At 57.2% G+C, this 42,103-nt stretch carries 46 protein-coding genes and 6 pseudogenes; 23 read left to right on the top strand and 29 right to left on the bottom strand.

From position 1 onward, the window contains the following. Window positions 1–280: 280 nt before the first annotated feature. The 5 genes from ASC90_RS14105 to ASC90_RS14080 form a co-directional block, all read right to left on the bottom strand. A complete protein-coding gene (locus ASC90_RS14105) occupies window positions 281–661 on the bottom strand; it encodes a type II toxin-antitoxin system PemK/MazF family toxin (protein WP_280138326.1) in 381 nt (126 codons plus the stop codon). Next, complete coding sequence (locus ASC90_RS14100) at window positions 655–1,005, bottom strand: AbrB/MazE/SpoVT family DNA-binding domain-containing protein (RefSeq protein WP_056541396.1); 351 nt, start codon at window positions 1,003–1,005, stop codon at window positions 655–657. Before ASC90_RS14100 ends, ASC90_RS14105 begins: the two co-directional genes overlap by 7 nt. Window positions 1,006–1,101: 96 nt before the next feature. Continuing rightward, on the bottom strand, window positions 1,102–1,329 hold the full coding sequence (locus tag ASC90_RS14095; RefSeq protein ID WP_056541393.1) for a hypothetical protein: 228 nt from the start codon (window positions 1,327–1,329) through the stop codon (window positions 1,102–1,104). Further along, window positions 1,329–1,940, bottom strand: coding sequence for a hypothetical protein (locus ASC90_RS14090; RefSeq protein WP_056541390.1), 612 nt, complete (start codon window positions 1,938–1,940; stop codon window positions 1,329–1,331). The genes ASC90_RS14095 and ASC90_RS14090 overlap by 1 nt, the downstream gene beginning before the upstream one ends. Before the next feature lie 777 nt (window positions 1,941–2,717). Next, window positions 2,718–3,761, bottom strand: a complete 1,044-nt coding sequence (locus ASC90_RS14080) for a hypothetical protein (RefSeq protein WP_056541383.1) — start codon at window positions 3,759–3,761, stop codon at window positions 2,718–2,720. 767 nt (window positions 3,762–4,528) lie between these two features. Between ASC90_RS14080 and ASC90_RS14075 the strand changes: the two genes are divergently transcribed. From ASC90_RS14075 to ASC90_RS14060, 4 genes are read left to right on the top strand one after another with little or no spacing between them, the layout of a single operon-like run. Beyond that, window positions 4,529–4,711, top strand: coding sequence for a hypothetical protein (locus ASC90_RS14075; RefSeq protein WP_056541380.1), 183 nt, complete (start codon window positions 4,529–4,531; stop codon window positions 4,709–4,711). A gap of 31 nt (window positions 4,712–4,742) precedes the next feature. After that, window positions 4,743–4,940 carry a hypothetical protein gene (locus ASC90_RS29120; RefSeq protein WP_056541377.1) on the top strand — a complete coding sequence of 66 codons (198 nt, stop codon included), beginning with the start codon at window positions 4,743–4,745 and terminating at the stop codon, window positions 4,938–4,940. 32 nt (window positions 4,941–4,972) lie between these two features. After that, window positions 4,973–5,188 carry a hypothetical protein gene (locus tag ASC90_RS14065; protein ID WP_156392934.1) on the top strand — a complete coding sequence of 72 codons (216 nt, stop codon included), beginning with the start codon at window positions 4,973–4,975 and terminating at the stop codon, window positions 5,186–5,188. A gap of 53 nt (window positions 5,189–5,241) precedes the next feature. Then, window positions 5,242–7,524, top strand: a complete 2,283-nt coding sequence (locus tag ASC90_RS14060; protein WP_056541370.1) for a hemopexin repeat-containing protein — start codon at window positions 5,242–5,244, stop codon at window positions 7,522–7,524. A 363-nt stretch (window positions 7,525–7,887) separates the two neighbouring features. Here ASC90_RS14060 and ASC90_RS29115 read toward each other — a convergent pair whose 3' ends face one another. Then, entirely contained in the window at window positions 7,888–8,154 is a 267-nt protein-coding gene (locus tag ASC90_RS29115) for a hypothetical protein (RefSeq protein ID WP_162246974.1), read from the bottom strand. Between the two features lie 66 nt (window positions 8,155–8,220). On the opposite strand from ASC90_RS29115, the gene ASC90_RS14050 reads away from it, so the two are divergent. The 5 genes from ASC90_RS14050 (at window position 8,221) to ASC90_RS14025 (ending at window position 10,694) form a co-directional block, all read left to right on the top strand. Further along, the gene (locus ASC90_RS14050; protein WP_056541364.1) at window positions 8,221–8,529 is read left to right on the top strand and encodes a hypothetical protein; all 309 of its coding nucleotides are present in this window, start codon (window positions 8,221–8,223) and stop codon (window positions 8,527–8,529) included. Window positions 8,530–8,798: 269 nt separating this feature from the next. Beyond that, window positions 8,799–9,251, top strand: a complete 453-nt coding sequence (locus ASC90_RS14045) for a hypothetical protein (RefSeq protein ID WP_056541362.1) — start codon at window positions 8,799–8,801, stop codon at window positions 9,249–9,251. 234 nt (window positions 9,252–9,485) lie between these two features. After that, window positions 9,486–9,731, top strand: coding sequence for a hypothetical protein (locus ASC90_RS14040; RefSeq protein ID WP_056541359.1), 246 nt, complete (start codon window positions 9,486–9,488; stop codon window positions 9,729–9,731). 99 nt (window positions 9,732–9,830) lie between these two features. Next, window positions 9,831–10,076: a DUF982 domain-containing protein gene (locus ASC90_RS14035; protein WP_056541356.1), complete on the top strand. Its 246-nt coding sequence runs from the start codon at window positions 9,831–9,833 to the stop codon at window positions 10,074–10,076. Between the two features lie 324 nt (window positions 10,077–10,400). Continuing rightward, on the top strand, window positions 10,401–10,694 hold the full coding sequence (locus ASC90_RS14025) for a hypothetical protein (protein WP_056541351.1): 294 nt from the start codon (window positions 10,401–10,403) through the stop codon (window positions 10,692–10,694). Between the two features lie 173 nt (window positions 10,695–10,867). Here ASC90_RS14025 and ASC90_RS14020 read toward each other — a convergent pair whose 3' ends face one another. Then, window positions 10,868–11,806, bottom strand: a complete 939-nt coding sequence (locus ASC90_RS14020) for a hypothetical protein (RefSeq protein WP_056541348.1) — start codon at window positions 11,804–11,806, stop codon at window positions 10,868–10,870. 502 nt (window positions 11,807–12,308) lie between these two features. On the opposite strand from ASC90_RS14020, the gene ASC90_RS14015 reads away from it, so the two are divergent. Continuing rightward, window positions 12,309–12,623 carry a hypothetical protein gene (locus ASC90_RS14015; protein ID WP_056541345.1) on the top strand — a complete coding sequence of 105 codons (315 nt, stop codon included), beginning with the start codon at window positions 12,309–12,311 and terminating at the stop codon, window positions 12,621–12,623. A gap of 48 nt (window positions 12,624–12,671) precedes the next feature. On the opposite strand, the gene ASC90_RS14010 is transcribed toward ASC90_RS14015, so the two are convergent. Next, a complete protein-coding gene (locus tag ASC90_RS14010; protein WP_056541341.1) occupies window positions 12,672–12,857 on the bottom strand; it encodes a hypothetical protein in 186 nt (61 codons plus the stop codon). A 461-nt stretch (window positions 12,858–13,318) separates the two neighbouring features. Here ASC90_RS14010 and ASC90_RS14000 point away from each other — a divergent pair, with 461 nt between their 5' ends. Beyond that, window positions 13,319–13,663 carry a helix-turn-helix transcriptional regulator gene (locus tag ASC90_RS14000; protein ID WP_056541336.1) on the top strand — a complete coding sequence of 115 codons (345 nt, stop codon included), beginning with the start codon at window positions 13,319–13,321 and terminating at the stop codon, window positions 13,661–13,663. Between the two features lie 162 nt (window positions 13,664–13,825). Here ASC90_RS14000 and ASC90_RS13995 read toward each other — a convergent pair whose 3' ends face one another. The 15 genes and pseudogenes from ASC90_RS13995 to trbB all read right to left on the bottom strand — a co-directional run bounded on the left by ASC90_RS13995 (window position 13,826) and on the right by trbB (window position 25,356). Then, on the bottom strand, window positions 13,826–14,020 hold the full coding sequence (locus ASC90_RS13995) for a hypothetical protein (RefSeq protein ID WP_056541333.1): 195 nt from the start codon (window positions 14,018–14,020) through the stop codon (window positions 13,826–13,828). A 106-nt stretch (window positions 14,021–14,126) separates the two neighbouring features. After that, window positions 14,127–14,537, bottom strand: a complete 411-nt coding sequence (locus tag ASC90_RS13990) for a hypothetical protein (RefSeq protein ID WP_200950902.1) — start codon at window positions 14,535–14,537, stop codon at window positions 14,127–14,129. A 476-nt stretch (window positions 14,538–15,013) separates the two neighbouring features. After that, complete coding sequence (locus ASC90_RS13985; protein WP_056541327.1) at window positions 15,014–15,271, bottom strand: hypothetical protein; 258 nt, start codon at window positions 15,269–15,271, stop codon at window positions 15,014–15,016. Further along, window positions 15,271–16,152, bottom strand: a complete 882-nt coding sequence (locus ASC90_RS13980; protein ID WP_056541324.1) for a glycoside hydrolase family 108 protein — start codon at window positions 16,150–16,152, stop codon at window positions 15,271–15,273. Before ASC90_RS13980 ends, ASC90_RS13985 begins: the two co-directional genes overlap by 1 nt. A gap of 1,145 nt (window positions 16,153–17,297) precedes the next feature. Then, entirely contained in the window at window positions 17,298–17,936 is a 639-nt protein-coding gene (locus ASC90_RS29385) for a hypothetical protein (protein WP_056541321.1), read from the bottom strand. A 194-nt stretch (window positions 17,937–18,130) separates the two neighbouring features. Beyond that, window positions 18,131–19,021, bottom strand: coding sequence for a LysR family transcriptional regulator (locus ASC90_RS13970; RefSeq protein ID WP_200950901.1), 891 nt, complete (start codon window positions 19,019–19,021; stop codon window positions 18,131–18,133). A gap of 84 nt (window positions 19,022–19,105) precedes the next feature. Next, window positions 19,106–19,849, bottom strand: coding sequence for an SDR family oxidoreductase (locus ASC90_RS13965; RefSeq protein ID WP_056541318.1), 744 nt, complete (start codon window positions 19,847–19,849; stop codon window positions 19,106–19,108). Window positions 19,850–20,050: 201 nt separating this feature from the next. After that, window positions 20,051–20,377, bottom strand: a complete 327-nt coding sequence (locus ASC90_RS13960) for a YciI family protein (RefSeq protein ID WP_056541314.1) — start codon at window positions 20,375–20,377, stop codon at window positions 20,051–20,053. Between the two features lie 510 nt (window positions 20,378–20,887). After that, window positions 20,888–21,265 (bottom strand): annotated as a pseudogene (locus tag ASC90_RS28240) (integrase core domain-containing protein); the annotation flags it as partial. Between the two features lie 34 nt (window positions 21,266–21,299). Further along, window positions 21,300–21,954 (bottom strand): annotated as a pseudogene (locus ASC90_RS29545) (DDE-type integrase/transposase/recombinase); the annotation flags it as partial. Window positions 21,955–22,161: 207 nt separating this feature from the next. Beyond that, a pseudogene (locus tag ASC90_RS29980) lies at window positions 22,162–22,272 on the bottom strand (helix-turn-helix domain-containing protein); the annotation flags it as partial. Next, a pseudogene (locus tag ASC90_RS13945) lies at window positions 22,267–23,715 on the bottom strand (conjugal transfer protein TrbE); the annotation flags it as partial. The pseudogenes ASC90_RS29980 and ASC90_RS13945, both read right to left, overlap by 6 nt. A 10-nt stretch (window positions 23,716–23,725) precedes the next feature. Further along, window positions 23,726–24,016: a conjugal transfer protein TrbD gene (locus tag ASC90_RS13940; protein ID WP_056541310.1), complete on the bottom strand. Its 291-nt coding sequence runs from the start codon at window positions 24,014–24,016 to the stop codon at window positions 23,726–23,728. After that, on the bottom strand, window positions 24,009–24,401 hold the full coding sequence (locus ASC90_RS13935; RefSeq protein WP_056541307.1) for a TrbC/VirB2 family protein: 393 nt from the start codon (window positions 24,399–24,401) through the stop codon (window positions 24,009–24,011). The genes ASC90_RS13940 and ASC90_RS13935 overlap by 8 nt, the downstream gene beginning before the upstream one ends. Then, window positions 24,391–25,356, bottom strand: coding sequence for a P-type conjugative transfer ATPase TrbB (gene trbB, locus ASC90_RS13930; RefSeq protein ID WP_056541305.1), 966 nt, complete (start codon window positions 25,354–25,356; stop codon window positions 24,391–24,393). The genes ASC90_RS13935 and trbB overlap by 11 nt, the downstream gene beginning before the upstream one ends. 379 nt (window positions 25,357–25,735) lie before the next feature. Between trbB and repA the strand changes: the two genes are divergently transcribed. The 4 genes from repA to serA all read left to right on the top strand — a co-directional run bounded on the left by repA (window position 25,736) and on the right by serA (window position 30,914). Continuing rightward, the gene (gene repA, locus ASC90_RS13925; protein ID WP_056541302.1) at window positions 25,736–26,923 is read left to right on the top strand and encodes a plasmid partitioning protein RepA; all 1,188 of its coding nucleotides are present in this window, start codon (window positions 25,736–25,738) and stop codon (window positions 26,921–26,923) included. Between the two features lie 84 nt (window positions 26,924–27,007). Beyond that, window positions 27,008–28,000 carry a plasmid partitioning protein RepB gene (repB, locus tag ASC90_RS13920; RefSeq protein ID WP_056541298.1) on the top strand — a complete coding sequence of 331 codons (993 nt, stop codon included), beginning with the start codon at window positions 27,008–27,010 and terminating at the stop codon, window positions 27,998–28,000. 157 nt (window positions 28,001–28,157) lie between these two features. Then, complete coding sequence (gene repC / locus ASC90_RS13915) at window positions 28,158–29,402, top strand: plasmid replication protein RepC (protein WP_056541295.1); 1,245 nt, start codon at window positions 28,158–28,160, stop codon at window positions 29,400–29,402. A gap of 273 nt (window positions 29,403–29,675) precedes the next feature. After that, window positions 29,676–30,914 carry a phosphoglycerate dehydrogenase gene (gene serA / locus ASC90_RS13910; protein WP_056541292.1) on the top strand — a complete coding sequence of 413 codons (1,239 nt, stop codon included), beginning with the start codon at window positions 29,676–29,678 and terminating at the stop codon, window positions 30,912–30,914. A gap of 429 nt (window positions 30,915–31,343) precedes the next feature. Here serA and ASC90_RS13900 read toward each other — a convergent pair whose 3' ends face one another. The 4 genes from ASC90_RS13900 to ASC90_RS13885 are packed head-to-tail and all read right to left on the bottom strand — an operon-like array spanning window position 31,344 to window position 33,414. Continuing rightward, a complete protein-coding gene (locus tag ASC90_RS13900) occupies window positions 31,344–32,489 on the bottom strand; it encodes a tyrosine-type recombinase/integrase (protein ID WP_056541286.1) in 1,146 nt (381 codons plus the stop codon). Then, complete coding sequence (locus tag ASC90_RS13895; RefSeq protein ID WP_056541284.1) at window positions 32,486–32,734, bottom strand: hypothetical protein; 249 nt, start codon at window positions 32,732–32,734, stop codon at window positions 32,486–32,488. Before ASC90_RS13895 ends, ASC90_RS13900 begins: the two co-directional genes overlap by 4 nt. A 12-nt stretch (window positions 32,735–32,746) precedes the next feature. Beyond that, the gene (locus ASC90_RS13890) at window positions 32,747–33,124 is read right to left on the bottom strand and encodes a type II toxin-antitoxin system VapC family toxin (RefSeq protein WP_056541281.1); all 378 of its coding nucleotides are present in this window, start codon (window positions 33,122–33,124) and stop codon (window positions 32,747–32,749) included. Beyond that, window positions 33,121–33,414, bottom strand: coding sequence for a type II toxin-antitoxin system prevent-host-death family antitoxin (locus tag ASC90_RS13885; RefSeq protein WP_056541277.1), 294 nt, complete (start codon window positions 33,412–33,414; stop codon window positions 33,121–33,123). Before ASC90_RS13885 ends, ASC90_RS13890 begins: the two co-directional genes overlap by 4 nt. Before the next feature lie 179 nt (window positions 33,415–33,593). Here ASC90_RS13885 and ASC90_RS13880 point away from each other — a divergent pair, with 179 nt between their 5' ends. Next, window positions 33,594–34,724 carry an RHE_PE00001 family protein gene (locus ASC90_RS13880; RefSeq protein ID WP_056541275.1) on the top strand — a complete coding sequence of 377 codons (1,131 nt, stop codon included), beginning with the start codon at window positions 33,594–33,596 and terminating at the stop codon, window positions 34,722–34,724. An 842-nt stretch (window positions 34,725–35,566) separates the two neighbouring features. Here ASC90_RS13880 and ASC90_RS29975 read toward each other — a convergent pair. Then, window positions 35,567–35,806, bottom strand: a pseudogene (locus ASC90_RS29975) (VOC family protein); the annotation flags it as partial. Between the two features lie 183 nt (window positions 35,807–35,989). Between ASC90_RS29975 and ASC90_RS13875 the strand changes: the two are divergent. After that, window positions 35,990–36,442 (top strand): MarR family winged helix-turn-helix transcriptional regulator, encoded by a 453-nt coding sequence (locus ASC90_RS13875; RefSeq protein WP_056541272.1) that lies wholly within the window; start codon window positions 35,990–35,992, stop codon window positions 36,440–36,442. 25 nt (window positions 36,443–36,467) lie between these two features. Here ASC90_RS13875 and ASC90_RS13870 read toward each other — a convergent pair whose 3' ends face one another. Beyond that, a complete protein-coding gene (locus ASC90_RS13870; protein ID WP_056541269.1) occupies window positions 36,468–37,409 on the bottom strand; it encodes an alpha/beta hydrolase in 942 nt (313 codons plus the stop codon). Between the two features lie 263 nt (window positions 37,410–37,672). Here ASC90_RS13870 and ASC90_RS13865 point away from each other — a divergent pair, with 263 nt between their 5' ends. The 6 genes and pseudogenes from ASC90_RS13865 to ASC90_RS13845 all read left to right on the top strand — a co-directional run bounded on the left by ASC90_RS13865 (window position 37,673) and on the right by ASC90_RS13845 (window position 42,014). Then, complete coding sequence (locus tag ASC90_RS13865; RefSeq protein WP_056541265.1) at window positions 37,673–38,065, top strand: cupin domain-containing protein; 393 nt, start codon at window positions 37,673–37,675, stop codon at window positions 38,063–38,065. Between the two features lie 22 nt (window positions 38,066–38,087). Continuing rightward, a complete protein-coding gene (locus ASC90_RS13860; RefSeq protein WP_056541262.1) occupies window positions 38,088–39,353 on the top strand; it encodes an epoxide hydrolase family protein in 1,266 nt (421 codons plus the stop codon). A 102-nt stretch (window positions 39,354–39,455) separates the two neighbouring features. Further along, window positions 39,456–39,647, top strand: a pseudogene (locus ASC90_RS28225) (Tn3 family transposase); the annotation flags it as partial. Between the two features lie 172 nt (window positions 39,648–39,819). Continuing rightward, complete coding sequence (locus ASC90_RS13855) at window positions 39,820–40,413, top strand: DUF6088 family protein (protein ID WP_056541401.1); 594 nt, start codon at window positions 39,820–39,822, stop codon at window positions 40,411–40,413. Continuing rightward, complete coding sequence (locus tag ASC90_RS13850; protein WP_056541259.1) at window positions 40,406–41,443, top strand: nucleotidyl transferase AbiEii/AbiGii toxin family protein; 1,038 nt, start codon at window positions 40,406–40,408, stop codon at window positions 41,441–41,443. The genes ASC90_RS13855 and ASC90_RS13850 overlap by 8 nt, the downstream gene beginning before the upstream one ends. A 229-nt stretch (window positions 41,444–41,672) precedes the next feature. Further along, complete coding sequence (locus ASC90_RS13845) at window positions 41,673–42,014, top strand: HNH endonuclease (RefSeq protein WP_244480388.1); 342 nt, start codon at window positions 41,673–41,675, stop codon at window positions 42,012–42,014. Window positions 42,015–42,103 lie beyond the last annotated feature (89 nt).

Here is a 42,103-nt window from a genome sequence, read left to right as displayed (position 1 = left end):
GCGATCCCCCCATAAGACACGTCGCTAACGACGTCGTTAAACACGTGTCTTAGGCCATTAAGGCATTATGCGGCAGGCGGTGCCAATCGGGCGGTTACTCTCTATTTCGCTCAGACTCAAGAAAAACTGCTTCGAGCCGTCGGCCAACATGCTCGATCCACAGCTTCTCGATTTTCTTGTCAGTGAGTCCGAGCCTTCGATTGATCGCATGCCCCTGTCGGCAGGTGTAGCCCTGTCCGCTGCCGCAGCCAAAGTGCGTCGAAGCCACAAGGCGCGGCAGCTATTCTTGGTCGGGCACCGCAAAGACTAGACCGAAGATGGGTGCAAACCGTTCCAACACTTCCGCCAAGATATCATCCGGCACCTTGTCTTGAGACTTCTCAGCATTGCGATTTCGCCAGTCCATCGATTTTACTTGGTCGATTTGGATGACACCAGTGACGCTCGTGCCTGCGCCGATCAACTGCACTGCCAAGCCGTTGGCGCGAGAGGCGCTACCCGTCGTGGTTATCGGCGCGATGAATGCAAAGCCTGTAGCCATGTTGAATTTAAAGGCCGACAGAATGAGTCCGGCGTGGCGTCCACGTTGCTCTTTGCCTGCAGAGGGCTGCATGTCGAGCCACCAGATTTCGCCAGGGGCTGGGATGTTAGGTCTTACCAAACTTCATTCCCTGCTGCAGGTGCATTGATCCACGCTTGTTCTTCTGGAGACCGAGAAGTGTTGGCATCATAACCCTCCAGCAATTCATCGAGCGTATATTTGGGTTGACGCACCTTCATTGTTTTTGGGGCATTTGATGCGGGTTCTGCGATAACCTGTCTTCCCTTTACCGAAACGATCATCTCCTGGCCCTCCGTCAGACCCAGCATGTTACGAGCAGCGGCCGGCACAGTTAGGACTAACGAGCCGCCAGCCTTCTTTAGCTTGGAGGTTGTCGAAAAGTCTTTCCTCGCCGAATGACCTCTTGTTGTCGCCATTAGCTTCGCCTCATCAATGTAGAACATTTATATAACATCGGAATGGGTAGGTCGCAAGATGCGCACGTCGGGCGCCAACGCCCCATCTTTGTCCTTGTGGCATTTGCTACAAAATAGCGGGAGTTACCCCATGAGGTTGCGTTTTCCGTTATCGGCGCTGTAAATCCCGTCTTGGATCCGGAACATCTCCAACGCAGCCTCTGGCAGCTGAAGGCCGTGTGCCCTCGCCTGCTCGACCACAGCTTCCGGCTCGCTTCCGAGGATCTTGGCAGCGTCAGTCAATATCACCAGTCCTGCGCACCAGGCTTCCACGATTACGCGCTCGTAGGGATTCTCCCAATCAACGCCCATCAATCGTCCTCCTCCTTCAGCTCAACCCATTTCCCTAAATCCCTATTGAAGCCATGCACATATGGGCGGGGCTCATCCAGAGCTTCGAGTTCGCGGTCAATGCCAAATGCCTTCGTCTGCTCCAAGGCTTGGGCACCAGTGATATTCAGACGCTTCACGACGCGGTGCAGGCTCAAGGCTCCCAATGACCATCCTTCGAGGATCGTCCGTTCGTAACCCGGGTGGCCTGATTCGAACCGCCCGCGATCTCCCCTCTGATAAAGTTCGACCGCTTTCAAAATGCAGCCGATAGCGTCTTCGTCGGTCAGATAGCCAGCGGCGAAACCGTCGACACTCGGCCAATATTCTCCATGCCACCAGCTGGGGGCTTTGGTGAAATTTTCATTCCCGCCCAGCTCGAAACGCCATTTACTCCCACGGGCGCGGAAATACCAATATTGCCCCTCGAGGTCCCCTTGACCTTGAACGGGGCAATATCCTGCTAGCTCGTGCAAGGTGAAATTCGGCATGGTTTCGAGCCTCTGGCGCGTTTCTGACTCCAGCTTCAGACGTTGAAGATTCAACGGCTCGTCGTCGACCTCTGGTCCGAAATCGAGCGTATAGCCTTTCACTCAAGCGGTCCTCAAACATTTTGCGGGCTTCGACATCGCTCCGACGGCAAGATGCCAAACGGGCATCCCTGATCCGGTTCCGGACACGAAAGGTAATGTCGCCATCCGCCGGTTCATCGCCAGGGATCGCAGCGGCTTCTTCCAGCGAAAGCGGTTCCTCAGTAGGCAGAGGAACCTCGTTATCCCGGGCAACCGCTGCCAGGCTCTCACCCCCGTCGAGCCCCAGCATCCTCCGTGCTGCCGCTGTTGTCATGTAGTACTACGACCAGCTCCACAGGATGTCATGAACCGTCGTCGGGTTCACATAGTCGAACACCGGTCCATCTCCGACGCATACGAGATAGTAATCCGGGCGCTTCCTTGGCGGGTCCAACCCCTCTAAAACACGGGCTGAAGTCGCATTCCCGGTCCCTCCACTTGCTGCAACGAGCAGCACGATATCATTCCGGAGCGTCTTCTCCTCAGGTTGGAGCGACCTGCCAGTGATGTTGAGATCCATTGAACATGGCTGCGAGTTTGTTCAAGACGTTTCGGCTCCTAGAGCTTATATGCAGAGAGACAGCACAGCGTTTCTCCGCTCTGCTCCAATTTCACCCTTTCCGGTTTCTGCCATTGCACAGGCTCCGACGCTGACATCCCAGGCGCCGGTATCCGATTGTAGTCCATTTTAAGCTTAACTATCTGAAATATAATATTAAACTGCGACATAATTTTGGTGTACTGACTGGGGGCCGGATGATAAAATAGTTCGAGTTTCGAAACATATTGGCGGATGAGTCACGGTCCGATACGATTGGTGACAGCCTGATCGATTGACTCGAGCCTTGCGATGATTGATTTGCTTTCCTCCAATTCCGCGACCTGCCTTGCGACGGTCGATAGGCGTCTCAATTCATTTCTTGCTCCAGCCCACGCTCTGCGGGATGACAGTTCAAATGTCCGGGCGTCAGCTTCTCGACTTTCGGCCTTCGCCAAAAGGGCATCTGCCTCGGAAAGGATGCGACTCGCTTCTTCGGCCGCGGACGCCAAAATGGCTTGAGCTTCTCTCGTTTTTGCCTGTAACCAGCGTTCGGTATTCGATCTGACATCGGTCGCCTGATCAATCGTCGTCTTCAGTGCTTGAGCCGACTTACCTTCTAGCTTCCAAGCTTCTCGTGATAGCCTTCGCTTGGCGGGACCAATCCGGGTCAATCCGCAAGGAGCACCTACGCGGGTATGATAATCATCTTGCCATTCGCGCATTTCTTTTCGAAAGGCACGGTCCCCTTCCCTATTCAGAGCCGCCCGCTCTTCTTTGGACCATGCGTCACGGCTCCTCATGGCTAACGCCTTTGCCCGGTACCCGGGATGAAGCTCGAGCGCACGCACATCATGCGACGCTGGAAGAACAAATGCGTGAAGGTGCCTATACGGCTCATCAGCATGACGAATGACGCTAAGGAGTTGGCTGTCAAACTTTAGAGAAAGCCATTCGATGGTTCGTTGCTCCCAATTCTCGACTTCCCGTGCGTGGGCGGCATCAGTTCGAGCTTCCTCTGATTTGATTGGGTGGGAAGCGATAACTGTTAGGAGTGTCTTCTGAGTTGTTCGAATTCGTCGCTCAATGCCGCTGCGGGTCGCTTGCCTGGCCGAGTTCACTGCCAAGTCATGCTGTTCGCGGACCGCGGACAACGGCAATCCGAATATCACCTCGGGGGGTAATGGATTTTCAATGTGCGACGAGAAACGGGGCCCGCGATCGGCTTCTCCAAGAATGAACTCTACTGAACGTCCGTCCTTTTCCTGCCGAGCGTAGGCGTGGAGGTGAATAAATTGATACATGGGCAGCTGGCGATTTTTCAGCGAGTGTCTTAGTAGGCCAAGCAAGGAACCAGATCGTTACTAAGGCGGACGACCCGGAGCTTGGTGGCACCTGAATCGGCAATGTCGAGTTACGAATCAAATATGGGAAATTTATTTTGAGTTATCTCAAATTGCTGGGGAGTTGCCCCAATCTCCCGGCAAAGCGTTCACGATGGTTTGGAACTCGTAACGACCATTGCCGTCTGAAGTTGGCCGTTATGTCAACAATGCTCTGTGTGACTGGGACTCGCCCTCAATATCTTTGTCTGCGCCTCTATCTCGCCCTGGCCTCACGGGCCGGTTTCAGGGCGGCGAGAATGTTTCGAATCTCGAAACGATCTTTCAGCGAGGGCGTCGCCAATAAATGGGCCGACCGCGCGTTTAGTAGCCCCACCCCCCGCACCGTGATAATGCACGGCAGCCGATCCAAGGTCGCTGCAGTTCGTTTAGCCCTTGCCTCACTTTACATGTCTGAACGCAGCAATGTTTCGAATCTCGAAACAATAACGCAGGCGTTTCTGGTACTTTCTCTGCCGACGTCGACCCTGATTGATCGCTTCCGCTTTTTGGGTAGCGTACGACGGCGGCCACTCGACTAACACACCGATATCATGACTGATTTAGTAACCGACTAATCTAACGGTCTAGTGGCGTTTCCCTCTATCGTTCCGAAGTTCGAATTATGGGAGGTTGCGTTAATCAGCAAAATCAATTTAGTGGGTCTGTGTTTCCTCCACATGGAATGAATGAACAAGTGTGGTCGCAGCAGATGGCGTGAAAGCGGAGCGACGAAGGCCCTCGTCACCAACAAAGCGACCGCCCGCAATGCCTCCTGTCTGACGGCCGGCTGCATCTACTGGGCGCAGGCGATCGCGGCGAAGTCGGAAACGACCCTCGATCGAAGGCCAGACGACGACCCAGCGCTATGACTATGACGGCGATGGCACCTTCGAGGTGACGATGCGGTCGGTGCGGCAAATCGACGGCTCGATTGTCTCCACCGTGACCGAGACAACGGCCGGAGGGGTAATAATCCTGGCGATGGGCACGATCTCCACCAGCGCCGACGGGGTGATCACCAAGCTTCCCCAGGAAGCTGGCAACAATGGCACGGTCGACCACACCGAGATCCCCATCACGCACGCCGACGGTCGGTGACGCTTAGCAAAGCGGACTTCAGCAGTTCGGGCATGCTGACCCAGACGATCGTTGACACCGTCAATACGCTGGAATCGCTGACCAGGCGTGTCATTTCGGAGGGTCAGGGCCGCAGGACATCCGAGGTCGATATTGCAGCCAATGGCAGCTCGGTGACGACAGCGTCCGATGCGGCAAGCGGCAAGACGCTCAGTATGAGCCGCGCCAACGATCCGCTGAACGCCCGCCGAAGGCAACTTGCAACCTGAAGGATGATGTCGCATACTGCATGCTCCGGGGAATTGCAGCGGGGGATGCGACGATGCGCGAAGACTTCCGGCAATCAATTGATATGGAACGTGCATATAGACGCGGCGATCCGATCATTCTCAAATATGAACTCACCAACGAGAGTGACCACGAATATGCTCTCCTGATCTGGGAGACTCCCCTCGAGGGCGAAGTACGCAATTTCGTGGAGGTTCGCCTTGGCGAGCGTATCATTCCTTACGATGGACGCCTGATGAAACGAGGCGAACCGACGCCTGATTCCTATCGAAGAATCGCACCGCACCAGACGATCGTCGAAGAGCTCGACCTGTCGAAATCATTCTTCTTCGATGAGCCTGGAAACTACACGGTTACTCTTCATGTCCGGTTTCTCGATGCCGTCCGCCAGCCAGACAGCCGATTTAGCGCCCGTTTTCGCTTCGAGCACGGGGGCTTTGCTCTCGACCCCATTGCCGTAGAGTTTGAGCTCATATCGGACGGCGAGCCACGGCTGACGGTTGGACAGCAAGCTAGACAGCGGCAGGCGGTGCGACCGCTTCGTGATCCGAACGACCTTAGCCGTGGAATCTCCGGATCAAGCGTAACCATCGACTCACACATTGTGCGAAAGCTCGGAGAACGGACCCTTGACCTGGAAGTTCCAGCGTCATTTTGGGAGGTCTTTGATACTGACCGGAATGCGGTCGCCTGGGTCGACTCAATGCTCGCCGAATTGGCGAGCTGGAATTCACGTTCTGACAACGCGCTCTACACTGAATGGTTTGGGGTAGAAGATGCGCGTCGTTACCAGACGATCCGCGATCATTTTTCCAGCATTAAGGCGAGGCTCGCAGCTCCACACACGTACGACCTCACGCCAGATGACTGCTCGCCCGGCTCTTTCGCATACACGTACCCGGGCTCTGATACCGTCTATCTCTGCAGCCTTTGGTTCTCCGCACCGGCAACCGGAATCGACTCGAAGTTCGGGACTTTTGTGCACGAGTGGAGCCACGCGGTTGCAGGTACCGACGATGTCGTTTACGGCCAGACTGCGGCTCGAAACCTTGCCGCGACCAATCCAAACGAAGCCATCCGCAATGCCGACAATCACGAGTATATCGTCGAGACGTTGGCCGACCGAATGCTGACGGCGCCTGTCGTCTGGCCCACTAATGGCAAGGCCTATTTCTTTGTCGGGGGGAAGTACTACCGATACGACATCGCCGCTGATCGCGTTGATGCCGGTTACCCAAAGCAGATAGCCGACAATTGGCCGGGCCTTTGGACGGACCGTATCGATTCAGGTGTCGTATGGCCAAATGGCAAGGCGTATTTTTTCAAAGACGACAACTACATGCGCTACGACATCGCCTCGGATCGGGTCGATCCAGGCTATCCCAAGCCAATCGCCGGAAACTGGCCGGGTCTTTGGGGTGACCGAATTGACGCCTCCATCGTCTGGCCGAACAACGGAAAGGCTTACTTTTTCAGAGACGGCCAATACATACGCTATGATATCGCTGCGGATCGCGTCGACCCTGGCTATCCGTTGCCAATCTCTGGAAACTGGCCCGGACTGTGGGGGGACTCAATCAACGGCGCGCTGGTCTGGCCAAATGGCAAAGCCTATTTCTTCCGTGGGTGGCAGTACATGCGGTACGACGTAACGGCAGATAGGGTCGATGGGGGCTACCCAAAGGCAATCGCCGAGAACTGGCCGTTTCTGTGGTGGGATAAAGTAGACGCCGCGGTGTTCTGGCCCAATGGAAAGGCCTATCTCTTCCAAGGCTCCAAATACATGCGCTATGACAACCCGTCGGACCGGGTTGATCCGGGTTACCCGCTTCCGATCTCAGGCAACTGGCATGGACTATGGACGGACCGCATAGACGCCGGAATAGTGTGGCCAAACGGCAAGGCCTATTTCTTTCGAGACAACGAGTACATGCGCTTTGACATCGCCACCGACAGGGTGGATCCAGGCTATCCCAAGGCCACCGCCGACAACTGGCCTGGCCTGGGCGCCGGCAAGATTGACGCCGTGGTGATTTGGCCAAACGGCAAGGCCTATTTCTTCCGCGGTTCGAAGTATTTGCGCTATGACATCACGGCAGACAGGGTCGATCCCGGCTACCCTAAGCCAATCTCCGGCGCGTGGCCGGGCCTGTGGAGCGACCGGATTGACTCAGCCATTATCTGGCCCAATGGCAAGGCTTATTTCTTCCGAGATTCGCAATACATGCGGTATGATCTTGCCAGCGATCGTGCCGACCCCGGATACCCCTGCCCTATTGGCTGGAACTGGTTCTACCTGCCGGGACGTGTTCGCTAGCAGGTCACTTCCCCTCGCCTGGACTTGCGCCTGCAGATGCTTGTAACAATCGAACAGGTAGTTGCCCTTACTCACAATCCGCCTAGCTTCTATGCGAAAAACGGTTGGGCAAATGGGGAAATGCGTGATGGTAACTGCTTAACGGTTCGCATCCGCTTCGCGCTACAATCGGACTGAGCGCCCATCGGTCGCCGCCCACTTTGCGCAAAGACCGATCCTTGCCTCAGCGTACAGTCACAGTCTTGCGCGACCCAAGCCAACGGAAAATTTCGTAGGCCGGCTGGAGTGCCCCGAGGGTGGACAGTGATCAGGCCGCTGTTTTGCCAATCTGCCGGATGTGTTGATTCTCGTATTGCTGCGGGCTCAGATAACCGCGACGTAGATGAAGCGGGTCGGCAGTGCGACGTAAGTGATGTCGGAAACCCAGAGCTGGTTGGGGCCGGTCGGCACGATGTCCTTCGCCAGGTTAGGGAAGATCGGGCCATCATGTTTCCTGTCGGTGGTGGCGACGAACCTTCGCCGTAGGTCATGCTGACGCAGCAGACGCTGTTTGTTTGACGGGTCAACCGGCTGTGCGGACGCATCTACATGCACCAAGTGCGGGAGGCGGCAGACAGAACCAGCCAACACGATCATCGCGAAATACGGCGACCAGCCGATGCCAGATCTGCGCTACCAGTTGGCGGAAGAGTTCGGTTGCCATCGCGGATCGACGCTCCGTTTAATGACAAATGCCAGCTCGGCTTCGAGAAGGGTGGCGAGGAGTATCTTGGGATATCCCGGCCGGCGCCGAAACCGGATCACGAAAGAACCTTGGGCGAGCTCGCCCAGTACGAGGCGCTGTTCGCGCTTTGCCCGGAGTGCAAGCGGAGGAAGCCGATCGACCGGTGGGAGATACAGCGGCTGCTTGGCAAGGAACTGACGCTTGGTCGGGTTGCCGCCGCAATGCGCTGCAAGTGCGGGCACAAGGGGGCGCGATTGATGGTGAGGCATTTGTCGCGGTGAGCATCGAAACCCAGGATCGGGAGAGAAGCTCAGGCGTTGCCTCCGACCGAAGAGCTAAGCTTCTCTCCCTCTGGCAGTCGAGATTTCGTCCTGTACAGGATGCTCGGTCCCCGTTGCGCCCTGTTTAAGCCGCACCGTTCGGTTTGCCATGCCCGGCACATTAGCGGTCCCGGAAATAATTGAAACAGATTTCTGGGGTGCCTTACCGTGGCCGCTCCGGAACGACATGCGCGATTGCTCGTTGTGTCAGGACAACAGGAGGAAAGACCATGTCTAACGTCGTCCGGAACGGTGAGAACGCCGCTAACAACGCCACGACAACCAACACTTTCGGCAGATCCGTGGAAAGCCAGGCGCAGATCGACGATGCTGCGACTATCGGGTCTGCAAGCGTTGGCGGCGGCGAGACCCTGAATATCTATAGACTTGAGCCAATCGCCGCCCCGGATGATCCCCGATGGGAGAATGCTCCCGGCCATGGTGTCATCGTCGTCGCTGCGCGAACGGCGGGAGACGCTCGTATTGTCGCCGCATCTCGAGAACTCGACTTCATGGAAGTCGATGCCGCGCCGGCCGAAGACGTTACCACTGTGAATGCGAGCGCCTTTAGGGACGACAAGCTTTACACGGTCATCGAAGTAGAGCACGGGCGCTCAGATTTAGAGAGAGGTGTCGTCGAAGGGACGGTATCGGTCGACACCATTCTACCCGTGCAAGTGTAGGGCTCATATCGCCCACTATTGCAGCGCTGAAACGGACCACGAGGCGGTGGAAAAAGGTCGAGGAACCAAGCACCTCGCCCCCCGTAACTCCGCGGTTCCGGGCTGTCTACTATACACTAATAAATGATTATGAGACTTACCCGTTTCAACTTATAGTGCAGACGTCGGCCCCTTTTTCCGGGCAGAGCCGATTGGGAGATCATAAGCGCTCTTGCCTAGGTAGGAGTCTGAGCGATGAACCTCAATTTTTTCACTGGCCTTGACCTCACCGACGACCAAGTCGATGCCGCTACATCCGCGGTCAGGGCTTGGTGTGAGGCACGACAGGTGGACCCCTCCAGCGCCATCGCGCGGTCAGCCGCAGGGCTTGCCATCGACTTGGTAGCGACTTGGGGAGAGATCACTTCTGCCGAGCTTTTTGAGATCCTCTTGGCGCGGGTTCCCGCAAATGCACCCAATGGAACCTTCAGTGGTAAATAAGGTTTAGCCCACAGATCGTGTGGATGGGACGTTTGCACTCATAGCCGCCCCTGGCTTAACCACGCGATCTACCGTCAGATATCGTGAATCGGGGAAATCGTGCCGGGTACCGAGTGGGATGCGATCCTCATCGACAGACACGGCGAAACCTATTTGATCGCCTTGCCCCGAGGTGCTTTGCATGTGCTGATGTCAGACTGGCCCACATCCGAGGGCGGTTCGTATATCGCTGCCATGGAGGCATGCGCCGGAACAGAGGAAGGCAGCGTGTCTTATGGAGAGGCCCGTGCCGCGTTTCTGCTCGCTGCGGTCGAGGCCGGCGTTTATTTCGAAGGCGAGAGATAGCTTCGTCTTCTTGCTCACCATAGTTGTTGACCACCCGCAGACGGGCTGGTCCGATTGCCGGGAGGGCAATGTGATAAAATACGTTTGGACGCTTGAACGGGATGGCCTCGAACCTGAGAGCGGCATATGCCGGCTCGACGAACTCGGTGCGATCCTCAAAGGAAAAGCGCTTCACGGACTCATTCCAGTCGAATGGATTGTTGAAATCATGGACGCGGACGAGCAGTCTGACGGTCGTGCGTCACACCACCACGATGTAGGGCATCCCAATAGCTGGAAGCTCTCATGGGCGAGGCTTGGAGATCGTGTAGCGGGGGCCCGAGGATGAACGACCAGATGAAGACCGAGACCATGATAGATCGCGTCGCCCGGGCCATCTACGAAACCGAGCCGTACGCAATCAGCATGCGCGATGAAATGCCATGGACAGATGTCGACGAGAGCCAGAAGGAAGGGTGCCGCGTTAAGGCCGTCGCTGCGATCGAAGCCATGAGAAACCCGACAGAAGAGATGCAGCGAGCGTTGACCAAGTGGGCCACTTGCGCGGGCTATGTTGGCGAAGGCTGGATTGCCGCGATCGACGCAGCCCTGGGCAAAGAAACCACCCACCACATGTAAAGTGACGCCGCAGCGTCGACATATTGCGGCAAAATCTCTATTGTTTGGGAATCGACGCCACTCTGGCGCGATGTCCAGCACGCACAAACGCCCTTCCAGCCCTTGGTGGGGCTTTTTTTGCGCTCGCCTTTTCCCCAAGATTTCTTTCTTGAATTGGTAAGGAAGGCGGTCTCCTATTGACCATCGTTGATTGGATCCACCCGCCGGGAAAGGGGTCCCATCTCGAATGGAGAGGATAGGGCGGCTGCAAGAGAGCGCGCAATCGCGGACTCTACGTCCAGCATGCTTCGACCACGGATGTTAACGTTGTAGTTGCTGGACAAGGCGACGACACCATCAACTTGCCGCACGAGCCGCGAAACTGATCGCAAGTCGTCGCCCTCCAGATGGACGCTGCCTTGCAGGCGATAAGTCGGCTCTCCTTCCGCAAACTTCCCCGAGCCATCCAGCACGACGATTGCTTTGGAGCTGGCGAGATTGACGACGATATCGTCTCTCAAAAATGTCAGGACGTCATCCGATAGCCTGCTCTCGCCATTGGTGGTGAATTTTTCGACAACGATTGTCGGCGTTCCGGCAGTTGTCACAGGCTCTTGAAAAGCAGGATTATCTCGTTCGGAAAATGAAGCCAGCATGACCGCAACGAGAACGATGACGCCCGCACCTATCATAATCCAACGAAGAACGCGGCTCTCGCGTTTTGGCGACTCCGGCGCTTGCATCGCGGCCTCATCGGCACCGGGTCGGGTTTCCCGGAGCGTCATTGAAGGTGCATATCCACCGCTCGGAATGGATATTACCAGCTCGTCTGACGATCCCGCCGTCAGATAGTAGCGTTCGAGCGCGCGACGGAGCTGTGCTGCCGCTATTCGGACACAGGGATCATTTGGCGAATCAAAATCCACGCCCCGCCCGAATACTTCCTGCGCAATCGTGAAGGCTTTCAGACGGCTGCCGCGTCCCGCCACCGCTTCACTGATAATAAACTCCAGGAACCTGCGCCCACGGTCGGGGAGGATAAATTCCGGGCTCGCAAGAATGCGTTTCATCTGTTCTTGAACCTCGTCTGGTGAGGGTTCTATACGCACGTTTGCCGTCTGATGATCTCTCATCGGCGTCCGCCTTCCAAAAACGTACAACTAGAAGCACAGAGACACCTCATGATAGTCGCGTCGCAGTAACGGACAAATTAGAATTGATAACTCACCCCAAAAAAATCAGCCAAACCAGCGAGCGAGAGACGGCCACAGAAATAGAGCTTCCTGTATGTTACTTCCCAAGCCGCTGTTCTTCCCTACTGTGCTCATTGTGAGGAATTACCAATGGGCAGCGATGATAGCCATATCGAGTGCCGTCACGGAACAGCACGATCAGGGCTGCGACGGTTGATGCTCAGGTGAGACGCTGGCAAAGGCACACGAAGCGTTGCACGCGTCCGCGAGCTATCGGGGGCAATAGTTCAAGCATCGATGTGATCCGCACGCCACGAGCACGAGCGGCAGCGTTTGTAGTAGGCTTCCGACACCTCGGTATGATTCCGCCAGAAAGGCAGTGAGCTATTATTCTCCGACAATTTGCGCCGCTGGTGCAGATCGTCTTGAAAAGGAGAACGCTATGTCGTTCAAGAAAACCGCAAAAACTGGGTTGATCGCTGCAACCTTGGCAATCGCGTCCATTGTTGTCTCCACGCCTGCAATGGCCTACGGCTACATCCCGGGAGGTGACGGAGGCGCGATCGGCGGTGATTTCAGTAACGGCCATAGGATTTTTTCCGAGCACACCCATGGTTTCGCCGGAAACACCACTCAAAGCTCCGGCCGATTGAGCCCCCGGGCGTTCCACCGGTTCAACGACAATGGTTGGGATACCTGCTATCCCGATTGGCGGCACGAGCGCCACGCCGACACCTTCCAGAACGAGTGCTACTGATCGGTCACTTCGACCCGACGTTCGTGGCGTTTTGCGCTCCTATCTGACCTATTGAATTCCGCCGTCGGGCTCGACATCGACCACGATCCCCCGGCGTCGTGCCTCGTCCTTCGCTTCGCTAACCGCCAACTCGATGAGATACACGAGCATAGCGACGTCAGGCACCTCGCGCTCAGCTATCTCGCGGGCGACGCTCAGGGAGAAGATCCGTTGGGGGATGTTGATTTCAGGCACGGATAACGAACCCCTGCTCTGCCATGCAGACCCTGAACCTATGGTTCGCCGCCGCGGTACCGGCAATCCAATACTGTCCCGCCATCACGTGTGATGTACCAGCTCGACTATAACAGCCTTCCTTGGCCCTCTCGAAGCGGCTGCTGTTCGTTGAGGCTGGAACCGCGCCTGCTTGACTCGATGGAGTTGTGCTGTTGCACCCGACAAGTGCCAACCCCATCACAATGATGACTGTGGAACGCATTTTGCTTCTCCCGATCGAGGGCAGAATGAGAGAAGTTCCGACCACGGGCAAGACCACCGCCACCTGAGGCTCAGAGGACGGTCGAGTGGGAGCCAAACAAGCGGACATCTACGTGGAGGCCGACGGTTTAGTGCGACAGGTTAACATTAACTTAGAACTCGTGTTGCAGCGCAGATTTTCCTGTCCTAACAGTTCCCCTCATATTCGGAGAGACAAATTGGAACAGAACCTTTCAGATCGCGCGCAAGCAATCGATATCCTGGTTGGCGAACGCCTGAAAGAAATCAGGAAGTCGTTGCAATTGAGTCAGGTCAGCATGGCGAAGGCAGTCGGTGTTTCCTTCCAGCAGGTCCAGAAGTACGAGCGCGGTACAAACCGTATGTCGATTTCAACACTGACTATGCTCTGCGAAGCTATCGGAATTCATCCATTCGAGTTCCTTGCGCCATTGTATGAACTTGCTTCTGCTCCCGCGAATGGTGATATCTTTGCGCGGCTAACAGAGGCGGAGACAGCGCTGGAGCAAATCCGTCAGGTGGTATCGCGGGCAGCTCGACCGTGAGTTCCCTGCCGTCTAGCGAGTTAGAAGCTAGCGATAATGAAGATGGCCAGATAGATGACTACCCCTATCGCGAACAATAAATGCGGTCTTAGCATTGGCACTCCTTCGCTCCAGGAGCGTATGGAAGGTGCCGCCATAGGCCGGTTGGCTCCTAGGAGGGCATCACATCTCGTCGCGCGCATTCCGTAAGGCAAGTTGATGCTGCAATCGGGCGCTGGCGTCGTTATCCTCGTCGAGAGTGACAATGTCGACCTGCTTGCCAAACCGTGAGGAGAAGAATTCGCGCTCCACCTCTGCCCGCGCGAGATTTTTTGCGACAATGCACACTTCGAACCCAACAACTACAGCGTACTGCATTTCGTGTCTCCCCATGAAATACACGCAGAGATAATGCATTAGCGCCAGATAATAAGCAGCTAATTAGCGAGTTGATGGCCTCCTGAACTCCGAGCACATTGGCACCTCAGCCGCCCTGCCCGTTCAACCGCCGTCGCTCCACTCGGTCTAGCCGCTCCCTAATGTCTTTGAGGTTGATGTCTATCCTTTCGCGGTCCTCGGCATCACGCGCGGTGTGCCACTCCATCTCCGTCTGCGTCACTACCTGCTCCGCCAGTTTAACGATCGACGCATCGAGGCGGTCCTGTGTCTTGCTCAGGGTGCCATAGAAGAACGCACCGAGCGCCGACAGCACGACAAAGCAGACACCGGCCGCCGACCATATGACCGGCCACTGCGTGTTGCTGTTGTTGCGAAGCTCGTTGGAGAGAGTTCTGATGGAGGCATTGATCGTCTGGAAGCCGGTGTTCATGTTCGAACGCAGGTCGACGATGTGTCCTTGCCTTGGTTCTCCACTCGCTCGCTGAGGCGAGCCCATGATGCCATTGGGTCGAACTGATTGCCGCTGCTCATATCATTATCCCCTGCAACCCCGTCCCCTTTCAAAGCGTATGCTATGCTTGACCGGGAAAACCCGATCCACTACTGCCGACGCAGCCGCGCTCGTTTGGATATGAGGCGGCGACAGGAGGGTCCGGCCTTACGAGGAGGCCGGACTCTCGCTACCAGCAGCCCTGCGACGTGCCAAAACCGTTGTGTGCTGCCACCTGATTGGCGAATGGCCGATCATCGGTTGACGCGCTATAAACGCCGGCCAGCCGCGATTCTCCGATATTGTGGATAGTAGGCTCGGCACCGCGTTGGAGCGCGATGTCGGGCCGCTACTTCCTGCACGCTGCATCAGCGTGACCTTGCTTGTTGTTGCTAGAGATCGCTGGACAGGCGAGAACTTCCTGAGACGCTGCCCTTGCCGCCTCTGGGCTCTGGAACTGGACGAACCGGTAGCCAGACCCGTTACTGGCAATTTTCGTCTGGCAACCCGCTATCGCGCATGAAAACAAGACAACGATCGCGATCCGATAGCTTGTGGAAATTCGCATTGTTCTTCTCCAGGTTATCGATGCGGACGAGCGCTTCCTTTGCTGCCTCTGCTTGGACCGCGGCGCGCCCCTCTGAGCGCCCGACGAGGATTGCCGGGTAGACAGCCAGAGCACCGCCCAGCGCCACTCCGGCCCCGATCTTGGCCGCGTCGAAGATACCGAGCCCAAACATCACGCGGCCGCCTTCGTCTGGAGGTCGAGAGCGTCGAGGCGTTCCTGATTGCGGCGATTGGCCCACCAGCGATAGGCAAGGCCGCCGCCGATCGTTAGCACCGCGCCGACGATGATCAATCCGGCGACCACCTTGCCGATGAGTTCACTGCCGTAGCTGTATGGCGTCAGTTGATCGCGAACTTGCTCGAGCGTGACAGCGATACCGCCAGAACCAACACCGCCACCGGTGGAGGCATCAGCCGCGCCCATCGTCGGAGCGGGTTTGGCATCCGAGATGAAGGCCTTGGCATCACCACCGGCCACGTACTCGATTTCAGGGCCGACCGATCCGGTAGCCCACGCCTGACCTACGGAAAGCACGCCATTGACGCTAGCCGACCAGCCCTTGCCAAAGGTCTTGAAGGTCTTCAGCGCCTTGAAAAAGGCCATGCGGCGTTCACAGATGCGGGCGACCAGCGCGTCGTTGTCGTTGACGCCGGCAGCCGCCAGGAGCGTCCCCTGCCCTATGACGCCGTCGATGGCACCCTGGTAGAGACCCATCGCCTGTAGAGCGCGCTGGAGCCATTTCACCGACTGGCCGACGCCTGAGTTCACGGCGCCGTCGAAGACGACGTAGGAGACGCCGCGCGCGAGCTTGTCGCACTTTGCCAGATTCCAATACCGCTTGCGATAGATCGCCTGCAACTCGCTCGTGCTGATGTTCTTGACCGGCAGAGGACCGAGGCCGATCGAGCGGCGGTACTCGTCGTAGACGCGCTGCGTGATCCCTCGCATGGTCGCACCACCGGGGTCCGCAACGTGGTTGGAATACCCGCCCTCATGGATTAGCGTCTTGGCGAGAGAACGTGGAAATTCGTTTGCGGGGTCGATGACCTGCATTTCGTAGACTCCAGATTGTCGATGTGGATGGAGTGGCTGATGGATGCCTAAGCTGTCGCAACTAGCTTTGGCGGCCTGTAAACGGTGATTGGTGTTACGCGCTACTTATATTAGTGACGTTGCAATTGACGGCCACTCGGCGATAATCCACCAACACGGAGAGTTGAGCGATGACGGAGCCCGGTGGGACTAAGCGGTTCGTTCATCGTCGACGACGTGCCAACAGCCTCTATGCGGCAATTGAACGGATGCGGGCGGATGAGCGAGACCGTCGCCCCGATGACCCAGCAAGAAAATCCCACCAATTGACTGACGATGGCGACCTCGTAACTCGCCTAGACGAACGGCACTTCCTGATTGTGGTCAGGAATGACTGACACTTACCGGCATCGGCCAAAAGGCGATCGTGCAATCGCATCGCAGATGCCTACACTCCTCGCGCCCCGACCAAGAGGGGTCTCCTGTTGAAGGCCCCGCCTCCAAACCCAACCCCAGGGGCGGGCCTTCTTCCACGGCGCCTCAGAGTGGTTTTGACTTCAGAAGATGACGGCCAGCATAGGCCATGTAGTTCCAGCCGAACCACTGATCGATCGCTCGTCGTGAGCGGCACGTTACAACCAGAAATCAATCTTGAGACGACATCGCCCCAAAAAACGAGTTGGATAAACCCGCTATCCGTGTGGGGAGGACATATCATGACACCGAAGGCTCTGGCCTATGCGCAACCATCAGACTGGCAAGGCACCGCGATGATACTCATGATGCCGTTGGCCATTGCCGCGGTTTCGGTCGGCTGCCAATTCTTCCTATAAGGTAGACTTTGACGTCCGCTCAGCCTCGAAGAAATGCTTGCGGTCCATGGGACGCTCCAGATTGGGTATGTGGATAATCGAAAGGCGAAAGTGCCGTCGGGGCTTCGAAGGGTAGACTCAGGCGCTCCCGAATGAGCGGGGCGATTCTAGAGGGCTCGCTTTCAACCTAACCCTAGCGGGCCCTCTTTTCGTGCGTTGAGAAAGGCTTGCTCCTCAGCAGATGCCGGCTGCAGTGACCAGGCGCTTGGCTATGTTTCATGGGGGTCCTCGGAAAAGAAAAATGGCCCCCGCAAGGGAGCCTTCAGATTGTATACTCAACTGGGAACTGGTTGCCTATCTGTTGATAGAACCACCGATAATGGCACCCAATGCGAAAGCGGCAGCTGGATACCAAAGGCCGTCATTGTAGCGGCGGTATCCCGGGCGACGGTCATGGTAACCCCGATAGCCTCGATAGTAGCCGCGGCGGTCGCGATCATGGTCGCGGTAAGAGTAGCGACCGCGATCGCGGTCCCGGTAGGAGTATCGGTCATTCCGATCGTGCCCGCCGTAATACTGTGGCCGCCGGTGATCGTCACGAACCTGAACCACATCCGCATTTTGCCCGGCCATGGAATGAACAGCCGGCATTGGAGTCGCGGAGACCGGCGTCAAAGTCGTGGCGCCAACGCAAAGGGCGACCATTGCGGTGCAGACTGCTTTCATCACATTCATTTTCATTTCCTTCGCTTTACCTCGGGAGCGGTTTGGACCCTGCGCGGTTAACGCAGCGTGAACACCCCGTTCACCTGCGCAAGCTAGGCTTTGGCGCAGCCGCACGGGGGGATTCAATGCAAGATATTCGGGCGTCTTGCTTTCAACCTTCGTCGGATCAAGGCGTTTGGAGACATAGGGAATTTTCTTGTGCTCGAGCGCAAGCATTGTCCGCCAGGAATTGGGGCTGCCGCTAACCCAGTAGAATTCATAGGCCATGGAGGTCATCCTTTGTTCGATAACTGGATGACGAAGATAGCTATTGGCGACTTGCGAAATAACGTGCGACGATGCGATAACTTTTATTCGCCAGCCGAATGAATTGGCACGCTCCCAAACGGGTGAGAGGGTGAGCTGTCGCAATACCCGGTGGGTTCGGAGCATTGTCGCAGGCGCTCTTACGCCGGCTCCTTTCAGAAGTTCTTCAACAACAGCTGTAGATAGTCGACGAACGCCCGCGCGGCGGGCTTTGCAGCCTGTCCGCTTGGAAAGAGAGCGTGGCTCTCGATCTCAGCCATTTCCCATTCCGGCAGGAGACGAACGAGCTCCCCATTACCGATGTAACCACGAAGAGAGGGGTAACTCGCGACGACCATGCCGAGACCCGCGAGACCTGCGTTGATGCCGACTTCGCTACCGGTGATCGACAAGTCTCCCACCGGCTTGACGGTGACATGCTTATCTCCCCTGTTGAATGTCCACTCGGAATTCGCGGCTGGCCCAGCAAGAATCGCACGGTGATTAGCGACCTCGTCCGGTTTGTTTGGCGCCCCATGTTTTTCGAGATAGCGGGGTGCCGCCGCGAGTATGAGCCGCCATCGTCCGAGCGACCGGGCAATGGCCGTCGAATCCGCGAGCTTGCCAAAGCGGATCGCAACATCGACGCCTTGCGCGATCAGGTCCTGCCGCTGGTCTTCGACGATCAGTTCGACCTTGAGAGAGGGATGGAGCGCCATGAACTCCGGAAGGCTCGGCACGATGACCCGGGACGCAAAGATCGACGACGAAGCAACCCTGATGCGGCCGCGCAGTTCTCCATTACCGCGCACATCATGCTCTGCCTGGTCCAGTGTGTCCAGCGCAGTCTGCACGCTACCCAGATAGTCTCTGCCCGCATCCGTCAACGTCACCGAACGCGTGGTGCGGACGAGCAGCGTCGCGCCGAGCTGTTCTTCGAGAACAGAGATCAGACGCGACGCTGTTGGCTGCGAGAGCTTCATTTCCTTGGCGGCACGCGAAAAGCTTCCGGCGTGCGCAACGCGGACGAATAGTCTCAAGGCTGCAAGTTGGTCACTCATCCACATGGACGTTAGTTTTCCTGCATCAGATAAGCAACTGCAGAGGAGTGGAAGCGCCCGCATCGAAGGACGTCGACGCGGGCGCCCGGATCATACCTGCGCCCAGCCGCCATCGACCGTCAGTTCGATCCCGGTAACATAGGCGCTATCGTCCGAAGCCAGGAACAAAGCAGGTCCCGCGATCTCGTCGCCTGTCCCCATCCGACCGAGCGGGATCAACGGGATGACATGACCGTTGATTCCATCGACCTGTTCGGCGCTCAGTCCGGACTTTCGCAGGATGTCGGTTGCAATATGACCCGGTGCTAGCGCATTGACGCGGATGCCACGTGCCTTCAGATCGGTCGTCCAGGTCCGGGCCAGCGAACGCAGCGCGGCTTTCGTCGCCGAGTATACGCTGAAGTTCGGCAGTCCCTTCGAGCCCGCAATCGAGGTGTTCAATATGATCGAGCCACCATTGGGGACCAGCGGAAGAAGCTTCTGCACCGTAAAGAACGTTCCCTTGAAGTTCGTATCGACGGTCGTGTCAAAGTCGTCCTCGGTCACTTCTTCGAGCGGCACGAGCTTTCCGCCCCCGGCATTGGCAAAGATCACGTCGACGCGGCCATACTTGTCCTTGAGATGATCGCGAAGGCGGATGATGTCTTCGATCCTGGAGACGTCGCCCTGGACGAAGTCTGCACCGATCTCGCGGGCGGCCGCCTCGACAGTGGAGCGATTGCGGCCGGTGATGACGACTTTTGCCCCTTCCTTGATAAAGAGGCGGGCGGTGTCGAGACCCATCCCCGTACTGCCGCCGGTGACCACGGCGACCTTTTTGTCGAGCTTACCCATGTTCGTTCCTTTCAGGTTTCTTACGGCCCTCAGTGCGGCTCGTGCTTCTGAGATACGAAGGGTAATGGTTCCCGATTAGACGGCGATGTTGGATATGAATTATCAACGAGATGAATAGGTCGCCACCGTACCCACATATGAAAAAGACCCAGCGGACTGTCCGGCGGGGTCTTATAGATATCTTGTGCGGTCAAGTTCACGCTAGTGAAACGGAACCCAGAGTGTCTTGATCTCGACGTTGAGTAATCCAGACCGCACTCCAGGATCATCTGTTCCAAGACGCGTCCCTTCTTCCAAGTTCATTGCCTTGAAAATCGTGAACCCTCCGTCTTCAAGCTTTCCAGACAGACCGCCCTCCTCTTTCATGAACGGTCCGCTCAGTATAACCTTGCCCTCGTCATGGAGCTTGCTGACGTAGTTCACATGATCCATGAATCCAGGCTGTTCGTTATAGGACGTGCCCTCAACCCAACGCGGGCCGGGGGTCTGGAATACAACGTAGTAATGGGGTCCGTTCTGGTCGATCATTGCTGTTCTCCTAGGTTGGGTATCCGTGTCGATGGGGACAACCTAATGCTTGAGCGCAAGACCGGTAGCGGCCGGATTCGAATAACATTCATCCGCGGAATGACTGAATTGCCCTTGCCTTTGACCTTGCAATCGCACCCGTGGCGGCACGGCGATCAATAATATTTCGGGAATCTTGCAGCAGAGCCCTCGTTGACACAAAGTGGGGCGCAGGGCATCGCCTTCGATCAATTAGGCGCCGGCGAGATCCGCGGCTTTTGCCTTGGAACGGACGAGGGCAACGACCTCGTTTCCCTTTGCGATGGCCTTGCCGACGATCAGCCGGCCGGTGGGACCTGTCCGTCGTCGAATGAATTGAGACTTTTTGGGCTCTGGAAGAGTGGAGTTTCCGGCTCGGTTTGCGGATTGATTTAAGCCGCTTTGGCTTGGTGGTTNCTGTCCGTCGTCGAATGAATTGAGACTTTTTGGGCTCTGGAAGAGTGGAGTTTCCGGCTCGGTTTGCGGATTGATTTAAGCCGCTTTGGCTTGGTGGTTCAAGCGGCGCTGTTTGATTGTGTCTCGTTTAATCCTTACGCGTTCGAGCAGGATGGTCTGGCCGCGTCCGAAGTAGACGTCGGCCGGGGTGAGATTGTCGAGGCTCTCGTGGTAACGGCGATGATTGTAATGCTCAACGAAAGCCGCGATCTGCGCTTCGAGGTCTTCCTGGAAGAAGTAGTTTTCCAGCAGGATGCGATTYTTCARCGTCTGATGCCAGCGTTCGATCTTGCCCTGCGTTTGCGGGTGGCCGGGAGCACCGTGAACTTGGGCGATCTTGTATTTCTCCAGCCATTCGCCGAGATCGGAGGCGACGTAACACGGGCCGTTGTCGGACAGCAGGCGTGGCCGGTGTTAAAAACGGTAACGCCCGTCAGAGCGGCAATCNGAGCACCGTGAACTTGGGCGATCTTGTATTTCTCCAGCCATTCGCCGAGATCGGAGGCGACGTAACACGGGCCGTTGTCGGACAGCAGGCGTGGCCGGCGTTCGACCTTGACCTTATCGCAGCCTGAGGCGGCCAGCGCCAGATCAAGCGTGTCGGTGACGTCGTCCACTTTCATGCTGGTGCACAGCTTCCAGGCGATGATGTAGCGGGAATAATCGTCGAGGATGGTCGACAGGTAAAACCATCCCCAGCCGATGACCTTGAGGTAGGTGAAGTCGGTTTGCCACATCTCGTTTGGCCGAACCGTCTTGTCCTTGAACTCGTCATTGGCCTTGATGACGATATAGGCAGGCGAGGTGATCAGGTCGTGGGCCTTGAGGAGGCGATAGACCGAAGCCTCTGAGACGAAATAGGGCGAGGTGATCAGGTCGTGGGCCTTGAGGAGGCGATAGACCGAAGCCTCTGAGACGAAATAGCTTTCCGTATCGGTGAACTTCACCGCCAGCTCGCGCGGCGACAGATCGGCATGGTCGAGTGCCATGGTGACAATGCGATCCCGGACATCGTCGGGAATGCGGTTCCACACCCGTGACGGCGCGGATGTCCGGTCCTCCAGCCCCTCGACACCGTGGGTCTGGAACCGGTCATACCCTTTGCCCGGCAGGTGATGCGTTGAATCTTCGGTCGGCCGCGATATAACCGTTCCTTCACTACGTCACTTCCCTCTCGACCCAGCACCTCGACGAAAGCTGGGACTCCAGCAAGGTGCGCGCCGTCGTCGAGACGCTGATCTCGCTCGTCATCGGCTGCGCCTTCGCCTTCCTGTTGACGCTGACGGATATCCGTGGCAAGGGGAGAGGAGGCGATAGAAGGTCTGGCGGGGAACGCCGAGCTTGTCGAGTGTCTGCCTGGCTGAAAGATGTGACTGCTCGACCAACCGGATGATCTCAAGCTTTTCCATGGCGGGATACCGGCAGAATTGGGCGGCGATCAGCGCGAGGAGCGTGGATTTGCCGGAGCCGGTTGGCCCGAAAATCAAGGTATGGCCGACATCGTCGACATGCAGGTTAAGTCGGAAAGGGGTCGAGCCGGACGCCACCTGCATGAGCGGAGGCGCATCGGGAGGATAGAACGGACACGGGGCGACGGGTTGCCCCGACCAGACCGAGTTCAGCGGAACAAGGTCGGCTAGATTGCGCGTGTTGATCAACGGTTCGCGGATATTGCAGTACCAGTTGCCCGGTAGGCTACCGAGAAAAGCATCTGTCGCGTTGAGCGTCTCGATGCGGGCTCCGAAGCCTTCCGCTTGGATGAGGCGACGAACCGCCTCCGCCTTCTCCTGCAGTGCGGAGCGGTTTTCGTCGAAGAGAACAATGACGGGGGTGTAATAGCCGTAGGCCACCAATTGAGATGAGGCTTCGGCAATCGCATCCTCAGTCTCGGCGACCATGGCCATCGCATCCTGATCGACCGACCGGGACTGCGTCTGGAATAGCTGGTCGAAAAAGGGCCTGACCTTCTGTTGCCACTTCTTGCGGGTCCGCTCCAGCCGCTGCTTGGCTTCCTCGGCATCAAGGAAGATAAAACGCGACGACCAGCGGTATGTCAGCGGCATCAGGTTAAGGCTATTCAAGATCCCTGGCCAGCTCTCGGCTGGAAGCCCATCGATCGCGATCACGCCGAGGAGTCGGCCTTCGACCCGCGGCGTCAGTCCATGCTCCAGCTCCGCTGTCGCGAGCCAGTCCAAATACATGGGAATTTCTGGCAGGCGGACCGGATGGTTCTCGCCGGTGATGGCAAACCGAATGAACTGGAAGAGCTCGTCGTAGCGCGCAACGCGAGCACCATCCAGTTCGGACACATCTCGGGTCTGCATGCGCTGCACCGAGAGAACATTGCCGAGATATTGCTCTATTTCCCGGATTGAGCGCCGAAACGCATCAAGAGCGGTGTCCGCATACTTCGCTGAGCGGCTCTCAGTATCCGAGTAGATGTAGCGGGTCAGGCCCGACCGGCGTCGTTCGGGCGGCCGATAGGTCAAAATAAGCGCATGTCGGCTTTCAAAGTGACCTCGTTCTTGACCGAAGTGCCGCCGGCGTTCGTCGTCAATCAGCCGCGTTACGGTGTCGGGAAAATAGCTGCGTTCAGCAGATGGGTATTCCGTCGTCGGCACGCGCACGGCCTCGACCTGGATCATCCAGCCCGTCCCCAGTCGCGAGAGGATCGAGTTGATCTGGCGGGAAAGCTCGTTGCGCTCGAAATCAGTTGCGCTTTCGGAATCCGGACCAGCAAAATACCAACCGGCCATCAGACTACCGTCTTTCAGCAGAAGGATCCCGTTATCGACAAGGCCCGCATAGGGAACGAGGTCAGCGAATGATGGACCAGTCGATCGAAATGTTCGTAAAGCGACCATCGCCAGATCCTCAGTATTGGCGCCAGGGCGCGGAGGTCGGAAGGTAATGCGCCCGATACCGCATATGGCGTGCGTAGACTTTGCGCATCATCGGGTCGGATTTCGCCATCATGCGGAGCGCGCCGACGACCACGAACCAGATCACGATGCCGAACAGGGCAGAATAGACGGTCAACACGACGAAGATGAGAATGATCGCGGCGAGCCCCGTCAGCAGCACGAGTTCGCGATCCGCTCCCATCAAGAGGTTCGGCCGCGACAAAGCGCGGTGGATCCGGTTGCGATGAAGCCCGTCAGCCATGACGCCCCTCCCCTCCCCGGACCCGATTTGCATTCGGGACCGCGCTTTGCTCGGCGACAAACGAACCACCGATCGAAGCGCCGGTCGAGCCGAAGAGGCCGACGATAGTCGTCGCGCCGAGCAGGATTCCTGCGACCAGGACCACGTACACCAATCGCCGTGCGAAATCGTTGAGCTCGCCGCCGAAGATCAGCATGCCGCCGGCAATCGCGACCGCGGCCAATGCAATATAGCCGGCGACCGGGCCCGTGATGGACTGCTGGATCTGCTCGAGGGGGCCCTCCCAAGGCAGGCTTCCGCCTGAGCCTGCGAGTGCGGGGTCGGCGAGAGAGACGCAAATCAGTGCGCCGATTGCTCCCAAACGGAGAAAGCGATTATGCAGCATGACTGTCCTCATCGATCTGCGGATAGTGTTCTGTCTGGTAGCGCGAGCCGTTGAACCCCTCGACATGGAGGACCTCCCTCACCCGGCGGCCCCGCCCGGCGCGCTCGATCGAGACGACGAGATCGACCGCCTCGCCAATTACGGCTTGCATTGGCTGCTGGCTGGCTTCCGACGTCAGTTGCTCGAGGCGTCGAAGTGCCAACATGGCTGAATTGGAATGGATCGTCGTGACGCCTCCGGGGTGTCCTGTGTTCCAGGCTTTCAGGAGCGTCAGTGCGGCGCCGTCGCGCACCTCGCCAACGACGATGCGGTCGGGACGCAGGCGCATCGTGCTCTTGAGAAGTCGGGCCATGTCGACCGCGTCGCTCGTGTGGAGGCAGACGGCATTCTCTGCGGCGCATTGGATTTCGGACGTATCCTCGAGGATCACCATCCTGTCTTCCGGCGCGGCGAAAACGATTTCAGCGATGACCGCATTCGCGAGTGTCGTCTTACCTGAGCCCGTGCCGCCAGCGATGACGATGTTCAGCCGGTTGGTGATGGCGCTGCGGATGATCGAAGCCTGAGCTTCGGTCATGATCTTTGTGGTCACATAGTCGTTGAGTGGAATGAGCCGTGAAGCGCGTCTGCGGATCGTAAACGTTGGCGAGTTGACGACGGGTGGCAAAAGACCTTCGAAGCGGTGGCCGCCGATCGGCAGTTCACCGGAGATGATTGGTCGTTCTCCGTCGGCTTCGGACTGGAGAGCGTGCGCTACCGATCCGATAACAGTCTCGGCGGCGGTTGCCTGCATTTCGCCGGCTGGGGCGACGCCGTGACCCAGGCGCTCGATAAAGAGCTTGCCATCCGGGTTGAGCATGATCTCGACGACTGTCGGATCTTCAAGGGCGACGCAAAGACGCTCGCCGAGTGCGTCCTGGAGTTTGCGGACAAGGCGGGAGTGCGACTGAAGCATGGGGAAGCTCGTCTCCTCGTTTGAGTGCGACAGGAGACAGACCCCGGTGGCCGCGCGAAGTCCATGTGCAATTTTGCACCTCGCGAGTCGCGGGTGATTCCGTCAGGTTCGCCTCGATTCGATCGCCGGGGAGCGATGTCTGCTTCAATTTCGGCAGTTGACTCACAGGAAAGATGAAAGGCGAGGTACGAGAAAAGGAGACCTAACATGCGGAAAATACATGCGTATTTCGCGAATCTCGGAAAGGCACAGGATCGACTTAAGACTTTGTTAACTTTAAATTTCTTGTCGCGCAGGTAGAATCGGAGAATAGTTGCGCAAATGATGGCTTTGTGGCCATTTTTTCGAAATTGAAGTCACCTAGGAAATAGTTTGCAAAATGAGCCAGCTGCCCAACAGATTTGATGTCGAGATCGCCCAGCAAGGGGCGAAGATCTCAAGTGCGTTGCACATGCTGCGCAGCCAGCAATATCCCCCGGACGCGCGTAAGGGGCTACGAAAGTTTCAGCTTGGAGAAGTGGCTGATTTCATGGGTGTTACCCAGAGCCACCTTCGACAGATCCATTCAGAGGGCAAAGGTCCGGAGATCGAATCAATTAGCGGCCGGCGCTACTATACGGCCGACCAGATGTTAGAACTTCGCGATTACCTTGAGGCCAACAAAAAGTCCGACAGGCGTTACTATGTCCCACAGCGTCGAGAGGGCGAGCCGATGCAGGTTGTTTCGGTCGTCAACTTTAAGGGCGGCAGCGGAAAAACGACGACAGCTGCGCACCTAGCCCAATACCTCGCGCTCACTGGCCATCGTGTGCTCGCCATCGATCTCGATCCACAGGCGTCACTTACATCGCTATTTGGCATTCAGCCCGAACTCGATGAAACCGCATCGTTGTATGAAGCGCTGCGTTTTGATGATGAGCGCAAGTCAATCTCTGAGGTCATTCAGCCAACGAATATTCCTGGACTGGATGTGGTCCCGGCAAATCTTGTGCTGCAGGAATTCGAATACGACGTGCCGCTGTCCATCTCCTCGCGGAAAGGGGATGAGGGCCGATTATTTCACATGCGCATCGTCAATTCGTTGAGGGACGTGGACGACCGATACGATGTGGTAGTCATCGATTGCCCACCTCAACTTGGCTATCTCACGATCACCGCTTTGATGGCATCAACCGGCATCCTAATTACCATCCATCCCCAAATGCTCGACATCATGTCGATGAGCCAGTTCCTTCAGATGTTGGGCGGGATTATGACTCCCGTAGCGGAGGCGGGCGCAGAAATCCGGGTCGAATGGTTCCGATACCTCGTGACGCGCTTTGAGCCAACCGACATCCCGCAAGCGCAGATGGTCGGCTTCATGCAATCGATGTTCGCGCAGCAGATGCTGCGAAATCATGTCCTGAAGTCGACCGCGATCTCCGATGCTTCCATCAAGAAGCAGACTTTGTACGAGGTCGAACGGGGCGACTTCGTTCGGTCTACCTACGATCGAGCGATGGAAAGCCTCAACGCGGCAAACGGTGAAATCGTGGACCTTATACACAATGCTTGGGGGAGGAAATGATAGCATTGTCAGCCGGTTTTTTTCCTGTTTTTGCAAGGTATCATAGTGCTTTAGCTCAGTTGAGAGCTCCGTTGGAGATTGATCATGGCGCGTGACAATCCATTTGCAAAGCTCGACATCGCGTCAATCTCGACCGACAAATCGCCGGTTAAGCCCGGCTATGCGATGACGGGTGCCGCAAAGACTGTGGTTCGCTCGATCGAAGACCTGGCCGAAAATACCAAGAAACTCATGGAGGGTGAGGTTATTGTGGATTTGGATCCACAGTCCCTCGACGCTTCCTCAATCTCCGATCGTCTCTCTGATGACGGAGAGGAATATCAGGAGCTGAAGCAGGCTATCCGGGAATCCGGACAGTCGACGCCTATTCTCGTGCGCCCCAGCGCGGATGGGCAGCGCTACACGGTCATATTCGGCCATCGCCGCATGAAGGTCGCTCGCGAGCTCGGAATCCCAGTTAAGGCGATCGTCAAGAAACTCGACGATATTGCCTCGGCAATTGCACAAGGCCAGGAAAACTCGGCCCGCTCCAATCTGTCGTTTATCGAACGTGCCTACTTTGCTCAGAACCTCCTTGCTACTGGAATGACCAAAGACGTCGTTCGAACATCGCTTGCCATCGATGAAGCGATGCTATCGAAGATGCTAGGCGTTGTCGAAGTCATCCCTGCCCCAGTCATCAAAGCGGTTGGAGCCGCGAAGAAAATAGGGCGCGACAAATGGCTTAGCCTCAGGAAACTGGTGCTTACCCCTGCCCTACTGCGTGCTTCGATGGACCGTGTGGCTAACGCTGGTTTCCTTGAGCTTTCCGAGGAACAGAGGTTTGATGATCTACACGAGTATCTCAAACGCTATAAGTCTAAATCGGATGCAAGGAAGCCAAAGGCGGCGGAAACTGGGAGCGAGTGGGTCTCGCGTGACAGCTCATTGAATTTCTCGATGAATGCCAAGTCCAAGAAAGTGGCCATCGAGTTTTCTAATACAGAAGCCAAGCCATTCAGTGACTGGCTCTCGAGCCGCATGGACCAGCTGTATGATGAATACCGGCAGTCTAAATCTGACAACAACGGAGACTGAACCGCAAAAGAAAAAGGCCCCCAAACGGTACCCCGCGGAAGCCTCTCTCGTTATCCTTAGCAAGATCGAGAATCGCACTTCCGGGAATCACAGTCAAGAGTCTTTGGCGCCGATTTGGTGAGCGGACTTCTTTTGCCCAACGAGAGGTGAGAGAAAAATGCAAACGGGACATGTGTCGACGCCCTTCGGGCGCCGATCTATGACGCTTGCCTTGGTGAGAGGCCAGCTTTCTATCGCAGAATCAAAAATGCATAAGTGTGTCGATAAGTGGAAGGTCTTTCGCGACATCAGTGAGACGCGTGAACGGCTGGGACTCCAAGACAGGGCACTCGCGGTGCTCGATGCATTGTTAACGTTTTATCCTGACAACGAACTTGACACAGAGCGCGGGCTGGTTGTCTTTCCGTCGAATGGCCAACTATCGCTCCGCGCTCATGGTATGGCGGAAACGACGCTACGCAGGCATTTGGCCGCGCTCGTCGAGACGGGCCTTATTCAGAGACGCGATAGCCCCAATGGGAAGCGCTACGCTCATCGAGATCGGGATGGTGAGATCGAGCAGGCGTACGGTTTTGACTTGGCCCCATTGGCCGTTCGGTCGGACGAACTCGCTCAGCTCGCCCAGGATGTAGTTGCTGAACGGGTCCGTTTCCGAAGAGCCAAGGAAGCGTTGACCATCTGCCGGCGGGATGTTCGCAAGCTCATTACTGCCGCTATTGAAGAAGGTGCCAGCGGAGACTGGGAAGCTGCCGAACAGACGTATGTCGGGATCCTGGCGCGGCTTCCGCGCTATGCGACCCGCCAGCAGGTCGAGTTTACGCTCGATGAGATTGAGCTGCTTCGCGAAGAGGTGCTTAACCAGCTGGAAATCCAGATTAAAGCCGAAAATATGAACGGCAATGCCATCCAAAATGGTCGCCACATACAGAATTCAAAACCCGAATCCATACATGAACTTGAACCTTGCTCCGACAACGAGCAGGGCGAAAAGTTAGAGCCAGAACATGAAACAAGAGGCAGAGGGCAAGCTGGTGGGCAACGCAACAGCGAGCGGATCAAGGCGTTTCCCCTGGGAATGGTGCTTCGCGCCTGCCCCCAGATCAACGATTACGGGCCTGGCGGCAAGATTGAACATTGGCGCGACCTCATGGGAGCGGCGGTGGTCGTCCGTTCTATGCTCGGTGTCAGCCCATCTGCATACGAAGAAGCGTGTGGAGCGATGGGTCCCGAAAACGCTGCTGTCGCTATGGCGTGCATTTTTCAGCGATCGAACATGATCAACTCGGCCGGTGGATACCTGCGCGACCTGACAAAGCGTTCTGAGCGCGGTGAGTTTTCACTCGGTCCAATGCTGATGGCACTTCTCAAGGCCAGTGGTGGAGAAACGAGGCTCTCGGGTTGAGAGTTGACCTTAACTCCGGACTGTCATAAATGCCTCACTTGTCAGCCGTTTTCTCTGGAATTTAACGTATGTGAATCAAAGTGTTATTGGATCTGAAACCTGCTTTTTTTCGACAAACTCAAAAAGACTGCGAAGCTGATGTTAGTGAGGAAGTAAGCAGCGATATCCTCTCTACGTCGAAATCTGTTCGCGCCACTGCGTTATTGCTAGTAACTAATTCGGCAGCTTAGACATCCGTAGGCGACTGAAGCTGAAAATATCGGAGCAAAAACTATGACCCGCGAACTCTCCCTCCCGCGAGATCGAATTTCCGTTCTTTTGCTTGAGGGGGTCAGTCAGTCTGCCGTGGACTACTTTTCGTCGTCCGGCTACACCAACCTCATTCATCTGCCAAAGGCTCTAGATGATAAGGATCTCAAAAGTCAAATCGCGGACGCTCATATCATTGGCATTCGCTCCCGCACGCAGTTGACAGAAGAGATCTTTAAATCCGCCAAGAAGCTTATCGCTGTTGGTTGTTTCTCTGTCGGCACGAACCAGGTCGATTTGGATGCGGCGCGGAGGCGTGGCATTCCGGTATTCAACGCGCCATACTCGAACACGCGCTCGGTGGCGGAACTGGTGGTCGGCGAAATCATCATGCTGACGCGGCAGATATTTCCCCGTTCTGCGTCCGCCCATGGGGGCGGCTGGGAGAAGTCAGCTGTTGGCAGCCGCGAAGTCCGCGGCAAGACGCTCGGCATCGTCGGGTACGGCAATATCGGTTCGCAGCTCAGCGCGCTTGCCGAAAGCATGGGCATGGTGGTGCGCTATTTCGATCTGTCAGACAAACTACGCCGGGGCAACTCGGAGTCGATGGCTTCGCTCGGCGAGCTTCTTGAAATCTCTGACTATGTGACGATGCATGTCCCCGAAACGGCTTCGACGCATAACATGATCACTGAAACCGAGCTGCGCCGCATGAAGAAGGGAGCAATCTTCATCAACAATTCCCGCGGCACGGTGGTCGATCTCGACGCGTTAGCGAAAGTCCTGCAGGAAGGCCATCTGGCGGGTGCTGCCGTCGACGTCTTCCCGAAGGAGCCGGCATCGAACAACGAGCGCTTCGACACGCCGTTGCAGGGCTTGAGCAATGTCATTCTTACGCCGCACATCGGCGGTTCGACGGAGGAAGCTCAGGAGCGCATCGGCGGAGAGGTCTCCAGAAAGCTGGTCGAGTATTCCGACATCGGCTCAACGATGGGCGCCGTTAACTTTCCGCAAGTCCAGCTGCCGGAGCGACCGAACGGCACGCGTTTCATCCACGTACATGAAAACCGTCCCGGAATGCTCATCCAACTTAACGAAATCTTCTCGTCGCGTGGCCTGAACATCCTCGCTGAGTTTCTTCAGACACATGGCGATACGGGTTATGTGGTGATCGAGGCCGAAGGTATTTCCGCAAATGCAGACGAGATCCTACAGGCGCTTCGTGGAATTCCGGGAACTATACGGACGCGATTGGTCTACTGACACCTGACCGAACCCGGCACACGAGGCTCGCACATTCTGGAGCGGGACCGTCACGTTCGCCACGAACGCGTCTTAACAGCAGTGCTACTCGATGCAGCGGGCAGGGTACCTTGAGGTCAGCCAATCCTCCATGCATAGCGACGGCGGTCGTCAGGGATTCGCGAGTGTCGCGTCCTTCGCGGAAGAGATTAATCAACGCCGCCGCGGCAAGCTCGGCCTCCGAGCATGTCTTTGGTGACGCCGCTTTCTGCAAGCCATTCATTGAAAACAGAATCAACGATGGATAGCTCTGTCGGCCCGAATGCTTTCTCGAAAGATTCCCGCATGATCTCCTCGCCAATATGCGGCGAGGGGGCGTTCAAGACCAAAAGTGGAAATTAGGCCTGCGTCTGCGGTGTGATTTCGTCCGCGCTTCATGGCGCCACAATGTCAGGAGAGCAACCTTGCAGCCTTCCCGCTACGACGAGTCGCATCATTATAGTAGCTCGACGCCTGCTGAACGGAACGATGGCGCGACTGTTCCATGGCTTCAGAAAGCGGAATACCTCGATTGGCAGCCTCGGTCAGATATCCCGACCGCAGCCCGTGCGCCGAAAACTCCCGGGGGTCGAGTCCCGCCATCACCGCCCGGTGCTTGACGATGTCGTTGACCGATTTCGGATCGAGCGTGCGGCGCGAGACATTCCCCCAGCGATCGATCGCCCGAAACACGCTACCCTTGTCGATGCTTGCCGCCGCCAGCCAGGCGTTGAGCGCCTCCACCGGCCGGCCGGTGAGGTAGACGACCTCGTCGTCATCGGTGCCGGACGTCTTGGTGCGTCCAAGATGGATCGACAGTGAGGGCAGGGCACGGCCGTCTTCAACGGGGATAGCTGGCTCGACGGTGAGCTGTTCCCTGCGCAGCCCGGCAATCTCGCTGCGCCGGCGACCACCGGAGGCGAAGGCGACCATCAGCATCGCCCGGTCGCGGATGTCGCGCGGGCTGCCGCTGCTACAGGTCGCCAGCAACCTGGCCAGCACATCCGCGGTGACCGCCTTGGCGCTCTTGCGCTTTCGTGGACGCGGGGTCGCCCGCACCGCCAGCCGGATGGCTGACTTGAGGGCAGGGGAGGCGAAGGCGCCGGTCAGGCCACGCCATTTCGTCAGTGTCGACCAACTTGCCAGTCGCCTGCGGACCGTATCGGGTGCGTGCGGGCCAACGGATTTCAAAAAGCCCTGGTCGCGCAGGAGCCGGTCAACATTGTGCGGCATGCCGTGATCGCCATCGCTGATACGCTTTTCGGGATCCCACAGATGATGGGCGACGAACTTTAGCAGCAGTGCTTCCGGCGCCGGCCAGGGCAGGGGGGTGCCGGTCGCCGCTAGCGACCACGCCTGCAGGTAGGCGAGGTCGGACGTCAGGGCGCGCAGCGTGTTCTTACCCATGCCTTCGTTGACCAGGTGCCGCAGCGTCTCGACGTCCTGGTCGGTCAGCAGGTCAGCCAGTTCATCGCGGCGCTCGATCGGCAGCACCGCGGCGATTGTGTCCAACGTCTCGATGCGTCTATCGATCGAACGGGACGAGGAACTGCTCATTTTGGCAATCCGTTCTCGTCGTAATAATCATCGTGGTTGGACGTTTGCCTGTCATCCGCGGGTCGTCCTTCAGCCATCAGTGCCCAGGGCCCACCGCTGCGACGTTGGAAATCCTCCGGCTCAGCCGTCAACACCGCAATCGGCACTCCTTCTCGGCAAATGCTCACCTCGTCGCCGCGCTGGGCGAGAGCAATCAGTTCCTCAAGTCGTTCGGCCGCCTCGGCAGGTTCCGCGCAGATCTTCAACAGTCCCACCTCCTACCAGACCCGCTCATGCAGAATCGCATCGAACGCCAGATCTGTCGAGACGAAGGTGCAATGCTCCAGCCGCGCCTGGGCGGCGAGAATACGATCCCAGGGATCGCGGTGATCCCAATCGAAGCTTGCCGCCAGTTCGGCATGGAGATCACTGATGGCCAGGGTCTGCAGGCCGCTTTCTGTGACGGCTGCCCGCAATTCCTGTGGCTTGAGATCAAGCTTGTTGAGGCGCATCTTATTGTCGAGCTCATAAAAGGAGACTGCGCTGACGAGAATCGTGTTTGCCTTGTCCTCAATCAGCGCTCGTGCCGTCGCGGACAGGCGATCGCTGCCGATTGCCCACCAGTAGATGGCATGGCTGTCGAGAAGGATCTTCATGGCGTGCGGTCGCCATCGCCGGGTCGGCCCTTCCAGACGCCGGTATCATCGTTAAAATCGCCGGCGTCGATCGCGGTCTGCTCGGCATCGGTGCTATCGAACAGGCTGTCGGGCAGGCCACGGTGACGAAGCAGGCCAAAAGGACGCTTTCCGCCGTCGGTCGCGGGACCGATACGGGCATAAACCTCGTTGCCGCGCATGATGACGATTTCCTCGCCATGGTTGGCACGTTCAAGAACCTCTGCGAACTTCTTGCGGGCTTCGCTGATCTTGTAGCGGGTCTGGGGCATCGGGGGCTCCGAAATTTGCTGTGAAGGCATCAATACCACCGCTTCACCACGCGTACAAGTCGATGGTACACATCACCTCCGATAAGCGATACTTATCGATGGTTAAAGCGCCAACCCGCTGTCATACTATGTGAGAAACTATAAATAGCGTCTAGAGTTCCTTTAGCAAATCATTTACCATGATTTCAATGACTTACCATCTCGCGAAAATCAGCATGACAGCCCTGATGCGGCCGGCTTTCGACGCCGGTGTCGCTCTGGCGCGTCTCGACGAGCGGATCGCCCGTTCGCCGGTGGGTGCCGGCTGGATCGAGAGGATCCATTTCGCCGATGCCTGTGCCTCGCTGTGGATCGACGGCGAGCTCGTTCATCTCGAAGACCTCGTTCTCCACGACGCCTTCCGCGATACCCGCACCCCAACCCACGAACTCACCATCGCCCGTGACGTGCTTCGCACTCGCCGGCGTATTTCGGGGCAACTGCCTGGCTGGGCGTTATCGGCAGAGGGTATCCGAACTTTGCGACAGACGTCGGACATCAATCCGGTCGGCGCGGAGGCAGTCGAGCCGGCCAGCGTCGTTCGGCCCGCGGTCGCCATCGATCCGGAAGGGGAGGGGGGCGCCAACGACGACTTCGAAAACTTGGCCGGCGTCGACTATGCCGCGATCGACGCGATCCTCGCGCGCTCTGACGCGGCGATCGAACGAGCAAAAAAGCCCGGCCGGGCTCCGGCCGATCCGCTGGTCTATGATCTCGATTGGGACGAGGACGCACGGCTCGAGGAATGGCGCGGCGTGCTGCGGCAGTCACAAGACTTGCCGGCGGTGCTGCAGGCGATCATCGCCCTCGATGCCTGGAATGAACTGTCGGTGCTACAACACGCACCCTGGCTTGGTCGACTGTTGTCAGCCTCGATCCTGCGCCAAGCCGGCATCACCACCGGCGCCCATCTCGCCGCCGTCAACATTGGCCTTAAAACGATACCCGTCGATCGGCGCCGGCATCGCGACCGCGAAACCCGGCTGCTCGCCATCGCCCACGGTCTTTTGGCGGCCGCCGAGATCGGAATGAAAGAGCATGACCGGCTGGCGCTGGCCCGAACGCTGATGGAGCGAAAGCTCGACGGGCGCCGTACCTCGTCAAAACTGCCGGGGCTGGTCGAGCTGGTGATGGCGAAGCCGCTGGTGTCGGCCAAGATGGTGGCGAAGACACTCGACGTCACGCCGCAGGCGGCGCGGCGGATTGTTTTGGAACTGGGGTTGCGGGAGATGACCGGGAGGGGGAGGTTTCGGGCATGGGGTGTCATTTAGCGTTTTCAGTCTCTTGCCTCTGCGAACCGCATATAACAGTAAACGGAGCTTTCGGTGCGTTATTCGGAGCCTTAGGGGGCCAGTTTCAACCTTACTACCTGCTCAATTTCCTTGGGGGCCCGATGATTTTTTCGGTCACCGTATGCGTGCGCCATCTAAACAAATCGACTTTCAAGAGGTGGTTTCATGGGCTGCAATAAAAGCCAGTCAATTCAGGATGCCACCAGGTCTGGCGTCAATGATCTGGTGGGCAAGTTTCAATATAATTTTGATCTCTTCGCGCAGGGATCAACTATAGCATCCTTTCTACATATACTACGGGCCTACAAGCAGACTTCCATATTTCAGTAATCGGGTACTTCTTATCCAAGAGGCCGCTCGTACCGACTCATTCGATGAGATTGCAAAGTATTTGGCCCCGACATCGGACCTCCGAGTTCAGGTCGATATCGCCGGAGCGTAACGTGGCTGGCAAGCAATACAGGGATTAGGCGACAGTGAAAGATCGAGATAACAGACCGTTCATTTTGAACGAATTAAGAAAACCACGAATTTATATAACGTTACTAATTTATTTCGTAGCAGTGCTCGTAGTGTTTTCGTTCAACCCTCCCGAGTGGCTCATAATCATACTCATCTGCGGCTTTGGTGTTCTCGGGCAGGCTCTAATAACCGACAAGATTTATACGTCCCGCTGGATAAGACGGGACGAAACTGACAGCAAAATAAACCGGTTAGAAAACACGGGGAATGACGACGATCATGGCCAATGATGAAGTGAATACGAACGAGCAAAATGGGAATGGACTCTCGCTTTTTCAGGGGCTCGTTGACTTGGCCCTGCCGACAGTCGCCGGCGCTCCATCGAACGGCTTGATGACTCCGAACTCCAAAGTTCTGTGTCCACAGTAAACTGCGCGACCGGGCTGAACCAATACCCGGCCGATGCCGAATATCGAAAACAACCGATCATAGAACGCCGAAGCGGCATCCAGGTCGTTCGTGCCGACGGTGGAATGACCGGGTAAGCCGCGTGCTTGTTGTGCGTCAGGGGCCGATCTAGCAATAACTCTCTCGTTCATTTTTCTTTATCCTTTCTTTGGTGTTGTTTGATGGCCGCTATGTCGGCCGACTTCGAGGCTTCCCCACGTTGCAAATCGAACGGGCTTTGCGGCCTTGAAGACGTGGTTTCGATCATTTCCCGTATTTGACTGTATGTTGTATATACACTATGTGAGGTGGATTCTTTCCGTGCTTGGAGTTGAATGATGGATAGAGTGGATCTCACGTCAGATATCGTTGGCGAGGTGGTATCAGGATGCCTGATCACACGGGCCAGACGTATCTCCAGGGTCCTGACGAATATCTATGATCAGGAATTGCGTGGTTTTGGCCTGAATGCGTCCCAGTTCTCGATGCTCATCCTGATTGCGAAACTGGGTGGTGCCAGCCGTGCCGAAATCGGTCGCGCCAACTTCCAGGATCGGACGACATTGACCCGCAACCTGGCGCCGCTGCTCAAGGAAGGCTGGATCGAGGAGCTCCCGACGGAGGGCGGCCGCAGCCGCACGGTTGTCATCTCGGACACCGGGAAAAAGTTGCTCGATACCGCGGGCCCCGCTTGGCGCGAAGCACAGCGAAAGGCGACGCGGCTTGTTGGCAAGAACGGTGCGAAAGCAATCATCGACATAGCCCAAAGCGTTCCACGAGAAGGGTAGCCGACCTGAACAGTCTGGTTGATCCCTAGTTGGCAGCGCGGATTTCGGCGACTGTATCCTGCGGTGTCTGAAGGTGAGGGTAGTGGCCGACACCCGGTAAGATGGTTAGAGGTACGCCGGTTCGTTGCGCGAGCTCCTGGCCCATGGCCTTGTTGATGTAGAGGTCGTTCTCGCCCCAGACGACCTTCACGGGCGTCTTGAGCTCGGCGAGGTGCGCCTCCAGATAGTCCTGGTCTCGGGTAAAGTGCGAGTAGTAGTGGTAGAAGGCGTCGGCGGATGTGATTTCGCCGTGGCTCCATCCCTCCGTCATGTCCTTCAGGACATCGGGCGGAAGATCGAACTGTTTTTCAGCGGCCAAGCCGCGACGATAAGCATTCGCCAGGATCTCCGTGCTGGTCTCGTTCATGTACGCACGAGTCTTCATTGCCGCAGGCTCGTGCTTCAAGTTTTGAAGTGTTTCATACATGTAAGACGGCCGATCGAAGGGGGCGAAGTCTCCGACGATTATCTTTCTTGCAATGTCTGGTTCGTTGAGGGCGGCCAGAAGCGCAGGCAACGAACCGATGTCGGTCGCGTAGATCGTCAGCTTCGAGCGATCGATGCCTGCAGCTTTGATATAGGCTTTCAGGAGATCGGCGTATTCACGCGGAGAATAGGAGAATTTTGTCGAAGCAGGGCGCGATGACAGCCCATAGCCGGGCCAGTCTATGGCGTGAACTTCGTAGTCCTCGGCCAATGCTGTGGCTATATCTTTCCAGACCAGCAAGGTCTCCGGGAACCCGTGCAGGAAGAGTACCGTGCCCTTCGGATTTGCACTGCTGGCGACCATGCGCCGAAGGGTGATGTCGGGCGTGACATCGATGTAGCCAATTTCGGTGCGGCTGGCTGCGGATGCAACGTTGGCTCCAATGGTGGCTGGGGCGCTCAACGCAATCGAGAAGAAGAGCGGCATGGAGTATTTCAACATCTCAAGACTCCTTCGTGTTTCGGGCACAGCAGACGCTGAACCAACTTCGAATGCGCCTCATATGATGCATATGCAACATTCAGTCAATCACTAGAGGACCTCGCTAGCGGAGCTTTTTGTATCATATTGTATTGGGCGAACCGGCGCTGACGCTTGGTTACACTTTAGCCCGTTTGGAAAACATAGGCGATACCAAGCGGCGCAATTTTAGAGGGGCAAGAGCGGTGCAGTCGCACCTGTCTCATCAACGGAGGAGTAATCCAATGAATGCTCGGTTCATCGTTCCCGCGGCAATTTTTGCCGCTATTTTCGCCTTCCAGCCCGCCCATGCTGAGCCTGAAATCCGCCGCACCGATCTTTTGAAGAACCAGATCAGCGTCCCGAACAAGGAGGTTGTTCAAGTTCGCGTCGATTTCGCCCCGGGCGCGTTTGCGGGGAACCACAAGCATCCGGGCGAGGAAATCGCATACGTCCTCGAAGGCTCGCTAGAATACAAGCTCGAAGGCAGGGAGGCCGTTACCCTCAATACAGGGCAATCTCTATTCATACCGGACGGCGCTGCTCATTCGGCGCGAAATGTCGGTAGTGGCAAGGCGTCCGAACTGGCGACTTACGTCGTCACCAGCAATGCGAAACTCGTAGAACCGGTAAAATAGCCCGCAGGGAGGAGTACGTGTCATGACCGAACGGATAAGACCTGATGCTATCGATCTATCTCGCCGCGCTCTGTTGATGGGAGGGGCGGTTTTCGCCTTGTACAACGGCGTTCCGCCGTCGATTGCAAATGCGGACGAGGCCGAAGTGGCGAAGGTAGCCTCGAAGAGCGAAATTCGTGAGTTTAAGGCAGATGTCCCGGAAACGGCCTTGATCGACTTGAGACGGCGACTGGATGCTACCCGCTGGCCCGATGGTGAAACAGTCGCTGATCGGTCGCAGGGGGTACAACCGGCTAAGCTGCGCGAGTTGGTCGAGTATTGGCGAACCGACTATGATTGGCGCAGCGCCGAAAAGCGGCTGAATGCCTATCCGCAGTTTCTGACCAACATCGACGGGCTCGATATCCACTTCATTCACGTCCGCTCAAAGCATCCAGGCGCGATGCCGCTGGTGATGACGCATGGTTGGCCTGGTTCCGTGTTCGAACTTCTTGAGGTTGTCGGCCCACTGACCGATCCGACCGCGCACGGCGGCAAGGCCGAAGACGCCTTCCATCTTGTGCTGCCCTCCATCCCCGGTTTCGGCTTCTCAGAGAAACCCAAGACGGTCGGCTGGAACCCCCTACGGATTGCCGGCGCGTGGGACATGCTCATGAAGCGCCTCGGTTACAACAGCTACGTCTCTCAGGGCGGCGACTGGGGTGCCATCATTTCGGACGCCCTCGGACGGCAAGCGCCCGATGGCCTGATCGGCATTCACGTCAATCGCATCGAACGAGCCACGACATTCCCGCCAGACGCGGCCCAGGCATTGAGGAGCGGCGCTCCGGCACCTGCACGCCTATCCCCTGACGAGATGAAGATCTTCGATGAAGCGAAGGACTTCCTGAGCAATGGCTTGGGTTACGCCGCCATCATGAATACTCGGCCGGAGACGATCGGTTACGGTATCGCGGACTCGCCAGTCGGACTGGCCGCCTGGCTCTACGACAAGATCGCGGATTGGGTGTTTATTCGTGGGGAGCCGGAAAAGGCTCTATCGAAGGACGCGATACTCGACAACATCACCCTCTACTGGCTGACCAATACGGGACCATCGCAAGTTCCTGTCGGCGTCACCGTGTTTCCTGGTGAGGTATATCGACCGCCGAGAAAGTGGTTGGCCCGCGCATATCCTCAGCTGGTCTATTACAGCGTTGCTTCGAGGGGAGGTCACTTCGCCGCTTGGGAAGAGCCGGAACTCTTCACGCAGGAAATCAGGGCGGCGTTTAGGAGCATGCGACCCTGACGTATAGCGCGGCGGGTGCATCAGGCGCGTGTGACTGGGTTGGGCTCGAGATAAGGGCAAAATGGCCGCAGTTAACAGGGATGTTGCCCACTTAGGCGCAACTATCTTGATCGCGCGGTCACACAGCTGAGACGAGTAGGACGAGACATTCCCGATACTCTGTTGAAGCACATCTCGCCGCTCAGTTGGGAGCATATCAACCTTACCGGCATCTACACCTGGGATGCCGAACATCTGATGCCAAACGGATTTCGATCGCTTCGTCTGCCAGCCGGGCTGGGGCGGGCCGCATAAGTCTCATTCCGTTCGCCCTTAACGTACGATTTCGCACTCCTCTTGTTCCGACCCCTAGTGGGTACCACAGGCCGACGGATTTCATGCTTTCCACAACGGCTTGAGTGTCAGAAAAAAATAGGTTATTTTCTGACACATGACAAACGTTATCGCTTCCGTTCCAGATCAGATCATGAGGCGCGCCCGTGCCCGCGGGCGCGGTGGAGTCTTCACGCCGAGTGACTTCCTGGACGTAGCGGCACGCGCTGCAGTCGACCAAGCCCTTTCCCGGCTTGTAAAGAACGGAAAGCTGCGCCGCCTGGCGCGGGGTCTTTACGATTTTCCGAAAGTTCATCCGAAGCTTGGACCGCTTTCACCAGCGCCCGACGATGTCGCGCAGGCATTGGCACGGGAAACAGGCTCTCAGGTGCAAATCGCCGGCGCGCGCGCGGCGAATGCGTTGGGGCTTTCTACCCAGGTCCCGGCGAAGAGCACGTATCTCACGAACGGCCCTTCGCGCCGGGTTGTGCTGGGCAAACGCGTCGTCGATCTGCGTCATGCTTCGCCAAAGCACCTGATCGCGCCCGGCAGCCCGGCTGGCACCGTTGTCCAGGCCTTGCGCCATGTCGGGCGAGTCCGTGCTGCCGATGTAGCACAAGTCGCAGCCCGTCGTCTCACGGCCAACGATAAGAGGACGCTCGCTTCTACGGCGATCCAGGCGCCTGCGTGGATGCGTCCGACGCTCGTCTCAATTGCCAACACGGTGATAGGAGAGGCCAATGGATAAGGTGGCGCTCCTTCCATCCAAGGACCGCGCCGCCCTTTTCGGGGAAACCGGCGCGGCCCGTGGAGTTTCCGACACGATCATCGAGAAAGACTTCTGGGTCTGCTGGACCTTGAAAAGACTATTCAGCTTGCCTGAAAAGCAAGCTGCCACTCTAGTTTTCAAGGGCGGCACGTCCCTTTCCAAGGCATTCAGCGCCATCCGTCGCTTTTCCGAGGATATAGATCTGTCCTTCGACCGAGCGGACCTTGGCTACACGGGCGACCGCGACCCGGAGAAGGACGGGATCAGCAAGAAAAAAGCCGATAAGCTCATTGAGGATCTCGTGAGCGATGTCGAGCAGCATATCGTCGAAAAGCTGCTTCCCGCCCTTCGCGCTGCAATCGCCCACCACCTTGGCGAGCCGATCAAGGGAGAGTGGTCGCTCGAAATCGATCCCCATGACGCGCAGACGGTCAATTTCCACTATCCGACCGCGCTGCCCGCTGCTGAATACGAGGGAATGGCTTACATCACACCACGCGTGAAGCTCGAGCTCGGCGCGCGGGGTGATCCTTGGCCCACCGAGACGAAGATAATTCGCCCCTACGCTGCAGAGAGCTATCCTGGTTTTTTCGAGGAGCCAGACAGCGCGGTGACTGTCCTCTCCGCGCGGCGGACGTTTTGGGAAAAGGCGACTGCACTGCACGCGGAGGCGCACCGCCCGAAAGAGACGGCGACACCGCAGTATTTTTCGCGGCACTATTATGACCTCGCCATGCTGTTGCGCACCGACGAAGGTAAAGCGGCCGTCGCGGATCTCGACCTGCTGGAGACGGTGGCAAAGCACAAAGCGATTTTCTTCCGGTCGGGCTGGGCGAGCTATGACACCGCCCGGGCTGGGTCATTGCGGCTAGTGCCGAGCGAGTCCCGTATAAAGGATCTGCGTGCCGATTACCGCGCCATGGCACCGATGATGTTCGATGAGAAGCCGCCCGCTTTCGACGAGATATTAACCGAGATCAGAAAACTACAAGACGCTCTCAATGAGTAGTCTTCGACACGCCACAGGGAGGACTCGTCATCGCTCGCTCCAGTACAACAGCGCTCAGCCTCGTTCCGTGAACACAGCGGCGCAGAGGTCAGCGACAGCACAACACACTGCGCAAACTGGAGGTGCCCGTGGGCGCTAGTTATCCGACCAGGATCATCCTGGCTTTTCGCAGCGGCGGAGTTTGTGCATTCCCAAAGTGTGGCAAGCACCTTTTACCTACGAGGCGAAGGTGGGCGACGACACGTATGTCGGAGAGGCTGCCCATATTCGTGGCGAGAAGCCTACCGCGGCGCGATACGATGCATCGATGACGGACGATGAGCGCGATAACGTGCGCAATCTCATCTATCTTTGCACTGATCATCACACGATCATCGACAAGGTCGAGGCAGATTGGACGACCTCAACCTTGCAGGAATTGAAAGACAACCACGAAAAGCACGTTCATCAAGCGATGGAAGAAGCCTTTGCTGATGTCGCCTTTCCCGAGTTGCAGAACGCTGTATCGTGGGTGGCCAAGCAGGCGCCTGCGACGAACGGATCATTCGACCTGATGGAGTTGTCACGTTAGCGAGCAGTGAACGGACGAATGGCGTTGCCCGTCATAGATCAGGCGATGGCTCTCGTGACCGCCTTCCAATGCGCCATCGCACGGATGCG

Origin of the sequence: Rhizobium sp. Root1220, from assembly GCF_001426265.1 — a bacterium.
In the GTDB taxonomy this organism is placed as follows: Bacteria; Pseudomonadota; Alphaproteobacteria; order Rhizobiales; family Rhizobiaceae; genus Rhizobium.
The sequence above is the reverse complement of the archived record's forward strand: the minus strand, read 5'-3'. Positions and strand labels throughout refer to the sequence as shown.

Coding starts and splice junctions, on each gene's coding strand:
- ASC90_RS14100 (WP_056541396.1), bottom strand. CDS start 1,005: ATGTTCTACATTGATGAGGCGAAGCTAATGGCGACAACAAGAGGTCAT.
- ASC90_RS14095 (WP_056541393.1), bottom strand. CDS start 1,329: ATGGGCGTTGATTGGGAGAATCCCTACGAGCGCGTAATCGTGGAAGCC.
- ASC90_RS14080 (WP_056541383.1), bottom strand. CDS start 3,761: ATGTATCAATTTATTCACCTCCACGCCTACGCTCGGCAGGAAAAGGAC.
- ASC90_RS14075 (WP_056541380.1), top strand. CDS start 4,529: ATGAACAAGTGTGGTCGCAGCAGATGGCGTGAAAGCGGAGCGACGAAG.
- ASC90_RS29120 (WP_056541377.1), top strand. CDS start 4,743: ATGCGGTCGGTGCGGCAAATCGACGGCTCGATTGTCTCCACCGTGACC.
- ASC90_RS14065 (WP_156392934.1), top strand. CDS start 4,973: ATGCTGACCCAGACGATCGTTGACACCGTCAATACGCTGGAATCGCTG.
- ASC90_RS14060 (WP_056541370.1), top strand. CDS start 5,242: ATGCGCGAAGACTTCCGGCAATCAATTGATATGGAACGTGCATATAGA.
- ASC90_RS14045 (WP_056541362.1), top strand. CDS start 8,799: ATGTCTAACGTCGTCCGGAACGGTGAGAACGCCGCTAACAACGCCACG.
- ASC90_RS14040 (WP_056541359.1), top strand. CDS start 9,486: ATGAACCTCAATTTTTTCACTGGCCTTGACCTCACCGACGACCAAGTC.
- ASC90_RS14025 (WP_056541351.1), top strand. CDS start 10,401: ATGAACGACCAGATGAAGACCGAGACCATGATAGATCGCGTCGCCCGG.
- ASC90_RS14020 (WP_056541348.1), bottom strand. CDS start 11,806: ATGAGAGATCATCAGACGGCAAACGTGCGTATAGAACCCTCACCAGAC.
- ASC90_RS14015 (WP_056541345.1), top strand. CDS start 12,309: ATGTCGTTCAAGAAAACCGCAAAAACTGGGTTGATCGCTGCAACCTTG.
- ASC90_RS13995 (WP_056541333.1), bottom strand. CDS start 14,020: ATGCAGTACGCTGTAGTTGTTGGGTTCGAAGTGTGCATTGTCGCAAAA.
- ASC90_RS13990 (WP_200950902.1), bottom strand. CDS start 14,537: ATGGGCTCGCCTCAGCGAGCGAGTGGAGAACCAAGGCAAGGACACATC.
- ASC90_RS13985 (WP_056541327.1), bottom strand. CDS start 15,271: ATGTTTGGGCTCGGTATCTTCGACGCGGCCAAGATCGGGGCCGGAGTG.
- ASC90_RS13980 (WP_056541324.1), bottom strand. CDS start 16,152: ATGCAGGTCATCGACCCCGCAAACGAATTTCCACGTTCTCTCGCCAAG.
- ASC90_RS29385 (WP_056541321.1), bottom strand. CDS start 17,936: ATGGCCTATGAATTCTACTGGGTTAGCGGCAGCCCCAATTCCTGGCGG.
- ASC90_RS13970 (WP_200950901.1), bottom strand. CDS start 19,021: ATGTGGATGAGTGACCAACTTGCAGCCTTGAGACTATTCGTCCGCGTT.
- ASC90_RS13965 (WP_056541318.1), bottom strand. CDS start 19,849: ATGGGTAAGCTCGACAAAAAGGTCGCCGTGGTCACCGGCGGCAGTACG.
- ASC90_RS13960 (WP_056541314.1), bottom strand. CDS start 20,377: ATGATCGACCAGAACGGACCCCATTACTACGTTGTATTCCAGACCCCC.
- ASC90_RS13940 (WP_056541310.1), bottom strand. CDS start 24,016: ATGGCTGACGGGCTTCATCGCAACCGGATCCACCGCGCTTTGTCGCGG.
- ASC90_RS13935 (WP_056541307.1), bottom strand. CDS start 24,401: ATGCTGCATAATCGCTTTCTCCGTTTGGGAGCAATCGGCGCACTGATT.
- trbB (WP_056541305.1), bottom strand. CDS start 25,356: ATGCTTCAGTCGCACTCCCGCCTTGTCCGCAAACTCCAGGACGCACTC.
- repA (WP_056541302.1), top strand. CDS start 25,736: ATGAGCCAGCTGCCCAACAGATTTGATGTCGAGATCGCCCAGCAAGGG.
- repB (WP_056541298.1), top strand. CDS start 27,008: ATGGCGCGTGACAATCCATTTGCAAAGCTCGACATCGCGTCAATCTCG.
- repC (WP_056541295.1), top strand. CDS start 28,158: ATGCAAACGGGACATGTGTCGACGCCCTTCGGGCGCCGATCTATGACG.
- serA (WP_056541292.1), top strand. CDS start 29,676: ATGACCCGCGAACTCTCCCTCCCGCGAGATCGAATTTCCGTTCTTTTG.
- ASC90_RS13900 (WP_056541286.1), bottom strand. CDS start 32,489: ATGAGCAGTTCCTCGTCCCGTTCGATCGATAGACGCATCGAGACGTTG.
- ASC90_RS13890 (WP_056541281.1), bottom strand. CDS start 33,124: ATGAAGATCCTTCTCGACAGCCATGCCATCTACTGGTGGGCAATCGGC.
- ASC90_RS13885 (WP_056541277.1), bottom strand. CDS start 33,414: ATGCCCCAGACCCGCTACAAGATCAGCGAAGCCCGCAAGAAGTTCGCA.
- ASC90_RS13880 (WP_056541275.1), top strand. CDS start 33,594: ATGATTTCAATGACTTACCATCTCGCGAAAATCAGCATGACAGCCCTG.
- ASC90_RS13875 (WP_056541272.1), top strand. CDS start 35,990: ATGATGGATAGAGTGGATCTCACGTCAGATATCGTTGGCGAGGTGGTA.
- ASC90_RS13870 (WP_056541269.1), bottom strand. CDS start 37,409: ATGTTGAAATACTCCATGCCGCTCTTCTTCTCGATTGCGTTGAGCGCC.
- ASC90_RS13865 (WP_056541265.1), top strand. CDS start 37,673: ATGAATGCTCGGTTCATCGTTCCCGCGGCAATTTTTGCCGCTATTTTC.
- ASC90_RS13860 (WP_056541262.1), top strand. CDS start 38,088: ATGACCGAACGGATAAGACCTGATGCTATCGATCTATCTCGCCGCGCT.
- ASC90_RS13855 (WP_056541401.1), top strand. CDS start 39,820: ATGAGGCGCGCCCGTGCCCGCGGGCGCGGTGGAGTCTTCACGCCGAGT.
- ASC90_RS13850 (WP_056541259.1), top strand. CDS start 40,406: ATGGATAAGGTGGCGCTCCTTCCATCCAAGGACCGCGCCGCCCTTTTC.